The 43,462-nt window shown below is 51.6% G+C and carries 39 protein-coding genes and 2 tRNA genes; 34 read left to right on the forward strand and 7 right to left on the reverse strand.

Annotated elements, in window-relative coordinates; genetic code table 11:
- Positions 1 to 215 precede the first annotated feature (215 nt).
- Positions 216 to 932, forward strand: coding sequence for a tRNA (adenine(22)-N(1))-methyltransferase (locus EVJ26_RS13330; protein ID WP_131457997.1), 717 nt, complete (start codon positions 216 to 218; stop codon positions 930 to 932).
- On the forward strand, positions 932 to 2,044 hold the full coding sequence (locus tag EVJ26_RS13335; RefSeq protein ID WP_131467827.1) for a Nif3-like dinuclear metal center hexameric protein: 1,113 nt from the start codon (positions 932 to 934) through the stop codon (positions 2,042 to 2,044). The genes EVJ26_RS13330 and EVJ26_RS13335 overlap by 1 nt, the downstream gene beginning before the upstream one ends.
- A gap of 47 nt (positions 2,045 to 2,091) precedes the next feature.
- On the opposite strand, the gene EVJ26_RS13340 is transcribed toward EVJ26_RS13335, so the two are convergent.
- Positions 2,092 to 3,045, reverse strand: coding sequence for a 4-hydroxy-3-methylbut-2-enyl diphosphate reductase (locus EVJ26_RS13340; protein WP_131459018.1), 954 nt, complete (start codon positions 3,043 to 3,045; stop codon positions 2,092 to 2,094).
- A gap of 120 nt (positions 3,046 to 3,165) precedes the next feature.
- On the opposite strand from EVJ26_RS13340, the gene EVJ26_RS13345 reads away from it, so the two are divergent.
- From EVJ26_RS13345 to EVJ26_RS13365, 5 genes are all read left to right on the forward strand, one after another.
- On the forward strand, positions 3,166 to 4,929 hold the full coding sequence (locus EVJ26_RS13345) for a sensor histidine kinase (protein WP_131470674.1): 1,764 nt from the start codon (positions 3,166 to 3,168) through the stop codon (positions 4,927 to 4,929).
- On the forward strand, positions 4,926 to 5,861 hold the full coding sequence (locus tag EVJ26_RS13350; protein ID WP_131470676.1) for a sugar ABC transporter substrate-binding protein: 936 nt from the start codon (positions 4,926 to 4,928) through the stop codon (positions 5,859 to 5,861). Before EVJ26_RS13345 ends, EVJ26_RS13350 begins: the two co-directional genes overlap by 4 nt.
- A 61-nt stretch (positions 5,862 to 5,922) precedes the next feature.
- Entirely contained in the window at positions 5,923 to 7,266 is a 1,344-nt protein-coding gene (locus EVJ26_RS13355; RefSeq protein WP_070327008.1) for a DEAD/DEAH box helicase, read from the forward strand.
- An 85-nt stretch (positions 7,267 to 7,351) separates the two neighbouring features.
- Complete coding sequence (locus EVJ26_RS13360; RefSeq protein ID WP_131442975.1) at positions 7,352 to 8,254, forward strand: deoxyribonuclease IV; 903 nt, start codon at positions 7,352 to 7,354, stop codon at positions 8,252 to 8,254.
- Between the two features lie 3 nt (positions 8,255 to 8,257).
- Positions 8,258 to 8,827, forward strand: a complete 570-nt coding sequence (locus tag EVJ26_RS13365) for a hypothetical protein (protein ID WP_131459021.1) — start codon at positions 8,258 to 8,260, stop codon at positions 8,825 to 8,827.
- A gap of 37 nt (positions 8,828 to 8,864) precedes the next feature.
- Here the strand turns inward: EVJ26_RS13365 and EVJ26_RS13370 are convergent, their stop codons facing one another.
- The 3 genes from EVJ26_RS13370 to EVJ26_RS13380 all read right to left on the reverse strand — a co-directional run bounded on the left by EVJ26_RS13370 (position 8,865) and on the right by EVJ26_RS13380 (position 12,824).
- Positions 8,865 to 9,035 (reverse strand): DUF1427 family protein, encoded by a 171-nt coding sequence (locus EVJ26_RS13370; RefSeq protein ID WP_021065708.1) that lies wholly within the window; start codon positions 9,033 to 9,035, stop codon positions 8,865 to 8,867.
- Positions 9,036 to 9,126: 91 nt separating this feature from the next.
- Entirely contained in the window at positions 9,127 to 11,292 is a 2,166-nt protein-coding gene (locus EVJ26_RS13375; RefSeq protein WP_131470678.1) for an RNA degradosome polyphosphate kinase, read from the reverse strand.
- Positions 11,289 to 12,824, reverse strand: a complete 1,536-nt coding sequence (locus tag EVJ26_RS13380) for a Ppx/GppA family phosphatase (protein ID WP_131459023.1) — start codon at positions 12,822 to 12,824, stop codon at positions 11,289 to 11,291. Before EVJ26_RS13380 ends, EVJ26_RS13375 begins: the two co-directional genes overlap by 4 nt.
- Positions 12,825 to 13,014: 190 nt before the next feature.
- Here EVJ26_RS13380 and EVJ26_RS13385 point away from each other — a divergent pair, with 190 nt between their 5' ends.
- From EVJ26_RS13385 to EVJ26_RS13400, 4 genes are read left to right on the forward strand one after another with little or no spacing between them, the layout of a single operon-like run.
- Positions 13,015 to 13,773 carry a metal ABC transporter ATP-binding protein gene (locus tag EVJ26_RS13385; RefSeq protein ID WP_131470680.1) on the forward strand — a complete coding sequence of 253 codons (759 nt, stop codon included), beginning with the start codon at positions 13,015 to 13,017 and terminating at the stop codon, positions 13,771 to 13,773.
- A complete protein-coding gene (locus EVJ26_RS13390) occupies positions 13,770 to 14,633 on the forward strand; it encodes a metal ABC transporter permease (RefSeq protein WP_131470682.1) in 864 nt (287 codons plus the stop codon). The genes EVJ26_RS13385 and EVJ26_RS13390 overlap by 4 nt, the downstream gene beginning before the upstream one ends.
- Positions 14,620 to 15,030 carry a Fur family transcriptional regulator gene (locus tag EVJ26_RS13395; protein ID WP_070327015.1) on the forward strand — a complete coding sequence of 137 codons (411 nt, stop codon included), beginning with the start codon at positions 14,620 to 14,622 and terminating at the stop codon, positions 15,028 to 15,030. Before EVJ26_RS13390 ends, EVJ26_RS13395 begins: the two co-directional genes overlap by 14 nt.
- 56 nt (positions 15,031 to 15,086) lie before the next feature.
- The gene (locus EVJ26_RS13400; protein WP_131470684.1) at positions 15,087 to 16,484 is read left to right on the forward strand and encodes an NAD(P)H-hydrate dehydratase; all 1,398 of its coding nucleotides are present in this window, start codon (positions 15,087 to 15,089) and stop codon (positions 16,482 to 16,484) included.
- Positions 16,485 to 16,516: 32 nt separating this feature from the next.
- On the opposite strand, the gene EVJ26_RS13405 is transcribed toward EVJ26_RS13400, so the two are convergent.
- Both EVJ26_RS13405 and ispG read right to left on the reverse strand, forming a co-directional pair.
- Positions 16,517 to 17,101 (reverse strand): hypothetical protein, encoded by a 585-nt coding sequence (locus EVJ26_RS13405; protein ID WP_236634044.1) that lies wholly within the window; start codon positions 17,099 to 17,101, stop codon positions 16,517 to 16,519.
- A gap of 70 nt (positions 17,102 to 17,171) precedes the next feature.
- Complete coding sequence (gene ispG / locus EVJ26_RS13410) at positions 17,172 to 18,293, reverse strand: flavodoxin-dependent (E)-4-hydroxy-3-methylbut-2-enyl-diphosphate synthase (protein ID WP_016508052.1); 1,122 nt, start codon at positions 18,291 to 18,293, stop codon at positions 17,172 to 17,174.
- A 218-nt stretch (positions 18,294 to 18,511) separates the two neighbouring features.
- Between ispG and EVJ26_RS13415 the strand changes: the two genes are divergently transcribed.
- Complete coding sequence (locus EVJ26_RS13415; protein ID WP_131459028.1) at positions 18,512 to 20,197, forward strand: methyl-accepting chemotaxis protein; 1,686 nt, start codon at positions 18,512 to 18,514, stop codon at positions 20,195 to 20,197.
- A 21-nt stretch (positions 20,198 to 20,218) separates the two neighbouring features.
- On the opposite strand, the gene EVJ26_RS13420 is transcribed toward EVJ26_RS13415, so the two are convergent.
- Positions 20,219 to 20,677 carry a hypothetical protein gene (locus EVJ26_RS13420; RefSeq protein WP_236635586.1) on the reverse strand — a complete coding sequence of 153 codons (459 nt, stop codon included), beginning with the start codon at positions 20,675 to 20,677 and terminating at the stop codon, positions 20,219 to 20,221.
- Positions 20,678 to 20,859: 182 nt separating this feature from the next.
- Between EVJ26_RS13420 and EVJ26_RS13425 the strand changes: the two genes are divergently transcribed.
- From EVJ26_RS13425 to EVJ26_RS13530, 22 genes are all read left to right on the forward strand, one after another.
- Positions 20,860 to 22,506 (forward strand): Na/Pi cotransporter family protein, encoded by a 1,647-nt coding sequence (locus tag EVJ26_RS13425; RefSeq protein ID WP_131459029.1) that lies wholly within the window; start codon positions 20,860 to 20,862, stop codon positions 22,504 to 22,506.
- 115 nt (positions 22,507 to 22,621) lie between these two features.
- Positions 22,622 to 22,698 (forward strand) — tRNA-Met (locus tag EVJ26_RS13430).
- A gap of 4 nt (positions 22,699 to 22,702) precedes the next feature.
- Positions 22,703 to 22,776: transfer RNA gene (locus EVJ26_RS13435), tRNA-Ile, on the forward strand.
- A gap of 122 nt (positions 22,777 to 22,898) precedes the next feature.
- On the forward strand, positions 22,899 to 24,368 hold the full coding sequence (locus EVJ26_RS13440) for an alpha-amylase (protein ID WP_131467837.1): 1,470 nt from the start codon (positions 22,899 to 22,901) through the stop codon (positions 24,366 to 24,368).
- A gap of 84 nt (positions 24,369 to 24,452) precedes the next feature.
- The gene (locus tag EVJ26_RS13445; RefSeq protein ID WP_071397750.1) at positions 24,453 to 25,061 is read left to right on the forward strand and encodes a superoxide dismutase; all 609 of its coding nucleotides are present in this window, start codon (positions 24,453 to 24,455) and stop codon (positions 25,059 to 25,061) included.
- Positions 25,062 to 25,214: 153 nt separating this feature from the next.
- Positions 25,215 to 27,272 carry a peptidoglycan D,D-transpeptidase FtsI family protein gene (locus tag EVJ26_RS13450; RefSeq protein ID WP_201738378.1) on the forward strand — a complete coding sequence of 686 codons (2,058 nt, stop codon included), beginning with the start codon at positions 25,215 to 25,217 and terminating at the stop codon, positions 27,270 to 27,272.
- Between the two features lie 152 nt (positions 27,273 to 27,424).
- Complete coding sequence (locus EVJ26_RS13455; RefSeq protein WP_131470688.1) at positions 27,425 to 28,363, forward strand: PstS family phosphate ABC transporter substrate-binding protein; 939 nt, start codon at positions 27,425 to 27,427, stop codon at positions 28,361 to 28,363.
- 84 nt (positions 28,364 to 28,447) lie between these two features.
- Positions 28,448 to 29,392, forward strand: coding sequence for a phosphate ABC transporter permease subunit PstC (gene pstC / locus EVJ26_RS13460; RefSeq protein ID WP_016508080.1), 945 nt, complete (start codon positions 28,448 to 28,450; stop codon positions 29,390 to 29,392).
- Between the two features lies 1 nt (position 29,393).
- On the forward strand, positions 29,394 to 30,305 hold the full coding sequence (gene pstA / locus EVJ26_RS13465; RefSeq protein WP_131458743.1) for a phosphate ABC transporter permease PstA: 912 nt from the start codon (positions 29,394 to 29,396) through the stop codon (positions 30,303 to 30,305).
- A gap of 103 nt (positions 30,306 to 30,408) precedes the next feature.
- Entirely contained in the window at positions 30,409 to 31,170 is a 762-nt protein-coding gene (gene pstB, locus EVJ26_RS13470; RefSeq protein WP_233589588.1) for a phosphate ABC transporter ATP-binding protein PstB, read from the forward strand.
- Positions 31,171 to 31,185: 15 nt separating this feature from the next.
- Complete coding sequence (gene phoU, locus EVJ26_RS13475; RefSeq protein ID WP_070327024.1) at positions 31,186 to 31,848, forward strand: phosphate signaling complex protein PhoU; 663 nt, start codon at positions 31,186 to 31,188, stop codon at positions 31,846 to 31,848.
- A 119-nt stretch (positions 31,849 to 31,967) separates the two neighbouring features.
- Positions 31,968 to 32,732, forward strand: a complete 765-nt coding sequence (locus EVJ26_RS13480) for a DUF4912 domain-containing protein (protein ID WP_131440104.1) — start codon at positions 31,968 to 31,970, stop codon at positions 32,730 to 32,732.
- A gap of 12 nt (positions 32,733 to 32,744) precedes the next feature.
- Positions 32,745 to 34,946 carry a 1,4-alpha-glucan branching protein domain-containing protein gene (locus tag EVJ26_RS13485; RefSeq protein ID WP_131470690.1) on the forward strand — a complete coding sequence of 734 codons (2,202 nt, stop codon included), beginning with the start codon at positions 32,745 to 32,747 and terminating at the stop codon, positions 34,944 to 34,946.
- Between the two features lie 84 nt (positions 34,947 to 35,030).
- Positions 35,031 to 35,195, forward strand: a complete 165-nt coding sequence (gene rpmG / locus EVJ26_RS13490) for a 50S ribosomal protein L33 (RefSeq protein WP_016510885.1) — start codon at positions 35,031 to 35,033, stop codon at positions 35,193 to 35,195.
- Between the two features lie 57 nt (positions 35,196 to 35,252).
- Positions 35,253 to 35,807: a 5-formyltetrahydrofolate cyclo-ligase gene (locus tag EVJ26_RS13495; protein WP_071397741.1), complete on the forward strand. Its 555-nt coding sequence runs from the start codon at positions 35,253 to 35,255 to the stop codon at positions 35,805 to 35,807.
- Entirely contained in the window at positions 35,786 to 36,556 is a 771-nt protein-coding gene (locus EVJ26_RS13500) for a DUF92 domain-containing protein (RefSeq protein ID WP_131470692.1), read from the forward strand. Before EVJ26_RS13495 ends, EVJ26_RS13500 begins: the two co-directional genes overlap by 22 nt.
- Positions 36,557 to 36,725: 169 nt before the next feature.
- Positions 36,726 to 37,682: an L-lactate dehydrogenase gene (locus EVJ26_RS13505; RefSeq protein ID WP_070327029.1), complete on the forward strand. Its 957-nt coding sequence runs from the start codon at positions 36,726 to 36,728 to the stop codon at positions 37,680 to 37,682.
- Between the two features lie 149 nt (positions 37,683 to 37,831).
- A complete protein-coding gene (locus EVJ26_RS13510; protein WP_131470694.1) occupies positions 37,832 to 38,890 on the forward strand; it encodes a rhomboid family intramembrane serine protease in 1,059 nt (352 codons plus the stop codon).
- A gap of 15 nt (positions 38,891 to 38,905) precedes the next feature.
- Positions 38,906 to 39,922, forward strand: coding sequence for a M42 family metallopeptidase (locus EVJ26_RS13515; protein WP_131470696.1), 1,017 nt, complete (start codon positions 38,906 to 38,908; stop codon positions 39,920 to 39,922).
- A 2-nt stretch (positions 39,923 to 39,924) separates the two neighbouring features.
- Positions 39,925 to 40,119 carry a YqgQ family protein gene (locus EVJ26_RS13520; RefSeq protein ID WP_070327032.1) on the forward strand — a complete coding sequence of 65 codons (195 nt, stop codon included), beginning with the start codon at positions 39,925 to 39,927 and terminating at the stop codon, positions 40,117 to 40,119.
- 93 nt (positions 40,120 to 40,212) lie between these two features.
- A complete protein-coding gene (locus EVJ26_RS13525) occupies positions 40,213 to 41,175 on the forward strand; it encodes an ROK family glucokinase (protein ID WP_304984927.1) in 963 nt (320 codons plus the stop codon).
- Between the two features lie 223 nt (positions 41,176 to 41,398).
- The gene (locus EVJ26_RS13530) at positions 41,399 to 43,312 is read left to right on the forward strand and encodes an LTA synthase family protein (RefSeq protein WP_131470698.1); all 1,914 of its coding nucleotides are present in this window, start codon (positions 41,399 to 41,401) and stop codon (positions 43,310 to 43,312) included.
- Positions 43,313 to 43,462 lie beyond the last annotated feature (150 nt).

Raw genomic sequence — 43,462 nt, forward strand, 5'->3', positions numbered from 1 at the left:
AGATGATTTTACTCATGGATGCGTTCCCCCGTCTGAATGAATAGGTTCATTATATCGATTCGACCGCACACAAAAAACCCTGAATGAGCACTTTTTATCAAGTGTCTATCATTCAGGGTTCAGTTCATACTCCTTCTGGGGTACGTTTTTTGTTGTCCGGACAAGAATATTTCGTTACCCTAAAGAAGAAGAAGTAGACAAAAGGAGTTGTCCCCATGCAAGAACAAGTCACGTTAGACCGGCGACTGAAACGAGTCGTCGATTTTATACCAGCTAAAAGCATTTTAGCCGATATCGGTTCCGACCACGCTTACGTCCCGTGTTATCTCGTACAGCAAGGAATCATCGACCGGGCCATCGCCGGAGAAGTGAATCAAGGACCGATGGAAGCGGCCAAAGCCCAAGTCGATTTGATCGGCGCATCGGACAAGATTGACGTCCGGCTCGGTGACGGATTGGCGGTCCTGAATGAAGACGAGGCAACATGTATCTCGATCTGTGGGATGGGCGGAAGCTTGATCCGCTCGATCTTAGAGAACGGACGGGATAAGTTAGGCGCGGTCGAACGACTCGTGCTGCAACCGAACGTCGATGGACAGCAAGTTCGGGAATGGTTGCTTGTATCAGGTTTTACGCTCGTCACGGAAACGATCGTCGAGGAGAACGATAAAATATATGAGATTCTTGTCGGAGAGCGGGGCACAGAAACGCGTTACAGTGCGGACGAGGCGGAGCGGACGTGGCAGCTTATGTTCGGGCCGGAGTTGCTGAAGACTCGTCCTGAACCGTTCAAGTTGAAGTGGGGCCGGGAAGCGGACAAATTGGATTACGTGCTCGGTCAAATGGCCGCAGGCGCCCAGACCGAGGCGCTCGTCCGGAAGCAGGAGGAGTTCAAAACGTTACGCGACAAAATGAGAGAGGTGAGTCAGTGATGGCAAACGGAAATCATATCATCCAACTGTTTGAAGAGTTCGCGCCGAAACACCTCGCGGTCGAAGGCGACAAGATCGGCCTGCAGATCGGTACGCTGAATAAACAAGTGAATCGGGTCATGGTCACGCTCGACGTGCTCGAGTCGGTCGTCGACGAAGCCATCGAACAAGAGGTGGACTTGATTATCGCGCATCATCCGCCGATCTTTAGTGCGCTCACCCAAGTGACCGATCGCAACGCCGCCGGTCGAATCGTCATGAAATGTCTTCAAAACGACATCGCCGTCTACGTCGCCCATACGAATTTAGACGTCTGTGAGGGTGGGGTCAACGACTGGATGAGCGAGGCACTCGGATTACATGAGACCGAAGTGCTCGTCCCGACGTATGAAGAGCCGGTGTATAAATTGTCGGTCTTCGTCCCGGAGACACATCAGTCCGCCGTGTCTAAAGCGTTAGGCAAGGCCGGAGCCGGTCGGATCGGGAATTACGGCGATTGCCAATTCACGGTCACAGGGAAAGGGCAGTTCACCCCGCTCGACTTGGCCGACCCGTACCTCGGGCAAATCGGGAAAACGGAGCAAGTCGATGAAGTGAAGATCGAGACGATCGTTACCGAAAGTAAGAAGAAGCGGGTGTTAAAAGCGATGTTTGACGCTCATCCTTACGAAGAGGTCGCTCATGACTTGATTCGGGATGAGATTGCAGGGCCTGTCCTAGGTCTCGGCCGCATCGGTCGACTCGACAAGCCGCTGACGCTCGCTGAATTTTCGGAACATGTCAAAGCAAGCTTTGGTGTCGAAGCGGTGCGGGTCGTCGGCGACTTGGACCGAACGATCAAAAAAGTGGCCGTGCTCGGTGGTGACGGCAACAAGTACGTCTCGGCCGCGCACTTCAAGGGAGCCGACGCCTACGTGACCGGTGACTTATATTTCCATGTCGCCCACGACGCGATGGCGCTCGGGCTCGCCGTGGTCGACCCGGGTCATCACGTCGAGAGCGTCATGAAACAAGGCGTCGTCGACGTCTTGCAACAGAAGTTCACGGCAGCAAAACTCGAGGTCGAGCTCCTCGTTTCCGCTACGAACACGAACCCTTTTAAGTTCCGCTGAAACCGAACACAACCCCCGTCCTCATGCATGAGGACGGGGGTTGCTTGTCATTTGCGAAGCGCCTTCACTCTCGGCAGGATATTTCGTAGTTCGAGATAAGGTGTCTTGTCGTGTGTGCTCAAGTCATCACGGTCGTACTGCGTCAAAAAGTCGATGACTTTTTTCGTGATCGGTGTCGGTGTCGACGCGCCCGATGTGACCGCGACCGTTTCGACGTCTTGAAGCCAATTGAGATCGAGCTCACTCAAATCACCGATGCGATAGGCATTCGTCCCGGCAATCTCTTTAGAGACTTGGGCGAGACGGTTCGAGTTGTTCGATTTCGGATCACCGACGACGATGAGCAAGTCGCAGTCGCCGGCCTGTTCGGCCACGGCTTCCTGACGAACTTGTGTCGCGTTACAAATCTCGTTATGCACCTCGACGTGAGGATAGCGTTCTTGAATGAGGTCGATCAATGCCGAAACGTCCCATTGGCTCATTGTCGTCTGGTTCGTGACGAGAATGTTTGCGTCTAACAAACGATCTGGCAACGCCTCAAAATCGCTCTCGTACTGGACGAGATGGACTTTTCCAGGGGCGACACCCATCGCACCTTCAGGTTCGGGGTGACCGTGCTTGCCGATATAGATGACTTCGTAGCCGGCCGCTGTCTTCTCACGAATTAAATCGTGCGTGACGAGAACGTCAGGACAAGACGCATCGACAATCGTCAGTCCTTTTTCGATGGCACGCTTCCGAACGAGCGGGGAGATACCGTGGGCCGTAAACACGACGGTCCCTTTGTCGATTGTTTCAACTGCTTGCATCCGATCCTCGCCGTCTACGGTCTTGACGCCTAAGTCTTCAAACGCTTGGGTGACGTGACGGTTATGGACGATCATACCGAGTATATGGATAGGCCGTGGTAAATCTGGGTTGGCCACGGCTTCATTCGCTAATTTCATGGCATCGACGACGCCATAGCAGTATCCGCGTGGGCTAATTTTTTTAACTTTCATTTCGTGATGAACGCTCCTTTCGCGATGCTTTCCTACGTATTAGTCTAACATTGTTTCGAAAATACGAAAAGAATTGCGTGTATTCATGCTATAATCTTAAGGTTAGAAAGGAGGGACACCGTGGAACGCTTGAGAACATTGCTTGAAGTTCGAAAATCGTACTTCTTTCAAATCACATTTATTATCTTTATCATTCTTGGACTCGTCATCTCATCACTAGCTTTCTCTGCCGATCGCGTGACGGTGTCCCGCGCGGAAGAATTGGCGAAAGAACAATTTGACTATGCGATTGATGGGAGTATCGAGAACCTCGAGACAAGGCTTGGGAAATTGTATGAAGACCTCGTCTACCTTGGTGCTTACGTTGGAAACGAACCTTGGATTGAAGAGCGGATTCGGACGGGTTACTTGAACCAACGAACGAGTTTCACTTCAATCTTTTACTATGATTTACGAGAAGATGAATTCACTTGGTATTCGCAACGGCAAGTCCCCGCGATGACGTTAAAGGCTGATCCGAAATTTAAAGAAGTCATCACCTCGAACGGCGACGATTTATTCATGAGTGACCCGATATCGATTTCTGGTGATGCCGGCACGTATCTTTACGTACCAGTCATCGAGGACAACCGACCGATTGGCATGTTTGGTGGCAGCATCAGTGTGCTTAACTCGGACCTTTATCGGCGCATGCTTGAATCCACGAATGATGACATGATTCTCTACCTCTTAAATGAGCGGGGAGAAGTGTTATCGACATCGTTTAATCTCGTCACGGATGCGGAGCGAAGGTTATCACGCTCAATCGTCGAAACGACGGATGAGTATGACGTTCGGACGATTTTAAGTACCGAAGACGACGTCATCATGTTCGAACCGGACGCACGAGTGAACGGATGGAGCGTATTGGCCAAGCATAGCATGGATTCGGTGTATGAGGCGGTCTACGATACACGCTGGCAATATTTGATGATTACGCTCGTCACTTTCTTCTTAAGTATTTTAGTCGGTCTCCTTCTCTCGAAGACATTGACGAGCCCGCTGCTCGAACTCGTTCAAAACATCAAGAAACAACAGTCACTCGAACCGATTTTACTCGAACGCACCGGTTCAAAGGAAGTCCAGACGCTCCTCGATACGTATAACGACTACTCGAATCGGATGGAGACGGCTCGACGTGAGCAGTTGAGCCAACAACAGCTCTTGCTCCAACAAGAGAAGCTCGCCTCGCTCGGTCAACTCGCGGCCGGGATCGCTCACGAGATCCGTAACCCGCTCACACCTGTCCAAATCACCTTGCAGATGGCGAAAGAAGGTCATGGTAGTGAAGAAATGCTCGACCTTGCACTGTCCGAGCTCAATCGGGCTAACCATTTGATTACGACGATGCTCACGCTCGCCAAACCAGATCAATCCAAGCTTCAAGAAGAGTGGCTCGACATGACCGAATTTGCGAGTCGGCTCGAGTTCTTACTCGACGCCGAATGTTATAAACGGGTGACGAAGTGGGAACTGATTGTTCCGAACGAGATGCCGCCGTTCTACTGTTCGAGCGACATGCTCGTCCAAACCATCTACAACTTGTTTAAAAACGCCGTCGAAGCCGTCGATTCAAAAGGGTCGGACGGTAGCGTCACGGTCACGGTCCTCTTCACGGAGCGGGATTATCGGTTCTTGATTGAGGATAACGGGATCGGGATGACGAAAGATCAAGTGAACACGGTCGGGTCGGCGTTCTATACGACGAAAGAGAACGGCAACGGGCTAGGGCTGTACATGATTCGAGAATCTTTAAAAGCCGTAAACGGTCAAATGGAGATCGAGAGCGTTGAAGGAGAAGGTACGGCGATGATGATTAAAATCCCAAGGCGGACAGACGTATGAAAGGCTTCCGCTATTACTGGCTTTGGATTCCCGTCGTCTGGGCCATGACGATTTTATTGATCACGTCGATCCAGTTGCCGGAACGCGTGACGACGAACAATGAGGTCGGCTTCGTGTTCGTCAGTGAAAAACACGAACACGCCAATAAGTTGTTAGCCGCCTTTGTACGAACAGCCAATCAAAAAGGGTTCATTCCGATTCCGACGACAAGTGAAGATTCACGTGTCTTAGAAAAAGAGAAATTGGATTCTTTGATCGAGCGCGGTGTCAAAGCCATCTTCGTGACGACGCTTGACGAGACGTTCATACAGTCATCGCTCGAAAAGGCGAGAGAGAAGGGCATCCCGATTATCGCGATCGACCGGATGATCGACCACGATAGCGTGCTCACGTCCGTCGTGTCCGATAACGTTGAAATCGGGCGGATGGCCGCCAACCATATTGCCGCCAAACATACCGCACTCGATCGGCCGATCCGTGTCGTCGAAGTGAGGGGAACGGCAAAAGTCCGCTCGACCATCGACCGTAGCCTCGGGTTGACCGAGTACGATAAAGCCCATGACGACCTCGAGGTCGTGGCCTCGCTCACGGGTAACTACGATACGTTCCAAGCCGAGATTGAGATGTCGCGTTGGCTCGAGGAAGACATCCCGTTCGACGCCGTGTTTTCCCATAACGACGACAACACGTTCGGGGTCGTGAGGGCGCTCGAGAGCAAGAGACTAAATGACAAGACAATCGTGTCGGTAGACGGTGTGACAGAGATTTACCCGTTGATTCATAGCGGGAAAGTCGATGCGACGGTCGTGCAATCCCCGAACGAAATGATTGAAGTCGGGTTCAAAGCGCTCGAACAGCATTTGAGCGGTAAAAAAATCTCGGCGCACTACTATTCATCGAGTTACTTGTATGAAGGACTCGGTAAAGATTAATTGACAAATAACTAGATTCCGCTATGCTAGGAAAAGTGGAAAGAAACAGGAGGTGTATCGATTGAACAGCTTCCAACAGTTCAAATTGTTACCGTTTATCGTCGATGCCTTGACAGAAAAGCGCATCACTAACCCAACGGACATTCAGGCACGGATTATTCCAGCCGCGATGAATGGCCGTGACATTATTGGAAAATCACAAACCGGGACCGGGAAGACACTCGCGTTCCTCTTACCTATTTTAGAATCGATCGACCCGAGCGAACACGAAGTCCAGGCGATCGTTGTCGCACCGACACGCGAACTCGCCTGGCAGATCCACGAAGAGTTGAAAACACTCCTCGTGAAGCAGCCTGACTATATTAAGACGAGTTTGATCGTCGGTGGAACTGACCGCGAACGTCAAATCGACAAGATGAAAAACCCACCACAGTTGATCATCGGGACGCCAGGCCGTCTACTCGACTTGATGAAAGTTCAGGCGTTGTTCCCGCATAAAGTCAAACATTTCGTCGTCGATGAAGCCGATCAAATGCTTGATATGGGCTTCTTGCCAGAAGTGGACCGCATCGCGCAGTCGCTTCCGGAAAGACTGCAAACGATGGTCTTCTCAGCAACAATCCCAGAGAAGCTCGAGCCGTTCTTGAAGAAATATCTTCATGACCCGCGCTACGCGGAAGCGAGTGCCGAGCACCGCGTCGCACCGAAGATCAAGCATCACGTCATCCCGGTCCGTCACCGCGATCGCAAAGAATTGACGGTCGAAGTGGCCAAAGCGATCAATCCGTTCGTCTGCCTCGTGTTCACGAACACGAAACAAGACGCGGATGAGCTCGAGAAGTCGTTCCAGGAGGCAGGCCTCAACGTCGGGACGCTTCATGGCGACATGCAAGCCCGTCGACGCAAGCAAGCAATCAAAGACATCAACGATGCAAAATATCAATACGTGATCGCAACCGACTTGGCTGCCCGCGGGATTGATATTAAAGGTGTGTCGCACATCATCAACTTCGGTATCCCGAAAGATCTCGACTTCTACACACACCGTGTCGGCCGGACCGGTCGTGCCGGTGCTACCGGAGAAGCGTATACGCTGTATGAAGATCACGAGAACGGCCCGATCAATCGACTTGAAGAGCGTGGTTTCGCGTTCACACATGTCGATGTCAAAGGCGGGACGCTCCAAGAGATCAAGACTCGTAAACGCCGCGTGACCGACCGTAAGATGAAAGTATCGCACACGGCGCACAGCCGTATGGCCGGTGAGATCAAGAAGGCGAAGAAGAAAGTCAAACCAGGCTACAAGAAGAAGTTCAAGTATAAATTGAAAGAGACGGCTTCGCGTGAGCATATGCAACAACAGCGCACGGAACGTCGTGAGACCCGTAAGAAGAACAGACGGTAATCACTAAACAGAAGAATCGACTTCATGGAGTCGGTTCTTCTTTTTGTGTACACTAAAGGCAGAAGATTGCGAAGGAGAGTTGACTATGTTAAAAATTGGTTCACACGTTTCGGTTTCAGGTAAGAAGATGCTGCTCGCTGGCAGTGAGGAAGCCGTCTCGTACGGTGCGACGACGATGATGGTCTATACGGGCGCGCCTCAAAACACGCGCCGTAAACCGATCGAGGAGTTAAATATCGAAGCGGCGCTCGTCCACATGGCGGCGCATGACATCGAGGAGATCGTCGTCCACGCCCCATACATCATCAACCTGGGCAATACGACGAAACCCGAGACGTTCGAACTCGCGGTCTCGTTTTTGGCGGCTGAAATCAAGCGGGCCGAGGCGCTACAAGTCGCCCGTCACGTCGTCCTTCACCCAGGTGCCCATGTCGGTGCCGGCGAAGACGTCGGTCTCGCTCGCATCATCGAAGGCTTGAATGAAGTGCTGACCGGAGACGAGACGGTGAAGATCGCCCTCGAGACGATGGCAGGAAAAGGAAGCGAACTCGGGAAGACGTTTGAAGAACTCGCGACGATCATCGACGGAGTGACGCATAACGACCGGCTGTCGGTCTGTTTCGACACGTGCCACGTCCATGACGCCGGGTATGATCTCGTGGGGGATTTAGACGGCGTGATTGCCGAGTTTGACCGCATCGTCGGAATCGACCGACTCGGCGTCATCCACGTCAACGATTCGAAAAACGTGCGCGGGGCGAGAAAAGACCGCCACGAAAATATCGGCTACGGGGAGATCGGTTTTGACGCGTTGAACCGAATCATCCATCATGAGGCGTTCGCGCATTTGCCAAAAATTCTTGAAACACCTTACATTCCAATCAGCGAGAAGACGAAAGTCGCGCCGTATAAGCAAGAGATTGACATGTTCCGGTTAGGCGCGTTCGACGCCGAATGGCGCGAACGATTCGCGCTCGCGCATCAATAAGCGATGAGCGTGCTAAAGATCGATCCAGAGACGTATGACGTATGGGCGGCGCTCCCGACATACTTTCGCGAGCAGAGCCCGTTTTACATTGAAGGAAGCGTTGAGGGACCAGCCTTGATCGAAGTCGTTGGATATGGGATCGTCGCGGAAGTCGAGATCATGCTCGTCGAGACGATGACGCGCCCCGACGACCGGTATTGGCGAACGCGTCCCGACGATGAAGTTCGAGACTATTGTCTCGTCGATTTAGTCGGCCTTGATTTTCATCATCCGCTGCTCAAGAGTGGTATGTACGACGTGTCGACGTCATATGCGACGTTAAAAGATATGTGGGACCGCGGTTATCAAGTCCCATCCCAACGCTGGACACGGCAAACGTACGAGACGCATCTAGCCCGGGAACGAATGATGATGCACCGTATCGCTTCCGTCACGGCTTGTACGAGCTGTGGAGTCGACTTGACAGACAGGTATGGGGCGATGGCCCATCGTCTGCTAGAGTACCATCTTGAAGGAGACAGCGGGATGTGGGTCTGTCCGACTTGTCATAAGGCGATCCATCATGCAGAGTAACAAAAAGAACGATGCCCGCGGGCATCGTTCTTTTTGTTTAAAATGGCCAGTTCGCGAGCGCGAATTGGTAAACTTTCATCCCGAGAAAGACGCCAAAGATTCCGATGACGCCAGGCAAGACCGGGGGGGCAGGCAACGGCAACTTCAAGGCAGTGAAAATCATGCCACAGATGAGGCCAGCGAGCAACGAGAGTAAGATTTCTTGCATGAATGATTCCTCCATATTCGAAAATGAAAGCGTTTCAACTGACTAATCGAACTAATTATACAATGTTCTTTCTCGTTTGAGAAGTCTAACATCAGTCATCAGTCATTTTCTCGTTTTCGGCCCGGAGGCGAAGCACTTCACGTTCGGCCCAGTTCGACGGCTCCCGTTCGAAGACGCTCGGGATGTTGTTCCAACGGCCGCCTGTATATTGATGGATAATGATCTGCGATTGAATTTTCTCTTGGCCGGGCTCTTGTTTGATGTAGACGTAACTGCCATCGGCGCGTTGGATCCGCGCTTTGACGTTGTCGACGAGCTGTAGCGCGAGCATGTCTTTAATGTATGACTTATGACCCGCATCTAGGATCGGGAACAAGATCTCGATGCGCTTTTTCATGTTTCGGGTCATCCAGTCCGCAGACGAGCAATACAAGTCTTCTTTCCCGTTTTGATAGAAATAGAAGATGCGAGAATGTTCTAGATAGCGGTCGATGATCGAGACGACACGAATATTGTCCGAGACACCTTTAATGCCGGGCCGCAGGCAACAGATGCCGCGAATGATCAAATCGATCTTGACCCCGGCCTGAGACGCGTCATACAGCTTCGTGATGATCGACTTGTCGGTGAGCGAGTTCATCTTGGCGACGATGCGACCATTCCCATACTTCTCATGCAGTTTGATTTCGTCTTCAATCTTATGAAGGAAGAAGTCGAGCATGTCGTCAGGCGACGTCTCGAACTCATGCCAAGACGGTCGTTCACCGTAACCGGAGAGCCAGTTGAAGAAGTTGGTCGCATCTTCGGCCAAGTCCTCATTTGTTGTCAACAAGCCGATGTCCGTATAAAGCTTCGCCGTCGAGTCGTTGTAGTTACCGGTACCGAGGTGGACGAAGCGTTGGAGGACACCTCCTTCTAAAATCCGCACGACAAGCGTGATCTTCGAGTGCGTTTTTAACTCTTTATAGCCGTAGATGACGTGGGCCCCGGCTTTCTCGAGCTGTTTCGCCCATTGAATGTTCTTCTCTTCATCGAACCGGGCCTTCAGTTCGACGAGGACGGTGACTTGTTTGCCGCTCTCGGCAGCGTCAGTGAGCGCTTTAATGATCGGTGAATCGCCAGACACACGGTAAAGCGTCTGCTTGATGGCCAAGACGTTCGGGTCTTTCGCGGCCTGGGCGATAAAGCGGACGACCGGGTCGAACGAATGGTATGGGTGATGGAGCAAGTAATCCTTTTTCAAGACGGCCTTGAACAAGTCCTTGCCGGGCTCGAGTCCTTCCGGGACGAACGGGATGAGCGTCTCATTGATCATCTCGTCATATTCGATCCCGATCTTGTTGTAGATGCCAAACAAGAACGTCAAATCGATTGGTCCGTCGACGACGAAAATATCGCGCTCGTGCAGATCGAGGACGTCTTGTAGCATAAACAACAGTTCTTTACTGAGTGAACGTTGTTGGACCTCGAGGCGGATGCCGACGCCGTAACGGCGTTTCTTCAATTCTTTCTCGATCTGTTTCAACACATCGTGACTGCCTTCTTCATGGAACGGCATGTCAGCGTTGCGGGTGATCCGGAACGGCATCGTCGACTCGACTTCAAAGCCTTTGAAGAGCGAATCGATGAATTGGATGATGACGTCTTCGAGCAACATCAAATCGGAATGTTCTTCGTCTTCTGTCGGCAGTTCGAGAAAACGCGGTAGGACGGCCGGTACTTGAACGAGGGCGAGTCGCTTTTTGCCTTCGGCGGTCGAAGAGATTTCGACGGCAATATTGAGCGATTTTGACAACAGCATCGGGAACGGGCGATACGCATCGACCGCGATCGGTGTCAAGACCGGGAAGACGTGGGTCCGGAAATACAGTTTGACGAAATTAAGCTGCTCTTTGTTCAAGTTCTTCGGACGTAAAAAGCGGACGTTTTCGTTTCCGAGCTGTTTGACGATTTTTTTATACGTCGCATACTGGACTTCGACGAGTTCTTGAGCCTTGATCGAGATCGCTTTAATTTGCTGCTTCGGTGTCAGCCCGGCCTTGTCCTCCGGTTGGTTGAATCCGGCGAGCACCTCGTCTTTCAGTCCTCCGAAACGGACCATGTAGAACTCATCGAGGTTTGCACTGAAGATGCCGAGGAATTTGAGGCGTTCCATGAGCGGATTGCGGTCATCGATCGCTTCTTGGAGCACGCGCTCGTTAAAGCTGAGCCAGCTCAATTCGCGGTTGTTAAAATGTTCGGGTAAGTAAGTTGTCATAAAGTAATCCTCTCCTCTACGCGTAGCTCGATCGTCGTTTCGATCGCGCGTTCTAAATGCTTTTTGTGACGGATGCCGCGCTGCAGTTCAAAGCGCGGGGACGTCGTTGTTTGAAGGGTGAAGGCAAGCCCGTCGTCTGTTGTCTCGACGTCGATGTCCTCGACGACTTGACGCTCGGTCAAATCGAGCGCGTCGACAAGTTTGACGATTGACCCGATCAGCTCTAGACTTTTTAACATTTTCGAGTCGAACCATTCAGGAAAGCCCTCGATATGCTGTTCGAGCAGGCGCCGGGACTTGTAAGACGTGACGAGTGCCAGGGCGAGCCGGTCTTCGTTGTTCATGCCTTTAAAGTCATTTGTCGTGATCAAATGGAACGTATGGTCGCTCTTGTTGTTATGGTCGATGTATTCACCGACGTAAGCGAGACGGCAAGCTGCTTCTAACAGTCCCGGTTCGAACGGTTTTGGTTTGATCGTCTTCGCCTCGATCAAGCCCATATAAATTTGACGGGCCAGATGGACGAGATGACGATGCCGGACCGGGTCGACGTCGTATTGTTTCTCGAAGTGGCGGAAACTTTCTTCTTTGACATCAGCGAAACGGATCTCGTTGTTCTCTTTTAAATAGTATTCATAAAATAGCCCTTCCCGCAGACCGTTATTGCTCATCGTAAACTCAGGCACTTTTAAATAGCGGGCCAGTTCATCGATTGCGGTCACTGCCGGAGCGATGATGTCCATCCGGTCTTTTGACAGGCCATCGAGTCGTCCGAGTTGTTTCGTCGACATGTCGATCAGTTCATCGACGACTTCGTGAAGCCGGTCGGCACCGAGCGTATATTGATGGATGCCTTCAAGCGGGAAGTGGGACAACGACTGTTCGACGCGGACGAGGTTACGGGCGGTCCCGCCGACGCCGACAAGCGGAACACCGTGAGGGACGAGCCAATCGATGTCTTTGAACGCCTTCTTCAAGAAAGAAGTCAGTTGTTTCCGCTCATCTTTCGAGAGCGTGTCGCCTGACATAAAATCGTTCGTCAACGTGACGGCACCGAACGGGAAACTATGATAAAAGACGAGCTCGCGGTCTTTGAAGTAAGTCACTTCCATTGAGCCGCCGCCGATGTCGACCGAATAGCCGTCTTCGATATAAGTCGAGTTGACGATGGCCGAGTATCCGTAATACGCCTCTTCATAGTCACTCAACAAGCGGATCTCCATCCCGGTCGCGTCAAGGACCTCGTTTAAAATCGCTTCAGAATTGCTGGCGTTGCGGATGGCTGCGGTCGCGACCGGCAACATCTCTTTGACGCCATGATGCTTGTTCAGACTGATGAAATGGTCGAGTGTCTCGATTAACGATTGGATGCCCATTTCGGATAGTTCGTTCGCATCGGTGATGTGACTCGAGAGCCGAGCGACTTCTTTCACGTTCAACCGTTCGAAATATTGGCCGTGTCGATTCACTTCAAAAATGACGTTGCGAATCGAGTTTGACCCGATATCAATGACTGCTAATTTTTTTTCCACGGTAAATCCCCCTCTGCGATACCTCTAGTGTACAACGAACACTAGACAAACTCATCTTGATTTTGTGTGAAGACGTGACGACGAGCGCCTCGATCTTCTCAAACTTGAAGCATTTAATAATATTCTGTATAATACAGACGCCAAGCAAGTAGAAATGATTACGATTTATCAAACGAGAGAAGGGTAGCTCATGACGACATCTGTCGTAAAATTAGATCATGTTTCGTATTATTACGATGGCACGGCCGCACTTCGGGACGTGTCCATCGACATCAAGCAAGGTGATTTCGTCGCCATCGTCGGCGAGAACGGGTCAGGCAAGTCGACGTTGATTCGGACGATCCTTGGTCTATTGAGCCCGCAGGCGGGAACGGTCGAACTGTTCGGTCGCCCGCAAGGCCAATTCAAGGACAAGTCCCGTATCAGTTACGTTTCCCAAAAAGCGGCGTCGTTTAACTCGGGGTTTCCGGTGACGGTCGAAGAAGTCGTCGCCATGGGCCGGTACGGACGGCTAGGCCTGTTCAAGCGATTGAACATGGAAGATAAGGCCGCGATTCAAAATGCACTCGAGACGGTCAACATGTGGCAATATCGGAATCGCAAAATCGGAAGCCTGTCCGGTGGGCAGCAGCAGCGTGTGTTCATCGCCCGGGCCATCGTCAACCAACCCGATTTGCTCATCTTGGATGAGCCGACGGTCGGGGTCGACCAAAAGCATCTGCGGGACTTTTATGAAGTGCTCCACTTGTTGCGCGAGCAGACGTCGTGCACGTTCATCCTCGTCACGCACGATTTAAACGTCGTCACCGACCTCGTCACGAAAGTCGTCCATCTTGACCGGGGACGTATGGCCTGTAACTGTGGGTTGAAAGAGTATAGCGAACTAGGAGAACTTGCCGCCATCAAGCCGTATGCCGTCAAAGTCCTCGTTCATGAAGGTATGTCATGATTGCGGACTTGTTAACCTATAGTTTTTTGCGTTATGCGTTCATAGCGGCCGTCGTCATCGGGTTTACGGCCCCGTTGATCGGTTCTTTCGTCGTTGTCAGACGGATGAGTCTGATTGCCGACGCTTTGTCACACTTGACGCTCGCCGGCATCTCTTTCAGTTTATTTCTCGGACAGTATGTCTTGTTCTTCTCTGACTTGAATCCGCTCTATCTCGGGACGCTCGTCTCGGTGCTCGCGGCGCTCGGTCTCGATTGGCTCCGCAACAAGTACGTCCATTTTCAAGAGCTGTCGATTCCGATCATGATGTCGGCGGGGATGGGACTGAGCGCGATCTTCATTTCGTTGTCGCGCGGCTTCTCGGTCGATTTGTCGACGCTGTTGTTCGGTTCGATTTCAGCTGTCAGTCCATCTGATATCGGTTTGATTCTAGCTGTCGCGCTCATCACGGTCATCGTCATCGTCGTGTTTTATAAACAGCTCTTGTTCTTGTCGTTCGATGAAGAACAAGCGAAAGTGTCCGGATTGCCGAGCACGCTGTTACACTTGTTGTTCATGCTCGTCGTCGCGCTCGTCATCGCCGTCAGTATGCGGATCGTCGGGACGTTGCTCGTCTCAAGCTTGATCACGTTACCGGTCGCGGCCGCGCTCCGGTTCACGAACAGTTTCAAGCAGACGATTGTTTGGGCAATCGTGTTCGGTGAGCTTGCGACGATCGGGGGACTTGTCCTCGCCTACGAACTAGACGTCGCCCCGGGCGGTGTCATCGTCTTGCTCGCCGTCTTGATTTTGGCTGCTGTCATGTTGTTTGAGAAGGTCGGCTCGTTACGGAAGAAGGAGGTACTCCATGAAACAGACTGAACAAATCGAACGGTTGCAGTCGTCGTCATTGAAAGTGACGCCGAAACGGATTGAGATGTACGCTTATTTGGCGGCCGAAGAACGCTATGTCAGTGCGAAAGACGTCCTCGACTATATGCGTTCGAAACATCCGACGATGAGCTTTGATACGGTCTACCGGAACTTGAAGTCGTTTGCGGAGGAAGGGTTGCTCGAAGCGACCGAGTTGAACGGTGAGAAAGCGTTCCGGGTCACGTGTGGCTCATCGCACCACCACCATCACTTGATCTGCCGCGGGTGCGGCAAGACGAAACTGCTCGAACTTTGCCCGATGCGTTACGTAGAGACGCTTGACCCTGATTTTGAGGTCATCGATCATAAATTTGAGATTTACGGGTATTGTAAACAATGTAAGTAAGGAGGTTGATTACTGCAACTTCCTTTTTTTTGTACATATAAGAAAGGAGTGAGTCGATGATTTATACGGCAAGCGATATCAAGCGAGCGGATGAACAGGCTTTTGCGCACGGGACGACGCCCGAAGCCTTGATGGAGCGAGCGGCGCTGGCCTTGACGAATCGTTTGGCGATTCGAGCAGAGGCGTCCGTCCTCGTCGTCTGTGGACGAGGGAATAACGGGGGCGACGGTTGGGTCATCGCCCGTGAACTGCACCGGCGTGGGTATGACGTCAGCGTCTGGGCACCACTCGGCGAGCCGAAATCGCCAGAAGCCTTGACGCACGCAGCGTTAGCGAAGCAAGTGGTCCCGGTCGTAGATAATCCGAGACAGGCGGACTATATCATCGATGCCTTGTTCGGAGTCGGCCTTGACGGACCGGTCACCGGGAAAGCGAGAGACGTGATCACCTGGATGTGCGACCAAGCGGCGACGGTGATCGCGGTCGATGTCCCGTCCGGTGTGCCGAGCGACGAGACGAGCCGGTTCGACGGTCACGCGATCAAAGCCGATCAGACGTTGACGTTACATGGTTATAAGCGTAGTGCGTTCTTGAATCAAACCGCACCGTTTTACGGGAAAGTCGAACGAATCGACATCGGATTGCCTGAGACGTCGAACTGGCGCGTATTGACGGAGGCCGATTTTGACCGCGGTCTGCTATCCCGTGATCCATATGGCCATAAATCGACTTACGGTCACGGCCAGCTCGTCGGCGGGAGCCGCCACTTGATCGGGGCACCGTTTTTAGCGGCTCAGGCTGCCCTTCGGAGCGGACTCGGGCTGCTCGACTTGGCGGTGCCGGCTGAGGCGATGGCACTGGCTGCAACGTTACCGGAGGCGATGTTTTACGAGATTGACGCCATACCGGACGCGCGGTATGCGGCGACGGCGATCGGTCCGGGCATGGTCGAGGATGAACGGTTGACGAACGCTTGGCAAGCGGTCAAGAAACGGACGACGCCGATCATCGTCGATGCCGGTGCGCTGACGAAGGAACACTTACAGGCGTCGGGCCCATTGACGCTCACCCCGCATCCCGGTGAACTTGCCCGGTTGACGGGACAGACGGTCGAGATGATCGAGGCAGACCGGTTCAAGGCCGCATCAGACTTTGCGAGGCAACATGGGGTTCATCTCATTCTAAAAGGGACGTACACGTTGATCGTTTCGCCAGACGGGACTGGTGCCGTCAACACGGTCGCAGCACCGGCACTCTCGAAAGGCGGGAGTGGTGACGTCCTGACCGGCATGCTGCTCGCGCTCTGGGCCCGGAGTGCGCGGATCGAGCCGGAGCAGCCCCCGAACGAACAAGCCGTCCTATGGCACGCGTTAGCCGCTAGGTCGGCGAGTGAACGGATTCATCCGGCAAGCGTTCTCGCGAGCGATGTCATCGAGGCGATCGGACGGGTATAGAAAAGAGGAATCCAGCGGCGGATTCCTCTTTTTTATAGGGTAATGATGGATTTTGTAGTCTCGAAGCGGTCGACGAGATGGAGTGCCTCGTTCCAAGACGTGATGCGTTTCACCCCGTCCGGTAACGGTCGACGATTATACGGGGCATCGAACAAGAGCACTGGAATCAATGTCTGTTCATGGATCGAGATGGCATTCTCATAGCGGTCCTCCATGAACAAGTCGAGCGCGAGATCTTTGACTACGCCGACTTTGTCGTGACTGCCTGTCATAATCAATGAGTCGAGCGGCAGTTCGTACTGTTTGATCCAGTCCTCGGTGACAGAGCGAACGGCCTCGCTGCGCGCCGTCACGTAGTGAAGTTGGTGCGTTTTCCGAATGTGCCAGAGCACTTCGTTCACTTCAGAGTGCGGGAGTGAACGCCGATAGATGGCTTCTTCATGACCGTGTTCGATCATGAACGTCCAAAAATCATGTTGCGTCATATTCGTGTACGTATGGAGCTCGTATTCGGTCGCCTGATGATAATCGATGGCGTAACCGAGCATGTCGTTCATATAGTGAAAGCAACTTTGCGGATCCGTGACGGTTCCGTCTAAATCTATCCCAATGTGCATCTTGATTCCTCCTTGCCATAACACTCATTGTATCAAAAGCCCGCTCGGTTGCAACCGAGCGGGCGAGAGATTAGTTAGATTGGTTGGCAAGTTGTTGTTCTTCAAGCTCACGCGCGGCAAGTTTCTCGGCGACGATGGCGTCGATTTCTTTCTTCAACTCTTCGACCATCGTTGCTTCCGGTACTTTACGGATGATTTTCCCGTGACGGAAGAGCAGGCCTTCGTTACGGGCACCGGCGATGCCGATGTCCGCCTCACGTGCTTCACCTGGTCCGTTGACCGCGCAGCCGAGGACGGCGACTTTGATGTTGACGTTAATGTTTTGGATGTACTCTTCAACTTCTTTCGCAATCGAGATCAAATCGATTTCGATGCGGCCGCATGTCGGGCAAGAGATGAGCGTCGCGGCGTTAGCGGCTAGGCCAAACGACTTGAGCACTTCTTTGGCGACTTTGATCTCTTCGACAGGGTCGTCAGACAGCGACACACGTACCGTCGAGCCGATCCCGAGTGAGAGGATCGCACCGAGTCCGGCCGCTGATTTGAGTGATCCTGAGAACAGTGGTCCTGATTCAGTGATCCCGACGTGGAGCGGGTAGTCGAACGTCTTCGCGGCGAGCGTGTACGCCTCGAGGGCAAGGTTCACGTCAGACGCTTTGAGCGAAATGATCGTGTTGTAAAAACCGAGGTCCTCTAAAATCTTGACGTGATGCATCGCACTTTCGACCATGCCTTGGGCTGTCGGATATCCGTATTTTTCGAGGAATTGCTTCTCGAGCGATCCGGCGTTGACACCGATGCGGATCGGGATGCCTTTCGCTTTAGCGGCGTTAACGACCGCTTCGACTTTCTCACGGCGACCGATGTTACCAGGGTTGATCCGAATCTTGTCGACACCGCTTTCGATGGCTTTCAACGCCAATTTGTAGTCGAAGTGAATATCGACGACGAGCGGGATGTTGATGCGGCTCTTGATTTCAGCGAGCGCGTCGGCCGCTCGCTCATCTGGACAAGCGACGCGGACGATTTGGCAACCTGCTTCTTCAAGACGTAAAATTTCGGCGACAGTCGCTTCGACGTCGTGCGTTTTCGTCGTCGTCATCGACTGAATGACGACTTCATCAGATCCTCCGATGATGACGTTGCCGACACGAATCGGACGAGTTAATGAACGGTGTAAAATTTCTGACATATACGTAATCTCCTTCTTTTGGAAAGGTTCCAATCGATTTAGATGGTTGGTTTCTTTCTTATCATAACGAAATGCTTGTGAAAAAGCACCCGGCAAGCGCTCCTGAGATGTGCTCTTTACAAAGTCTAACGTTATCTTAACAGAGGCTTCATAATTTTCCACCGTCTCAAGACCGATATATCGGACGAATAGTAACTTGAGAAAGGTGAGGATTAGATGTGTTAACGCGATTGCAACAGCTGTGGAAGCAGCGACGTCCCGACGGCGTCAAAATTGAGCGACGTCTCCAATGGACGCTGATGCCGCTTGTCGTCATCCTGTTTTTGACGACGTTCGGTTGGTTCGCCCTGAAAGCGGAACACCTGTTGACAGCTGAAGTCGAGAAGCGCTTACTCCGAGAAGCGACAGTCATGCGCGAGACGGTCAAAACGACGTACGGGGCATACCTATCAAATGAAAAAGGGTTGGTACGCTCATTGAAGTCGACGTACATGCAACAGGCGTCAATTTTATCAGCGGACGGACTCGAGGCCGGTCAGTACTTGATTCGAGACGAGCAAGTCGAGCAATTGACAGGAAAAAAAGCGAGCAAGCAGCTTGAAGACAAATTTAATGAAGTGACAGTGAACGAACTCGCAGTCATTGAACGAGACGATTTCTTTTTAGCAGCGGTTCCGATCCCAGAACTACAAGCTCATTACGTATTGGCTGTCACGAGACAATCGGTACTTGGCTCGATGTGGGAACTTCGACAGGCGCTTTTCGCTGTGATCATCATAGCGATGGGAATCATTATCTATTTATTTTCTCGGATGATTCGTCGCGAAGTCAGACCGTTATCGCAGTTTGCGACGCGACTGCGTGAGGCGGTAGAGACGCGTGCTTTTAAAGAAGTAGACTTAGGAGCCAAGTCGTTCGAGATCCGTAGTTTAGAGCGTGAGTACAATACGTTCATCGGTCTGTGGAAAAAGTCGTTGCTGACGATGGACGAGACGTCTTTGGCGTTTGAGACGAGCTTGCCGACGTTCATGCGGCAACTTGCATCAAATGAACAACAAGTTGTCGCTTTTAAAGAAGTCGCAAGTACGGTCGAACAGACGAGTCGATCGTATCAGGCGTTTACGAGTGAATCGACGCATCGCTTCACGGACATTGCGGCCCATGTCGCGGCACTCAAACAAGATATTTCGGCTGTCGACTTGAGAGCGGTAGCGCTGCAACAAACGATTTCGAGCGAAATCGCCTCGTTTGCTTCGGTCAGAGGCGTGAGCGAGCAGTTCAAAGAGAAGGCGGGCGGTATCCAAGAGCGTTTACGCGACAGCGCGGAAACGTCAGAACGAGCCGACGAAGCGCTACAGACGATTTTATCGGTCGCGGCAGCCACGAAGATGTTGGCATTGAACGCCTCAATCGAAGCGGCTCGCGCCGGGGAACACGGAAAAGGGTTTGCTGTCGTCGCTCATGAAGTCGGTCAGCTAGCGAAAGTGACGAATGAATCTTCGATACTTGCCGTTGCGGCAATCGGACAAATCAAATCCGAACGGGAAGAGATTTTTAGCGATATGATTCGCTTCGGCGACGATATCCTTCATTTAGGTGAGACGTTGGACCGAGTTGAGGCAGGGATTGCGAGAATCAATCACGAAGTGCGCGACCAGATGGCTGAGTTCCAATCGATCACGGATCAGACGGCCGCGACGGGAAGTCAGTTGCTCCACATGGCGGAAGCGAACGAACAACTGAAAGAAATCGGCTTGACGCTCGAGCGGAAGTTGAACGAATTGTACGAAGGGGTCGAAGTATGGACGGACGTTCAAGCAACGTTACAAGCAGCCGGGACAGACCTCGGTCATCAAAGTCGACGGCTGCAGGAAGTACTTACTGAACTTGCACCGAAGACGTGATAAAAATCGGGACAGCGCGTATTAGCGCCGTCCCGATTTTTTTTGTTTAAGCGGAATTTGGAATAGCGGGACGGTCAAGAAGACGATCGTGACGACAAAGCCGAGCCAAAGAAGTGCGGGCATAAAGTGATACAAGGCGACGAGCACGAGCGTCGGCACGAGTGTCATCGCGACCGCGTAAGGCCAAGCTTGCCGATACGGCCACGGTTTCTTCATTCGAAGTCTCGTCACGAGTTGAACGAACAAGGCGGCGACGGCGACCCAAGTCATATAGAAGAAGAAGATGGCGAACCCGTGTAAAAACAACCACATCGGTGCGAAAAAATCGGGTCGCAAGACGAGGTAATCTAAAACAGTCGCGACGATTGTAAAGACGAGGCTCGCCAACATATAAGTGTGCAGCGGAGCCAGACGAAGCCGTAGCGTTTGCTTCGTAGGTAGCAGGCTATGGCGGATAAACATTGATGTCGTTTTAAGCATACAGACAAAACCCCATTCTGTTATAGTACAAATCATCTAAAATACATAAAAATAAGACAACTATTTAATAAAACCTTAACATTAAACGTGTTTACATCAACTCAGGGAAGAAGGCATAATGAGTAAGGCAATAAGAACCAATTAAACACAACCAATTCACAATCAAAAGGGGTACAAAAATCGTGGAATACAATTTGCAAGAAATGTTATTCATGTTTTTTGGAGGATTAGGGATCTTCCTATTCGGTATCAAATCGATGGGAGACGGCCTTCAAAAGTCTGCAGGAGATCGACTCCGCGACATCCTTGATAAGTATACAACGAATCCATTCCTCGGAGTACTAGCCGGGATCATCGTTACGATTCTTCTTCAGACGTCTACAGGTACGACAGTTATCACGGTCGGTCTTGTCAGTGCCGGTTTCATGACGCTCCGTCAAGCGATCGGGGTCATCATGGGTGCGAACATCGGGACAACGGTGACAGCGTTCATCATCGGAATTGATATCGGTGAGTATGCGCTCCCGATGATTGCCGTCGGTTCTGCACTGTTGTTCTTCTTTAAAAAAGAGAAGTTTCAACATATGGGTCAAATCATCTTTGGCGCCGGAGCTCTCTTCTACGGTCTTGAACTTATGGGAGACGGCATGCGTCCGCTCCGTACGAGCGAGTACTTCTTCGAACTCACACAATCGATGAGTCAAAACCCGATCCTCGGAGTTGTCGTCGGTACGGTGTTCACGTTGATCGTTCAATCGTCATCAGCGACGATCGGTGTCCTCCAGGAACTATACGCTGGTGGTTCGATCGACTTGAAGGCCGCTCTACCGGTCTTGTTCGGTGATAACATTGGGACGACAATCACAGCGGTTCTCGCTGCACTCGGTGCGTCAGTCGCGGCTCGTCGCGCAGCTGCGGCCCACGTCATCTTTAACTTGGTCGGGACGGCCATGTTCTTGATTATCTTACCGCTCTTTACGCAATACATTTTCTGGATTACAAATTTCCTTAACATTGAGGCGAAGATGCAAATCGCCTTCGCCCACGGTACGTTCAACGTCGCCAACACATTGATCCAGTTCTGGTTCATCGGGACAATTGCCTGGGTCGTGACGAAACTTGTACCAGGCGAAGATTCAATCGTTGATACGAAAGCGCAACACTTGGACCCAATCTTCATTCAACAGTCGCCTTCAATCGCGGTCGAACAAGCTAAATATGAAGTCATCCGCATGGGTGATTTCGCGAAGCTTGGTCTTGATGAGGCACGTTCTTATATGGAGACTGGTGACAAGAAGCACGCGGAAAAATCAGCGCACATTGAAGATGCGTTAAACTCGCTGAACTCTAAAATTACGGATTATCTTGTTCAACTCGCGGCCGTCGATTTGACGGAGCACGAATCACAACAACATAAGACACTCATGCATGCCATCAACGATATCGAGCGAATCGGTGACCACGTTGAGAACATCATCGAGTTGATCGACTATAAGACGGCGACACGCATCACGCTCTCGCCGGGAGCTCAAAAAGAATTGACGGAAATGTATGATCTGACACGGGCCACACTCGAGAAGTCACTCCAAACGCTCGCGAGCGGTGACATGGTCGAGGCGCGTCAAGTCATCGAGATGGAAGCGAAACTCGACATGCTCGAGCGCCAGTTCCGCAAAAATCATGTCGTTCGTTTGAACACAGGTGAATGTGACGGCCAAGCTGGTATGTTCTTCGTCGATATGCTCTCGAACCTTGAGCGGATCGGTGACCATGCGATGAACATAACGGAAATCACACTCGAAGACGCAACGAACGAAGTATCGGTCTAACGTTTCGAAAAAGTTCTGCTACTTAAGTTATAAGTAGTAGGACTTTTTTTCGTACATATGACTTTTCATTGACAGTGGCGGCTTCATTCAGTATATTATTACTGTATAACAACGTGGCGGTGTAGCTCAGCTGGCTAGAGCGTACGGTTCATACCCGTGAGGTCGTGGGTTCGACTCCCTCCGCCGCTACCAATAAGGACCCTTAGCTCAGCTGGTTAGAGCAGACGGCTCATAACCGTCCGGTCGTAGGTTCAAGTCCTACAGGGTCCATCAAAGACAGCTTTCTGATGAAAGCTGTCTTTTTATTTACATTTTTGTTTTCAAAAGTGAAGACGTGGGTAAATATTCGTTAGCATTTTATTTTTGAAAAATATGAAACGAGGCGAAGTAAGATGGAACGAAATCATACGATGATGCAATTTTTTGAATGGCACGTCCCGGCTGACCAAAAGCATTGGAAGCGATTGAAAGAACGTGCTTCTAAGTTGAAAAAAGCAGGAATCACCGCACTTTGGTTGCCACCTGTCACAAAAGGTCAAAATGATGAGGATACGGGATATGGTGTCTATGATTTGTATGATTTAGGCGAGTTTGATCAAAAAGGGACCATCGCTACAAAATATGGGACGAAGCAAGAGCTGCTTGAGGCGACGAAACACGCCCAAGAGCTCGGGATGCAAGTATATATGGACGTCGTGTTGAACCATAAAGCTGGAGCCGACGCAACCGAGAAGTTCGACGTGTTAGAAGTCGACTCGGAAGACCGGACGAAAGTGTTGTCGGAAGAACCGTTTGAGATCGAAGGGTGGACGAAGTTTGATTATAAAGAACGAAACGATAAGTACTCGTCGTTCAAATGGAACTTCCATCATTTCAACGGCACGGACTATGACGCGGCGAGCGAGCATAGGGGTATCTTCTTCATCTTAGGCGATAACAAAAAATGGAATGACAACGTCGATAGTGAGTTCGGCGTATACGATTATCTGATGTTCGCGAACATTGACTATCATCATCCGGAAGTCCAGGAAGAAGTGTTAAGTTGGGGCAAGTGGTTCATCGAAGAGACGAAATGTGACGGCTTCCGTCTCGATGCGATCAAACATATCAACTATGATTTCGTCAAAGAGTTCAGCCAAACGATGAAAGATGAAAAAGGTGAGAACTTTTACTTGGTCGGTGAGTTTTGGAAGTCAGAGCTCGAAGATTGCCGCGCCTTTTTAGACAACATCGACTACCACGTCGATTTGTTCGACGTGCCGCTCCACTACAATTTGCAACGTGCCTCGATCGAAGGCGCATCGTTCGATTTGCGGACGATTTTTGACGACACGCTCGTCCAGTCCCACCCGTTTCACTCGGTCACGTTCGTCGACAACCATGACTCACAGCCGGCCGAGGCGCTTGAATCATGGGTCGAAGATTGGTTCAAACAAAGTGCTTACGGTCTGATCTTGCTTCGCCGAGACGGTTATCCGTGCGTCTTCTACGGGGATTACTACGGCATCAACGGGCCCCACCCGACTGAAGGGAAGAAACAGGCCATCGATCCGCTTCTGTACGCACGTCGCGAAAAAGCATACGGGCAGCAAGATGATTACTTCGATAACGAGAACGTGATCGGCTGGGTCCGACACGGTAGCGAGGACATCGAGCGCTCAGGTTGTGCCGTCATCATCTCGAATAACGAGGAGGCGGAGAAACGGATGTACGTCGGGGAATATCGTGCCGGGGAGAAATGGGTCGACTTGACGCAGACGATCGATGAAATCATCGAGATTGACGAAGATGGAAAAGGGGTATTTAAAGTAGCGGCAGGATCGATCTCGGTCTGGGCGTTGCCGGACGAAGAGGTGGAATAAGCCTTTACAATTGAGTAAGCCGTCACAAATCTGTTACATTTAAAGCGAACGTTGTTCAAACCAATTTAAAGGGGGATTTTAGTTATGGCTAAATTTGAATTACCACAACTTGATTACGCATACGATGCACTCGAACCACACATTGACGCACGCACGATGGAAATCCACCATTCGAAACACCACAACGCTTACGTCACGAACGTGAACAATGCACTCGAAGGAAAAGATGTAGAGTACTCTTCACTTGAAGACTTGCTCCAAAAACTCGATTCGCTTCCTGCTGACATTCAGACAGCTGTTCGTAACAACGGCGGCGGCCATTGGAACCACTCGTTCTTCTGGAAGTTGTTGAAGAAAAACGAGAACGGGACACCAACGGGCGAACTCGCAACGGCGATCGACGAAGCGTTCGGCAGCTTTGACGCGTTTAAAGATGAGTTCACGAAAGCCGCTACAACTCGTTTCGGTTCAGGTTGGGCTTGGCTCGTCGTCAAAGGCGGCAAGCTCGAAGTCACGTCGACACCGAACCAAGATTCACCGATCATGGAAGGCATCACGCCGATCCTCGGACTCGATGTTTGGGAGCACGCGTACTACTTGAACTATCAAAACCGTCGCCCGGACTACATCCAAGCGTTCTTCCACGTCATCGACTGGGATTACGTCGCGAAGCTTTACGCTGACGCCAAATAATGACACGATCCCGAGATTCGGTTGAATCTCGGGATTTTTTCTACATTTCATTAATTTGTAAACAAATTATGATATAGTGAAAATCGAGTCTGAAAATAGAAATACAGAAAAGTATAATATAGAAGCAACTGAATGTGGAAGGAGATAACTGAATTGGCTAGACACCGTGTGAAAGTGCCGAAAAAACGGCGTAACCACCTTCCGTTACGGTTAAATTTATTGTTCTTTATCGTCTTCATCTTGTTTGCGACGTTGATTTTTCGGTTAGGCGTCGTCCAAATCGTCAACGGAGAGTTGATCGCCCGAGAAGTTCAAAAGACCGAGTCGAGCAAGATCAAGTACGAGGTGCCTCGCGGCAAAATCTACGATCGGAACGGGCAAGTGTTGGCCGACACGATCTCGAACTATTCGGTCATGTACCGTCGCTCCCAAGTGACGAAAACGGAGGAGCGTCTCGATGTTGCGGTCAAACTTGCTAAGATCGTCGACATTCCGGAGAAAGACCGCAAAGTGACCGAACGGGACCGCAAGGACTATTGGATCGCCATCGATCCCGAGCGCTCGCAAGAACGAGTTCAATCGCTTCTCGCCGAGCTGCCGGAAGAAGAGCGGGCCGCCTTGTCGAACCAAGCAGTCGATCAGTTGCTGCTTGATTCAATCACACAAGCAGAGATCACGTTCGATGATGCGACCGAAGAGATCATCGCCATCAAACATAATATGGAGAGCGGGTACGCGTTAGACCCACAAGTCATCAAGATCGGCGCGTCGCCGAAAGAGATGGCTTTGATCGAAGAAAACTTGGAGCTGTTGCCAGGCGTCAGCGTCGAACCGTATTACCAGCGGGCTTATCCGTTCGGTGAAACGTTCCAAAGTTTCCTCGGAAGCTATCGTCAAATCCCGGCCGAGCAACGGGCCTCGTATCAAGCGAAAGGCTACGGGTTGAACGATCGGGTCGGGACGTCTTATCTCGAGCAGCAATATGAAGATATTTTACGCGGGACCCCGGCCTATGACGTGTTCACGACGTATAAAGGCCAACCGGTCGGTGAGCCTACGCGCGTGAGCGGTAATCCCGGAAAAGACATCATCTTGTCGACGGACATCGAATTCCAAAAAGAAGTCGATGAGATCTTGAAGAAGGCGATCCGTGCCGGGCGTTCGGGGAGTCCGCACTTCGACCGGGCTTTCGTCGTCGTCATGAATCCGAAGACGGGCGAGCTGCTCGCTTTGTCTGGGCAAGAGTTAGATCTTGAGACGAACGAGTTTAAAGACGTCTCGACAGGAACCGTGCTCCGGGCGAGCCAAATCGGCTCGACGATCAAAGGGGCGACCGTCGCGTTCGGACTTGAAGAAGAAGTCATCAAGCCGGGCGAATACATTTACGACGCGCCGATCCGCATCGGGTCTTCGCTCAAATCGTCTTACCGGAACATGGGGAACATCAACGACCTCGATGCGCTCGCCATGTCGTCGAACATTTACATGTTCCAGATCGCGCTCAGGCTCGCCGATTATTACTCGACCGGCCAAATCGTCGGTGACAACGTCACTGAGGCGTTCAATACGATGGAGCACTACTATAAACAGTTCGGACTCGGGATCGAGACGGGCATCGATCTTCCTTACGAATCAATCGGTTTCCGGAGCGTACCCGACCGCGTCACACTGTTGATGGATATGTCGATCGGTCAGTTCATCTCGTACACGCCGATCCAACTCGCGCAATATACGTCGACGCTTGCCAACGGCGGATATCGGGTGCAGCCGCATCTGTTAAAAGAGATCATTGAACCGGGCTCGCTCGATGAGATGAACAAACAAGTCGTCAGCACGTTCCAGCCGAAAGCGCTGAACAAAGTCGACATCCGCGACGAGTTCATCCAGCGTTCGCGTCAAGGCTTCCGTCAAGGGGTCGAGAGCGGGACGTCGCGGATTCTCCAACAGACGGGGATGACGGCGGCCGGTAAGACCGGGACCGCGCAAGCGATCGCGGAAGGGCCGGACGGCCAAGCGAAACGAAACGATAAAGGTGAGCCGATCAAGACGCTTAACTCGAACCACGTCGGCTGGGCTCCGTACGACGACCCAGAGATCGCGTGGGCAATCATCATGCCAGGTCTTGAGGCAGAAGGCGTCAACACGCGCGTCGCCCATGACATCATGAAAGTATATTTTGATTTAGAAGACGTCCAAGCACAGCTCCAGTAAAGAAGTCACTTCGGTGGCTTCTTTTTTTATCTTTACAATTCTTTTACGTTCCGTTTATTTATCGTTAATAGTAGTTTATTAGGATGTTAATTGTAGGACGAAACAACAGACCCACAACACAAATCAAAGCAAACTCAAGGAGGACGTCAGAAATGTCTTGGATGAAAAAATCAGCTTTACTCGCTTCAATCACTTCGGTGGCCATCGTCGGTGCCGCGTGTGGAAACAATGAAGAAGAAAACGGTGGAGCCGAAGGAGACGCACTTTCAGGTAAAGTCGTCATGGACGGTTCGTCTACCGTATTCCCAATCATGGAAGCGGTCGCTGAAGAGTATTCAGCTGAACAGCCAGACGTTGAAGTAACGGTCGGTGTATCTGGAACGGGCGGCGGCTTCAAACGTTTCGTGACCGGGGAGACAGACTTCTCGAACGCATCGCGTGAAATCAAAGAAGAAGAAGCAGCCGAAGCTGAAGCGAACGGCGTCGAGTACACAGAAATCGCGGTCGCGCTTGACGGATTAGCGGTTGTCGTCAACCCAGAGAACGATTGGGCCGATGACATCACGATGGATGAGCTCAACAAGATGTGGACAGATATGAACGTGAAGACATGGAAAGACGTCCGCTCGGACTGGCCAGATGAAGAGATCTCATTCTTCTCACCTGGTAAAGACTCAGGTACGTTCGATTACTTCAACGAAGCAGTTCTCGATGATACAGACGTTCGCCAAGATGCACAGTTGTCAGAAGACGACAACGTCCTCGTAACAGGAGTTGCCGGAACGAAAAATGCGATCGGTTTCTTCGGATACGCGTACTACATTGAAAACGAAGGCACGTTGAAATCGTTGAAAGTAGACGGCATCGAGCCGACAGCTGAGAACGTGACATCGTTCGAATACCCACTGTCACGTCCAATCTACACGTACGTGAACAACGCCTCGATGCAAGAAAAGCCGCAAGTTGTAAACTTCGCACGCTTTATGAACGAAAATGCCGGAGCACTTGCTGAAGAAGTCGGCTACGTCGCGATGGAGCAAGCAAGTTACGATGAGAACGCTAAACTGATTGATGAACTCGCTGGTGAATAAATAGAGCAAATGGCAGAAGGTGAGAGACTCTCTCGCCTTCTCGCCATGCTTTCTAGTATGAAGAGGTAGGGAGCGATAAACGAGATGAACGAATCAAAAAATGAGTTCTCGATTCGAGAGATGATTAACGCGAATAAGCAAAAAAAATATAGTACGACGAACGTGTTTGACAAAATCATGCCGTTCTTATTATTCTTGAGCGCATTTGTCTCGGTCGTCACGACGATCGGGATTGCTTTGACGCTCGGCTTCGAACTGTTCAAGTTCTTTGAAAAAGTCCCGGTACGCGACTTCCTAGGCTCGACCGAATGGTACCCGCTCAGTGCGGACCCGAGTTTCGGTGTTTGGGCGCTCGTCATGGGCACACTCCAAATCACGCTCATCGCGATGATCGTGGCAGTGCCGCTCGGACTCGCATCGGCCATTTATTTGAGCGAGTACGCGTCTGAACGGGCCCGGACGATTCTCAAGCCGATCCTTGAAGTCCTCGCCGGTGTTCCGACGATCGTCTTCGGGTTCTTCGCCTTGTCATTCGTCACACCGATCTTGCAGTCGCTCATTCCAGGGTTGAAGATCTATAACGCCCTCAGTCCAGGGATTGTCGTCGGCATCATGATCATCCCGATGATCGCGTCGATTTCGGAAGACGCGATGAGTGCCGTTCCGAAAAAGATTCGTGACGGGGCACTTGGCCTCGGTGCGACACGTCTAGAAGTCGCCCTCAAAGTCGTCATGCCAGCCGCGCTCTCAGGGATCATCGCTTCGATCGTCCTCGGGATGAGTCGAGCGATCGGTGAGACGATGATCGTCACGATCGCGGGTGGGTCGCAACCGAACTTCGAGTTCAACCCGCTCGACTCGATCCAAACGATGACGGCGTATATCGTCCAGATCGCCAAAGGTGACGCTGGTTACGGGACAATCGAATACTATAGTATCTATGCGGTCGGTGCGCTTCTATTCATCTTTACGCTCGTGATGAACTTGTTCGCGAACTGGGTGACGCGCCGCTTCAGAGAGGAGTACTAATATGGCTTTGCCGAACAGTGAGTTCAAGAATACGAAGAACTATATTGACCATGAGACCGTATCGCGACGGATTAAAAGTCGCCTACGATTGAACGAAATCTTTAAGTACATCTTTTTAGCGGGGCTCATCTTCGCCTTGCTCGTCTTATCGACGCTTATTTATGACGTGATCTCAAAAGGTGGCGGATGGGTCAATCTCGACTTCCTCCGCAACTTCCCGTCACGCCGCGCCGAACAGGCCGGTCTTTATCCGGCTTTGATCGGGACGCTTTGGCTCATGATGCTAATCGTGCCGATGGTGTTTATCGTCGGTGTCGGTGCCGCGATTTACTTAGAAGAGTACGCACCGAAAAACCGGCTCACGTCGTTTATCGAAGTGAACATCTCGAACTTGGCGGGTGTCCCGTCGATCGTGTTCGGTTTGCTCGGATTGACGTTCTTCGTCCGGACGGCCGGACTTGGCAGCTCGGTCATGACGGGTGCGCTGACGCTCGGTCTGATGAGTTTGCCGATCGTCATCGTCGCGTCACAAGAAGCGTTACGGTCTGTTAAGATGGAGCTACGTCACGCGTCGCTCGCAATGGGTGCCTCGAAATGGCAGACGACGTTCAACGTCGTGTTACCGTCAGCCATTCCAGGGATCATCACAGGGATCATCTTGGCCGTATCCCGGGCCATCGGCGAGACGGCACCGCTCATCATGATCGGAGCGGCAACGTTCATCTCGACGACACCGAACAATGTATTTTCAGACTTTACGGCGCTCCCGATTCAAATTTACAGCTGGACGAGCCGTCCGCAAGCTGAATTCCAAAACATTGCCGCTGCCGGCATCATCGTCTTGATGACACTGCTCATCACGATGAACTCGGCCGCAATCTATATCCGCAACAAGTATACAAATCGACATTAAGTCGTAGCAGTAAACGAGGAGGACTCTCGAGATGATGAAACAAACAGAGCTTAAAGGAGATCATAACGTGAATACAACGACGACCCAACCGACCGAGACCGTGATGCAAAAAGACAGTGCTTATGTCGTGAACAATTTGAACTTATGGTACGGCGACGATCAAGCATTGATTGACGTCAATCTCGACATTAAGAAAAACGAAGTGACGGCCATCATCGGTCCGTCTGGTTGTGGGAAATCGACGTTTATCAAGACGTTGAACCGGATGGTCGAACTCGTCCCGACGGTACGGACGAACGGGGAGATTCTTTACCATGGCCGTAACATTTTTGATCGTGACTATAGAGTTGAAGATCTCCGCACGTCGGTCGGGATGGTGTTCCAGCAGCCAAACCCGTTCCCAAAATCCGTGTACGACAACGTCGCGTACGGACCGCGCACGCACGGGATCAAAAACAAAAAAGTGCTCGACGAGATCGTCGAACGCTCACTGCGCGGCGCCGCGATTTGGGAAGAAGTGAAAGATCGCTTGAACGAGAACGCCTACGGTCTCTCGGGTGGTCAGCAACAGCGCCTTTGCATCGCCCGGACACTTGCGATTGAACCAGACGTCATTCTTATGGACGAGCCGACGTCAGCGCTTGACCCGATCTCGACACTTAAAGTTGAAGAGCTCGTCCAAGAGTTGAAAGAACAATATTCGATCATCATCGTCACGCACAACATGCAACAGGCAGCACGTGTGTCTGACAAGACGGCGTTCTTCTTGAACGGGGAAGTCGTCGAGTTCGACGCAACCGATAAAATCTTCTCGAATCCAACGGACAAGCGGACTGAAGATTACATTTCTGGCCGGTTCGGTTAAGAGGGGGAGATTACTATGGCACAAAATCGCGCATTTTTTGATGTTAAATTACACGAACTAGAAGAGAAAGTCGTTCACTTGGCGAACTTGACGATGCGCCAAACGGCGACAGCGATCGAGGTGCTTGAGAAACGAGACCTCACGCTCGCTCAGACGGTGATCGACAACGATAACGAACTAGACGACCTCGAACTCGAAATCAACGACCAGGCGATTCTCTTGATTGCCAAACAACAACCGGTCGCGACCGATCTTCGTCGCTTGATCGTGACGATGAAGTCCGCGACCGATCTTGAACGGATTGCGGATTACGCGACGAACATCGCCAAAGCCGTTACGCGAATCGAGCACGTCCCGTACTTGCTTGACATTAAGCCGCTCAAGCAGATGGCCGAACAGTTGATCGATATGCTTGAACTCGCAACCCGTGCCTATCGTAAAGGTGAAGCCAGCCGGGTCCGTGAGTTGAATGAGATGGACAAAGTCATCGATGATCTCAACTTACAGGTGATCAAGCAATATATCGGAAGTCTACCGACGATGACGGTCGGAACGAACGATGTTTATGAGTTTGCAAACATCGCCCGCTATCTCGAACGGATGGGCGACCATGTGACCAATTTCGGGGAACATTTGATTTTTCTCGAAAAAGGGAAGCATTATGATTTAAATCAGTGATAAAAGTGGTAAAGAACAACAGGTCTGTTGTTCTTTACTTTTTTTTGTGCAGGAATTCACTGAAAAAGAACGAATACGTAAAGCATATGGATTTTTTTTTGGAAGGGAGCCAGACATAAATGGAAGAGAAAATCGTATCCTTGAAACAACAAGGGCTTACGTTAAAACAGATTGCAGAACAATTAGACATGCCAGTCGGAAAAGTCCAGTACGCATGGCGTAAATGGCGTTCCCAGAACGGTGAGGTCACCAAGCCGACAACCGCTCCTAAAAAATCTTCTAATGAAGGGAAGGATAGAATGAAACGAAACGAGAAAGAAGCTCCAACAGTGGGGCAGGTCGCCTCGACACTCCATCACGAAGAGCCGAAGCAGTCACCGCTCCTTGAAACAGGTCCAGACGGTTTTTGGAAGCTTCCAGACCGCTACGATGTCGACCTCATGCACGCGGTCGTCCAATCCCCGAACGCGGTCTATGTTTTTTGGGAAGTGTCAGACGCTGTGAAAGAGACGCTGACGATGCAGTTCATGCGGCCGTGGGAAGATTTGCCGAAGGCGTTCCGCATCTTAGACATCACACTGCTCGATTACACATCTGGTCATGCGAACCGGTCTTATACGTTCGAGTTGCCGGAAATGACGAACAGCTGGTTCGTCCGTCCGCTCGACCCGAACACGACGTACGTCTTCGAATTCGGGATTCGGACGATGGAAGGTGAATTTCTTCCGCTCGTCGCCTCGATGCCGATTGATACGCCGCGGAACGAACCGGCAGGAGTCGGACGTTTTGCCGAGCCGGTCAGACGTTGGCAATTCGGTGAAGTCGAGTCACCAGAACTACTCGATACGTTACCAAAATATTCTGCATACCGCTGCGTACGCTGAGGAGGACACACTATGAAACCAGGTTATTTTTCACTCGTCCTACATGCCCATCTTCCGTACGTGAGGCATGAAGAGAAACACCGGCTAGAAGAGCGCTGGGTATATGAAGCCATCTCCGAGACATACATCCCGATTCTGTGGCAAGTCGATCGACTTCAACGGCCGCTGCATTGGACGGTCAGTATCTCTCCGCCCGTCGTCGAAATGCTCGCCGACCCACTCGTCCAAGATCGCTATCTCGGGCATTTAGATGAGATGCTTGAACTGATCTCAATCGAACTGGCTGAGGGTCGGAGCGAACAAGAAGTCGAGACGCTTCATTTTTACGAACGCCGTTATCAAGACTTGAAGAACACGTTCCTCCATTGGGAGAAAAATTTGAACCATGCGTTCCGTACATATCGTGAGCAAGGCTTCATCGATATGGTCACATGTACGGCGACACACGGTTTCAACCCGCATCTGTTCACCGATCAGGCGGCACGGGCCGAGATTCGGACTGGATTGAACTGCTTCGAGCGGCATTACGGCTTCCGTCCGACCGGCATTTGGTTACCGGAATGTGCGTATACGCCAGGAGTCGACCGCATCCTCTATGAGGAAGGGATTCGCTACACGTTCGTCGATGAGCACGCGTTGCTCGAAGCCGACCCGACGCCGGACAAAGGCATCGGTGCGCCTGTCTATTCGCCGCACGGAGTCGCTTTATTCCCACGTGATCAAATCATCTCCGGGAAGATTTGGAGTTCGATGATCGGTTATCCGGGGCATCCGGACTATCGCGAGTTTTATCGCGATCTCGCCTACGACCGGGACTGGGAATACATTCAAGCGTTCATGCATCCAGAGGGCATCCGCTTCGACACAGGTCTGAAGATGCATCGCATCACGGGCGACAGCGACGAAAAAGACTTTTACGTCCGCGGATGGGCCGAACATCAAATCGATAATCACGCGACCGATTTCGCCGAGACGCTCGCGGCGCATTTAGAAGCGCACGGTGGACAAACGTTCCCGCCGTTCCTCGTCACGGCACCGTTTGACGCCGAACTGTTCGGCCATTGGTGGTTTGAGGGCCCTGAATTTTTAGGGCAAGTCGCAGAGCGACTAGAGGCATACGGGATTGAGACGATCACGCCGGCACTCTTCCTCGAGCGTCATTTCCAAGACCTGCAAACAGTACAAGTTTCGATGAACACGTGGGGCCGGAAAGGTTACGGCGATGTGTGGATCAACGAACGCAACGAATGGATGCTCAGACATTTGCACACGATGGAAACGCAACTCGTCAAAGACGTAGCCGACTATCGGAACACCTCGCCACTCGCCGACCGGGCTTTGAGACAGCTCATTCGTCATTATGTGCTCTCAGTCTCGAGCGATTGGGCGTTTATCTTGGACGGCCAGACGACGGCGCAATACGCCGCCGAACGTTTCCGCGAACATACCCGTCTGTTTGCCGAACTCGAGACGGCGCTCTACGAAGGCAAGCTATCGGATCGCTTGCTAGACGAGCACTACACGGTCTATCCGTTCTTAGACGACGTGGATATTGATATCGATACGTTCCTATCTCCACACGACTATTATGTGACGCAGGAGCGTGGCGAAGAAGGTGAGGTCATTCTCGTCCTCACGCCAGAATATACAGGCAATATAGTGGGCGACCTCGGTCACCGCGTCGTCGCTGAAGTCGAGGCACGAGCGGCTGACGGGGAGACCGTTTACGTCCTCACGCCGCACAGTGAGGGATTGCCTGAATACGAGCGCCACAATCGCGTGCACGTGTACCGGGTCCCACTCACGAGTCCGTTTCTAGAGCATGTCATGAACCAAATCGCTGCTCAGAACGTCGCCTACGTGAAACTCGTCCAACAGTTACAGACGATGGTCAACTTCAAAGCGGTCCATCATTTTGATTGGATGACGATTCCAGCGGCACGTTCACTTGCGAAGTCACTAGATGTTCCGTTATACTCAACTATGTTGTCATTTGAAACGACCCGCAACCCGCACGGGCACGGTGGCCTGTTCGATGCGATCCATCGCATTGAGAACGGCGTCCTCTCGGAAGCTGATACGGTTTATGTCGGTGAACAGCTCTCGATCGAGGAGCTCGCGACGCGGTATGTGATCGGCGATAACGTAAAAACGTGCCTACCGCTCGACGCGTCACCGTACGGGCAGAAACGTTTGAAAAAGAACGTGAAATAACCTTGCTTTTTCAAAAAAAACTTGGTAGGATAATTGAGTATGCTTAGACTGTAAAGCAAAAGCACTTGATACAACATTAGTAAGATGGGAGTGAAAGATATGCGCGTTAAAATCACACTAGCTTGCACAGAAACAGGCGATCGCACGTACATCACGAAGAAAAACAAACGTAACAACCCAGAGCGCCTCGAATTGCGCAAATACAACCCACGTCTCCGTCGTCACACGCTTTACCGCGAAGTGAAATAATTGAGACCGGCCGTCACTCATGTGGCGGCCTTTTTTTTTCGATAGGAGGAATAACAAATGACAGCTAAACAAGAGCTCCGAAAAGCGGTTCATGTGAATATTCGCGTGCTCACCGATCGTGACGGGCGTGATGAAGCGATCCTACATACCGTGGCGTCGCTCCCTGAGTGGCAACAAGCGTATACGGTCGCACTCACATTGTCACTCGACCTTGAAGTGAATACGCGTCCGCTCATCGATACAGCTTTAAAAGCAGGAAAATCGGTGTTGGTGCCGAAAGTAACGAAACAGGGGCTCACGTTCCACGAAATCAGGACGTTCAGCGACCTCGAGCCGGGGGTAATGGGTATTCTCGAGCCGACGACCGCGGAAACCGACCTCGACATCGATGTCTGTATCGTCCCAGGCCGTGTCTTTGACCGTTCTGGATATCGGATCGGTTGGGGCGGGGGTTATTACGACCGTTTCTTAGCGACATATCGCGGTGCGACGATCGCGCTCGCCTACGACGTACAAGTGCTCGACGAAATACCGATCGAACCACACGACATACCTGTCGAACTGATCGTGACAGAAAGGGAAATGATTCGATGCTCTCAATCGTCCTCGTAACTTGTCTAGTTGCACTGGCCGGATATCGTCTCCGGTCGTTGACGTTCTCTGGGGCGATCTTGACGATCGTGACAGGGACGGTCATCGGGTTTGGTTTTGGCTGGTTCGGGCTGTACTTGCTCGGTGTGTTCTTTTCGACGTCCTCGCTCGCTTCAAAATATCGCGCCCGCGACAAGGCGTCGGTCGATGACATCGTCGAAAAATCCGGACCGCGTGACTTCGTGCAAGTGCTTGCGAACGGAGGAATCGCTATGCTCACCGCCGTCGGAATGGCGATGAATTCGAACGAGGCGTGGCTATTCGCTTACGTCGTTTCAATCGCGGCGGCGACGAGTGACACGTGGGGGTCCGAGTTCGGCGTCCTCGCATCGCGCCGACCGCGCTCTATTTTGACATTGCGTGAAGTTGAACCGGGGACGAGCGGTGGTGTGTCACCGTTCGGTACGCTCATGTCCGTCGCCGGCGCGACGATCATCGTCCTGGCATCGCTCCCGTTCTTAAACATAACGATGGGCACGCTATTTCTATTGATTGCGCTCGGTCTGAGCGGCAGCGTCGTCGATACGTTGCTCGGTGCGACCGTGCAACGGAAGTATCGCTGTCGGACGTGCCGAAAACTGACGGAGAAAAAGCTGCATCACGGCGAAGCGACCGACTATGTATCTGGATGGCGCTTTCTCGGCAACGACGCCGTTAATTTCTTGGCGATCGCTTCCGCGGCGGCGATTAGTTTTCTTGTTTTCGCATAAGGGTAGTACAGAGAATGAGGATGTTTCAAACGAATGTGAATTTTGTCACAATATTGCCAAACTGAAAACGGTTTCTCTTGTATTGACTGTTTGTGAATGATGTTACAATCTAGGTGTAACAGACAAAACAAAAACATGAAACAGATTGTTTGAAGGGTGGAAAAACAACATGGAAACATTAAATCATGCAAAAGTAACACGGGTCGCTCTCGTCGGGGCCGGAGCGGTCGGTGCAAGCTTCGCGTATCAATTGACGACAGCGAGCCTATGTGAAGAACTCGTCATCATCGACATCAACAAGGCGAAAGCAGAAGGCGAAGCGATGGACTTGAACCACGGCGTCTCGTTCGCTTCGTCACCGATGCGCGTCTGGGCTGGAGATTACACGGACTGCGGTGCTGCAGATATCGTCGTCATCACGGCCGGCGCTCCTCAAAAACCAGGTGAGACACGTCTCGACCTCGTTGAGAAAAATGCGAAAATCATGAAATCGATGATCACTGAAATCATGGCGTCTGGCTTCGACGGTATCATCATCCTCGCGTCAAACCCGGTCGATATCATGACACACTTGGCTTGGAAATACTCGGGTCTTCCGAAACATCGCGTCTTCGGTTCAGGGACTGTCCTCGATACGTCACGCCTCCGCTACATGCTAGGTGATTACTTCAACGTCGATCCGCGCAACTGCCACGCTTACATCATGGGTGAGCATGGCGATACCGAGTTCGCGGCGTGGAGCAACGCCCGGATTTACGGCAAATCGGTCGAACAGTTGCTCGAAGAGAACGACGAGTATACGTGGGAAGACCTTGAAGATATCTACGTCAACGTTCGTGACGCTGCGTACCACATCATCGAACGTAAAGGCGCGACGTACTATGCGATCGGTCTCGGCTTGCTTCGTCTCGTCAAAGCGGTGCTCCGTAACGAGAACACGCTGCTCACGGTCGGTGCCTACTTGGACGGAGAGTACGGCTTGAACGATATTCATATCGGTGTGCCGGCAATCATCAACCGCCAAGGCGTGCGTCAAGTCGTCGAAATCGAGTTATCAGAAGAAGAGAAGCAGAAAATGCTCCATTCGGCAGACGTGTTGTTGAAAACGATGCAACCTGTTTTATAATATATTCGCGATATAGACGTAGTCGGCGTATGCCGGCTACGTTTTTTTATGTGTTGGCACGGACGCCGGACAGATTCAGAAAGCGCCAACTTTTGTCGTCATGATCGAATTGGATTACAATTAAGACAGAAGGAAAGGAGGGGATTCAGTTGACGCAACCGGGATGTTTTTGGGAAGACATTTACCATGCGGTCGAGGCAGGCGGTCGGGTCGAAGGGATACTCGAGCCTTCGCGCGCGCTGCTATTGTTCGACACAAAAGCTGGAGACCTCTATCACCTGTACATAAAGACGGATAAGGCGTGGGCGAACCATGTCGCGATCGAGATCGAGGCGGTTATGAGCTCGTTCCGACTCGCACGACTCGGACGTGCGAAGCTTCACGTCCATATATACGGCGACGCGCTCGTCGATGAGGAGCGACTTGAGACGTTGTCGTTCCAAGTCGCGGCCAAGGTGAGACTCGACAGGCACGCGTGTGGCGATGAACAAGATGAGACCCGGTTTCGGTCGCTCGCGCTCGCACTCGATAAACAGCGAAAAGCCGAACTGAAGAAGCGATTCTCATTCGGTGAACCGCAACTCGTCTATGCGCTCATGATGTTGACGTTTGTCGTCATGTGGCTCGCCGAATCGCTCGGCTCGACGCTCGATCCGAACACGCTCATCCGATTCGGCGCCAAAGTCAATCCGCTCATTGATGAAGGCGAATGGTGGCGCCTCGTCACACCGATGTTCCTTCATATCGGCTGGTTTCATTTTGCGATCAACATGTTCGCGCTCTGGTCGCTCGGCCCGCTCGTCGAACGCATGTATGGGTCACCGAGGTTCTTGACGATCTATCTGTTGGCGGGCGTCATCGCGTCGACCGCCTCCTACGCGTTCAGTGAGGCGATTTCGGCAGGCGCGTCCGGTGCATTGTTCGGTCTCGTCGGCGCACTGCTCTATTTCGGACTGCGTGACCGCTCGCTGTTCATGAAGACGCTCGGCCCACCGTTGTTTATTATGTTAGGATTAAACGTAGGGCTCGCCTTCGTCCTCGGTGCCAGCTTGGACCACTCGGCCCATGCCGGGGGCCTCATCGGTGGATTTTTGATGGCGGGCGTGGTCGGATTACCTGATGAAACGACAAAAAAATGGCGCCTGTTGTTCACGGTGCTCGCTATTGGATTGACCGGGACATTATACTGGCTCGGATATAATCGATGACAAAGGAGTAACAACATGATTGATACGTTAAAACGATTAGTAGAGATTCCAAGTCCTTCTGGAATGACGCACGAAGCAGTCAGTTACGTCGAACGAGAGCTCAAGGACCTCGGGGTCGAGACGAGCCGGTTGACGAAAGGGGCGCTTTTAGCTACGTTTCCTGGACAAAGTGGCCCGGCCCGTCTCTTGACCGCCCACGTCGATACGCTCGGTGCGATGGTGAAGGAAGTGTTGCCGAGCGGACGCTTGCGGCTGACGCAAGTCGGCGGTTACGCCTGGACCGCGATCGAGGGTGAGAACTGTCTCGTCCATCGCGAGGCGGGCGAGGCGGTGGACGGGACGATCCTCGTTCATCAATCGAGTGTGCACGTCTATAAAGACACGAACAGTGCCGAGAGGACGGCGACTAACATTGAAGTACGTCTCGATGCCGACGTTCATACGGCAGACGACGTCCGGGCGTTAGGCATCGAAGTCGGGGACTTCATCTCGTTCGATCCCCGTTTCAAGCAGACGGAGACGGGTTATGTTAAGTCACGCCATCTCGATGATAAGGCGTCGGTCGCCATCCTGCTCGATTTGGCGCGTGACTTGGTCAAAGCGGACTTGCCACATACGGTCTACTATTTGATTTCCAACTATGAAGAGGTCGGCTTTGGCGGGAACGCCGGGATCCCGGACGAAGTCGATGAGTACATCGCAGTCGATATGGGCGCGCTCGGGGACGGGCAACACTCGGACGAGTACACGGTATCGATCTGTGCCAAAGATTCTTCAGGGCCGTACGACCTCGAGTTGCGTCGTCAGTTCACGAAGCTTTGCCGCGACCACGACATTCCGTTCAAAGTCGATATTTATCCGTTCTACGGTTCGGACGCATCAGCTGCGATCCGGGCCGGCTATGACGTAAGACATGCGCTCGTCGGTCCTGGGATCGAGTCGAGCCACAGCTATGAACGGACGCACCAAACATCGCTCGAGGCGACACGAGCGTTGCTGTATCGCTACGCATTGACCGCGATGGGGGAATAATGATGAGAAACTTTTATGACGTGCAACAGTTTTTAAAATCGTTTGGCACAATTATTTACATCGGAGAGCGTGACGCCGAGATCGGTCTCATGATGATGGAGTTAGACGAATTGAACGCCGGTGGGATGATCGAACAGCGCGAGTATGACACGGCAAAGATTATTTTGACGCATGAACTAAAAAATTCAATAGATTGACAGAAAAACCTCTTGTGCAAATGTTTGCACAAGGGGTTTAATAGTGTAGACTATTGAATGAAAGCGATTTATTTGAGACGAGGAGTGGAATGCATGAAGTGGTTATTAGGAATCGACATCGGCGGGACGACGGTGAAAATGGCCGTCCTAGACATGAACGGGATCATTTCAGACAAGTGGGAGATCAAGACGGACATCCGTGATAATGGGGTACATATCCCGACAGATATCGCCGCCTCGTTTGAAGCGTACCTTCAGCAATCGGGAAAAGTGAAGCATGATTTTGCGGGTGCGGGAATCGGAGCTCCGGGATTCATCAACTTCTCAGAAGGTGTCGTCGAATACTCGCCGAACATCGGATGGAAGAACTTTGAGCTCGTTAGCGAATTCGAGAAAGCGGTCGGATTGCCGGCCGTGCTCGAGAATGACGCGAACGCGGCCGCGCTAGGGGAGATGTGGAAAGGCGCCGGTGAAGGAGCGTCTGAACTGCTCGCAATCACACTCGGTACGGGTGTCGGAGGCGGTGTCATCACGAACGGGAACATCGTCCATGGGGCGGCCGGCATGGCTGGTGAGATCGGACATATCACGGTCGAGCGCGACGAGGCGAAAGCGGTCATGTGTGGATGTGGGCGCAAAGGCTGCATCGAGACGATCGCCTCAGCAACCGGCATCGCCCGTCTCGCTTTACAAAAGCGTAAAGGGAGAACGACGTCATTGAACGAGTTAGGTGAAGTGACGGCTCGCGATGTGTTTGAAGCCTATAAAGCGAAAGACGAGGTCGCGACAGAAGTCGTCGAAGAGATGACGGAATATCTCGGGTTGACGATTTCAAACATCGCCAACACGTTGAACCCTAAAATGATCGTGATCGGCGGCGGCGTTTCAAAAGCGAGACAAGCTTTGCTCGAGCCGCTTGATGAACAATTTAAGCGGTTTGCCCTTGAACGGGTATATACGTCGACGACGTTCAAAATTGCCGAACTCGAGAATGACGCCGGGGTCATCGGCTGCGCTTGGCTGGCACGAAAACATTTTTTGCCGACTAGAGTCTAACCTGTAAAGCACACATGCGATTTCGCATGTGTGCTTTTGACGTACAAAGGGAATTGTAAAGGTATGGTTGATTTTTTGTTAAAAAAGGGGTAAGATTTGGACTTGATACTGGACTGTTACCGTTAGTGAAATAGATAACAAGCCAACTACATGTTATTGAACTTATTCATGGCGCATCCTGCTTGAGGACGTCTTAAAACTGAAAAGAGGAGGAGGCCGTCAGATGAAGTCATCTCAAAGCTTATCGAAGCTGACTATGCGACTGAATGAAACGGTCCGCGCTTCGTTTCAAGAATATCGGTTATTTTGGATATTTAGTTTATTACTTTGGACGAAGACGTACGTAGTTTACCAATTTTTCTTTGACATCCCGATTGAAAACACAGCTCAAGCGTTCATCTTGTTGATCAGTCCGATCAGCTCGACCTTGTTCTTGTTCGCTTTTAGTTTCTTCTTTAAAGGAAATAAGCAAAAGTGGGTGCTGTATACCCTTTATGCGGTCGCCTCGTTCCTGTTGTTCGCGGACGCTGTCTACTACCGCGAGTTTACGGACTATTTGACGATGCCTGTCATTTTGCAACCGTCGAACATGGAGACGCTGTCGACTTCATTCATGTCACTGCTTGAATGGAAAGACTTGATCATTCTTGGGGACGTGCTCGTTTTGCCGTTCGTACTACGGAAGATCAATACGTTGCAAACCGCCGCGTCTCACCGCCGGGCGCTCATCACGTTCGTGGCAGCTGTCGCCGTGTTCTTGTTCAACTTGTCGCTTGCTGAGACGGAACGCCCTGAACTGTTGACGCGTTCGTTCGACCGTGAGCTGCTCGTCAAAAACATCGGGACGTTCAACTTCCACGTCTATGACGCGATGCTTCAAACGAAGACGTCCGCGCAGAAAGCGATGGCCGATGGGTCGGAGTTAGCCAAGATTGAAAAGTATACCCGCCAAAACTATGCGGCGCCGAATCCGGATTTGTTCGGAAAATATAAAGGCAAAAACGTGGTCGTCGTCTCGCTCGAGTCGACACAAAACTTCACGCACAATATGAAAGCCGCGAACGGCGAGTATATCACGCCGAACTTGAACAAGCTGATCGAAGAGTCCCATTACTGGCCAAACTATTACCATACGGTCGGGCAAGGAAAAACGTCAGACGCCGAGTTCGCCCTCGATAATTCGCTGTATGGCCTGCCACGTGGAGCCGTTTACTTCACGAACGCTGATAATGAGTACCAAGCTCTTCCTGAACTGATCAAAGAAGAGAACTATTATTCGGCCGTGTTCCATGCGAACAACAAATCATTTTGGAACCGCGATTTGATGTACAAGAATACCGGTGTCGACATGTTCTATGATGAGAAGAGTTACGACCTTGGGAATCCTGAGGACATGACGGAGTGGGGCTTGTTGGACGATAGTTTCTTTGAACAATCGATTCCGATGCTCGAGGAACTCCCGCAACCGTTCTATGCGAAGTTCATCACGCTCACGAACCATTTCCCGTATACGATGCCGAGCGAGGATTACGAACTCGTGCCGAAATTCGAGACGAACTCGACGACGCTTAACAACTTCCCGCAGGCACTCGCTTACCAAGACTATGCGCTTGGCCTGTTCATCGACCAACTGAAACAGAACGGGATGTGGGAAGATACGATTTTCGTCGTGTACGGTGACCACTACGGCATTTCGACAAACCATAACGACGCGGTGGCCGACTTGCTCGGTAAAGAAGAGTTGACGCCGTATGATGTGGCGAAACTTCAACAAGTGCCGTTCGCCATCCATTTGCCGGGCCAAGAAACAGGCGAAGTCCATGAGACGATCGGAAGTCATATCGACATGAAGCCGACGCTCCTTCACTTGCTCGGCATCGATACGTCGGACTTGGTCGGGTTCGGGAACGACTTGTTCGCTGAAGACCGCAACAGTCGTGCCATCTTCCGAGACGGCACGGTCGTCACGGAAGATTACGTGTGGACGCAATCGATGTGTTACGATGCGACGACTGGAGAAGCGGTTGAAGATACGACACTTTGCGGACCGGTCACGGAAGAAGCCGAAAAAATCCTGCAAATGAACGATGACTTGATCTATTCGGATTTGCTTCGCTTCAAAGAACAAACCGATTAATAATCAAGAGCTAGCGCTGACCGTGAACTGAGCCCTGTTTTTCGGACAGTTTAATAAAAAGTGCGTCGTCTTTTATGCGGCGATCAGATGGCTCCGGTATTGCTCCGGAGTCATTTTTTTTAGGTTCCATTGCTTGCGTTCACTATTGTA

It is taken from the genome of Exiguobacterium sp. SH3S1 (genome assembly GCF_004337105.1).
GTDB lineage: Bacteria > Bacillota > Bacilli > Exiguobacteriales > Exiguobacteriaceae > Exiguobacterium > Exiguobacterium aurantiacum_A.

Coding starts and splice junctions, on each gene's coding strand:
- EVJ26_RS13330 (WP_131457997.1), top strand. CDS start 216: ATGCAAGAACAAGTCACGTTAGACCGGCGACTGAAACGAGTCGTCGAT.
- EVJ26_RS13335 (WP_131467827.1), top strand. CDS start 932: ATGGCAAACGGAAATCATATCATCCAACTGTTTGAAGAGTTCGCGCCG.
- EVJ26_RS13340 (WP_131459018.1), bottom strand. CDS start 3,045: ATGAAAGTTAAAAAAATTAGCCCACGCGGATACTGCTATGGCGTCGTC.
- EVJ26_RS13350 (WP_131470676.1), top strand. CDS start 4,926: ATGAAAGGCTTCCGCTATTACTGGCTTTGGATTCCCGTCGTCTGGGCC.
- EVJ26_RS13360 (WP_131442975.1), top strand. CDS start 7,352: ATGTTAAAAATTGGTTCACACGTTTCGGTTTCAGGTAAGAAGATGCTG.
- EVJ26_RS13365 (WP_131459021.1), top strand. CDS start 8,258: ATGAGCGTGCTAAAGATCGATCCAGAGACGTATGACGTATGGGCGGCG.
- EVJ26_RS13370 (WP_021065708.1), bottom strand. CDS start 9,035: ATGCAAGAAATCTTACTCTCGTTGCTCGCTGGCCTCATCTGTGGCATG.
- EVJ26_RS13375 (WP_131470678.1), bottom strand. CDS start 11,292: ATGACAACTTACTTACCCGAACATTTTAACAACCGCGAATTGAGCTGG.
- EVJ26_RS13385 (WP_131470680.1), top strand. CDS start 13,015: ATGACGACATCTGTCGTAAAATTAGATCATGTTTCGTATTATTACGAT.
- EVJ26_RS13390 (WP_131470682.1), top strand. CDS start 13,770: ATGATTGCGGACTTGTTAACCTATAGTTTTTTGCGTTATGCGTTCATA.
- EVJ26_RS13395 (WP_070327015.1), top strand. CDS start 14,620: ATGAAACAGACTGAACAAATCGAACGGTTGCAGTCGTCGTCATTGAAA.
- EVJ26_RS13400 (WP_131470684.1), top strand. CDS start 15,087: ATGATTTATACGGCAAGCGATATCAAGCGAGCGGATGAACAGGCTTTT.
- EVJ26_RS13405 (WP_236634044.1), bottom strand. CDS start 17,101: ATGCACATTGGGATAGATTTAGACGGAACCGTCACGGATCCGCAAAGT.
- ispG (WP_016508052.1), bottom strand. CDS start 18,293: ATGTCAGAAATTTTACACCGTTCATTAACTCGTCCGATTCGTGTCGGC.
- EVJ26_RS13420 (WP_236635586.1), bottom strand. CDS start 20,677: ATGCTTAAAACGACATCAATGTTTATCCGCCATAGCCTGCTACCTACG.
- EVJ26_RS13440 (WP_131467837.1), top strand. CDS start 22,899: ATGGAACGAAATCATACGATGATGCAATTTTTTGAATGGCACGTCCCG.
- EVJ26_RS13445 (WP_071397750.1), top strand. CDS start 24,453: ATGGCTAAATTTGAATTACCACAACTTGATTACGCATACGATGCACTC.
- EVJ26_RS13455 (WP_131470688.1), top strand. CDS start 27,425: ATGTCTTGGATGAAAAAATCAGCTTTACTCGCTTCAATCACTTCGGTG.
- pstC (WP_016508080.1), top strand. CDS start 28,448: ATGAACGAATCAAAAAATGAGTTCTCGATTCGAGAGATGATTAACGCG.
- pstA (WP_131458743.1), top strand. CDS start 29,394: ATGGCTTTGCCGAACAGTGAGTTCAAGAATACGAAGAACTATATTGAC.
- pstB (WP_233589588.1), top strand. CDS start 30,409: ATGCAAAAAGACAGTGCTTATGTCGTGAACAATTTGAACTTATGGTAC.
- phoU (WP_070327024.1), top strand. CDS start 31,186: ATGGCACAAAATCGCGCATTTTTTGATGTTAAATTACACGAACTAGAA.
- EVJ26_RS13480 (WP_131440104.1), top strand. CDS start 31,968: ATGGAAGAGAAAATCGTATCCTTGAAACAACAAGGGCTTACGTTAAAA.
- EVJ26_RS13485 (WP_131470690.1), top strand. CDS start 32,745: ATGAAACCAGGTTATTTTTCACTCGTCCTACATGCCCATCTTCCGTAC.
- rpmG (WP_016510885.1), top strand. CDS start 35,031: ATGGGAGTGAAAGATATGCGCGTTAAAATCACACTAGCTTGCACAGAA.
- EVJ26_RS13495 (WP_071397741.1), top strand. CDS start 35,253: ATGACAGCTAAACAAGAGCTCCGAAAAGCGGTTCATGTGAATATTCGC.
- EVJ26_RS13500 (WP_131470692.1), top strand. CDS start 35,786: ATGCTCTCAATCGTCCTCGTAACTTGTCTAGTTGCACTGGCCGGATAT.
- EVJ26_RS13505 (WP_070327029.1), top strand. CDS start 36,726: ATGGAAACATTAAATCATGCAAAAGTAACACGGGTCGCTCTCGTCGGG.
- EVJ26_RS13515 (WP_131470696.1), top strand. CDS start 38,906: ATGATTGATACGTTAAAACGATTAGTAGAGATTCCAAGTCCTTCTGGA.
- EVJ26_RS13520 (WP_070327032.1), top strand. CDS start 39,925: ATGAGAAACTTTTATGACGTGCAACAGTTTTTAAAATCGTTTGGCACA.
- EVJ26_RS13525 (WP_304984927.1), top strand. CDS start 40,213: ATGAAGTGGTTATTAGGAATCGACATCGGCGGGACGACGGTGAAAATG.
- EVJ26_RS13530 (WP_131470698.1), top strand. CDS start 41,399: ATGAAGTCATCTCAAAGCTTATCGAAGCTGACTATGCGACTGAATGAA.